Origin of the sequence: Ferrimonas sediminum (genome assembly GCF_900100175.1) — a bacterium.
Classification (GTDB): Bacteria; Pseudomonadota; Gammaproteobacteria; order Enterobacterales; family Shewanellaceae; genus Ferrimonas; species Ferrimonas sediminum.
Map to the genome: position 1 here is coordinate 173,015 of NZ_FNEM01000002.1, position 57,671 is coordinate 230,685.

Below are 57,671 nucleotides of genomic sequence, written 5' to 3' on the forward strand. Positions count from 1 at the left end.
GCTGTCGTCGGAAACGCAGCCGGCAATGGCGATCACCGGAATGTTCTGCGCCTTGGCGGCCCGCGCCACACCGATAGGGGTCTTGCCGTGAATGGTCTGGCTGTCGATACGGCCTTCACCGGTGATCACCAGATCCGCGTCTTTCAGCTGCTCGGGCAGTGCCACCGCCTCCATGACAATGTCAATGCCAGGCCGCAGCGAGGCGTTCAACAGCCCCAGCAAGGCGGCCCCCAATCCCCCGGCCGCCCCGGCACCGGCGGCGTGCTTAATGTCGCAGCCCAGTTGGCTTTTAATCAGATCGGCATAGTGACTGAGGTTGGCATCCAGCTGCAGAATCATATCTTCGCTGGCGCCCTTCTGTGGACCGAATACCCGTGACGCCCCTCGGGGGCCACACAACGGGTTGTTCACATCGCAGGCCACTTCCAGCGAAACCTGTGACAGGCGGGGATCCAGCCCCGATAGATCGATCTCGGTCAGACCAGCCAGGGCTCCGCCACCAAAAGCGGCGTCATTGCCGCGGACATCCAGCATACGGGCTCCCAGAGCCTGGACCATGCCCATGCCGCCGTCGTTAGTGGCACTGCCACCGATGCCCACGATCAGATGACGAACCCCCAGATCCAGCGCCGCCCGAATCAATTCGCCAGTGCCGAAGCTGGTGGTCATGAGTGGGTTTCTCTGCGCCGCCGGCACCAGATGCAGGCCAGAGGCGGCGGCCATCTCGATGACGGCGGTCTGACCGTCTCCCAGCAGGCCAAAGAAAGCGTCAACCGGTTGACCCAGCGGACCGGTCACCTGTTGGTGAATCAGGCGTCCACCGGTGGCATCCACCAGCGATTGCACCGTCCCTTCGCCGCCATCGGCCATAGGTAATTTGTGAATATCGGCGTCGGGCATCGCCTGTCGCAATCCGGTTTCGATGGCAGACGCCACCTCCATGGCATTGAGGCTCTCTTTGTAGGAGTCCGGGGCGATGACAATTTTCATGGAGTGCAGTCCTCACAATCTGTCGACGGCTACCCGGAGAATCCCCGAGGGTAACCACAAGACGGGCCAACGGCCCTTCCACAGCCGCGAAGCTGCGTCAATTACTATGGCACAGGCGGGAGCGTTGTTCTTTGTACGGATGACTGAATATGAGGTGAAAAAAATTCCCTTTCTTTGTGCGAGCGCACAACGGCGGCGGGAGTTTTGGCCAAAAACAGGCCGATTTTGCCCAGGTTAACGGTTCAACATCGCCAGATACAATCGGGTGCGATCACTGAGGTTATGGATATTCAGGCCGGTAATGCGAGAGACCTTATCGAGCCGGTACCTTAGGGTATTGCGGTGAATGTGCAGCGTGTCGCAGGTACGGCTGAGATCACAATCCTGCTCGAAGTAGTGGTGCAGCGTCCGCAGCAGACTGCCGTTGCCATCGGCGGCCTGCAGCAGTTGCAGAGGCTGTTGTAACTGTTGCCGGCGCCAGCTGTCGCCGTTCAGGCCACTGAGCAGAACCGGCAGGATATGATCCTGATAAAACAGTACCTCCTCCTGATCCCCGGCCGCATCCAGGGTGGCCTTGGCGGTCTGGTAGGAGCGGGCCAGCCCCCTCAGGCCGGGAAAAAATTCCCCCAGGGCGATGCGGATTCGAAACTGATCTTCACCACTGATGCGCTTGAGCAGCTTGTCCACCCGCTTGCGTTCACTCTCGACCGACCAGCCCCCATCGGTCAACTCCACCGGTTTGAGCACCACCACCTCGTTGTCGGATACCGACGAAATCGCCACCAGATTGTCCCGCTGCGGGTACTCCAACAGCTGCACCAGCCGCTGCAAATGATGGTGTGACTGACCATCACTGTCATAGGGAAACACCTTGACGATGGCGGCGATGCGAGGCTGGGTCAGATCCAGCTGCAACCGATCGGCCACCGACAGCAACTGCGACTCATTGAGGCTCTGGCCATGGGTCAGGCTGAGAACCAGCTCCTCCCGATGTCGCTTGCTCCACTGAATCTGGTCCATCAGCGCCGCCTGCTCTACCACCAGCTCGGCGGTCATCTTCACCAGCTCACCGTAGTTGCTGACCTGCTCCGGCTTGCCGGAGATCCCCACCACGCCGATGGGCTTACCCTGGAATAAGATTGGCAAGTTAATGCCCGGCAGCACCCCCTTGAGGCTGGCTGCCATGGCATCGTCGATCTCCAGTACCCGGTTGTCCCCCATCGCCAGGATGGCGCCTTCGTGGCGCTGGTTGAGCCGGCGTGGATCACCGGACCCGATGATCCAGCCATTTTCGTCCATCACCACTACCGAAAACTTGATGATTTTCATGGTTCGTTCGACGATCTGGCGGGCAATGGTTTTGGTCAGTTGCATAGGGGCTATGAGTTGTTGGCAGACCCGGCCAGTGTGCCATGGCCGCCCGGCGGCGGCAATCGCTTCATTGCCAAGCGCATTAAGGCGGGATTGTCGTTTGGCCCCCCGGCCGACTTCTGCGACAATAGCACCACCTAAACTCTTTCCATGCCGCCATGTCCGAGACCCTGACCCTGGAGTCCCTCAGCCTGAGACTCCGCCGCTTCCCCGACACCCAGCACAGCGAATTGCTCGCCTGGGATGCCGCCGATGAACTGCTGATGCTCAACGCCCTGCCCGATGTCAGTGGCCAGTTGCTGATCATCAATGACCACTTCGGCGCCCTGGGCTGCGCCACCGCCGGGCTGGACCCACTGTGGGTTAACGATTCGTTCGTTGCCCACCAGGCGCTGAAGCAGAACCTGGATCTCAATGCCCTGCCCCGGCCCAGCCACTGCCTGTCGGATCTGCAGCCCCCCCAGTCCCCCATCGAGCAGGTGTGGCTGAAACTGCCACGTAACCTGCGCTACCTGGAGTACATTCTGGACTGGCTCAACGGCCACCTTCCTGAAGGCACCAAGGTGATCATTGCCGCCCGATTGAAGGAGATGCCCACCAGCCTCAAAGGCCTCACCGAAGCCTATCTGGACGAGATTCAACCCTCCCGAATCCGTAAGAAGGCCCGTCTGCTGATTGGAAAAACCAGCGGCCGCCGCGCCACCAAGCCGCTGCTGCAACGCTGGACTGTCGAGGGCTCTGACTGGCAACTGGATAACTACCCTAATGTGTTTTCCGGCAACCGCCTCGACCTCGCCGCCCACCTGATGCTGCAGCACATTCCCGGCGGCCATCAGCAGATCATCGATCTTGGCTGTGGCAACGGCGTGCTGTCACTGGCGGCAGCCCAGGCCAACCCCGAAGCAGTGATTCACGCGGTAGACGAGTCCTGGCATGCGGTGAAAAGCTGTGGTGACACCCTGGGGCGCTACCTCAAGCCGGAGCAGTTCCAGACTCACTGGGACGACTGTCTGACCCACTTCGACGGCGACAGCGTCGATCTGATTTTGTGCAATCCGCCGTTCCATCAGCAGCAGGCCATCACCGACCACATCGCCTGGCAGATGTTCCGCGACGCCAAACGCGCCCTGGCGCCCGGCGGACGCCTGCGGGTCATCGGCAACCGCCACCTGGGCTACCACATCAAGCTGATGCGGCTGTTTGGCAAGGTAGAAACCGTGGCAGCCAACGCCAAATTTGTTATTCTCGATGCCGTTAAACGCTAACCACCTCACCAGTTAGGGACCCCCATGAACAAAATTCTGCTCATCGCCGCCCTCCTGCTCGGCGGCTGTGCCTCGACCCCCAATACCCTGATCCTGGCTCCGGACGCACCTATGGTGGCCAGCCATAGCCCCCAGGGCCAACTGCGGATGGAAACCGTCGACCATCGCAGCGAACAATACCTGGTAGAGATTCGCAGTGGCGACGGCGCCGCCCAGCTGCTGAGCCCGGCCGAGCCCCCCAGGCAACTGCTGGACAAGGGTGTGCGTAACGCCTTGACCCGAATGGGCTTTGACATCGATCCGGCCGCCAGCACCCAGATGACCCTGTCACTGGACCGGCTGGTGATGGAGGTCAACCAGACCACCTTCAAGCACGACGCCAACAGCCAGCTGGACGCCACCGTGTTTATCGACAACAACGGCCGCCAGTTGACCAAACGCTTTACCGTGCGCAGCAACTTCAACGGCCCGCTGAAACCCGACATGTCCCGCATCGAGCGCGAGATGAACGACCGCCTGACTCAGTTGATGACCGACATCGTCACCGACGCCGAAGTCCAACAGTACCTGCAATAAGGAGATGGCAAGGATGCGAACCCTGATCCCCCTGCTCTTTTCTCTGTTCATCAGCCCGGCGTGGGCCGATGCCATACAGAGTGACAACCTGTTCCCTCGGGTACAGATGAAGACCAGCAAAGGCACCTTGATCGTGGAACTGGACCGTACCCGGGCGCCATTGACGGTGGATAACTTCCTGACCTACGTAGTCAACGGCGACTACGACAACACCGACTTTCATCGGGTTGTCGCCGGGTTTGTGGTTCAGGGCGGCGGTTACCGCGCCGATGGCGAAGCCATCGCCGAACGGGCCACCATCTTCAATGAATCCGGTAACGGCCTGTCCAATGAGTACGGCAGCATCGCCATGGCACGGGAGAATGCGCCCCATACCGCCACCAACCAGTTCTTCTTTAACCTCGACGACAACAGTCGCCTCGATCCGTCGCGTCGTCGCTGGGGATACGCGGTATTTGGCTCGGTCAGTGAAGGGCTGGAGGTGCTGGACGCCATGGGCGAAGTGGCCACCGAGTACGATCCGGACATGGGGGCCGACAGCAAGCCAGTCGAACCCCTGCTGTTGATCAAAGCCACCCTGTTGCCGGAAGAGTAAGCCGATGATCGATCGCCTGCAGCAGCGCTTCGGCGCCTTCTCCGTCTACCTGCACAAGCGGGTATTGGTGCTGCTGGCGCTGGGGTTCTCCTCCGGGCTACCGCTGATGCTGGTGTTTGGTTCCCTGTCCTTCTGGCTCAGGGAAGCGGGCATCGACCGCACCACCATCGGCTTTCTCAGCTGGGTGGCCATGGCTTACACCATCAAGTTTCTGTGGGCACCGGTGGTGGACCGGATGCCGCTGCCGCTGCTGACCCGGCTGTTCGGCCGCCGCCGCAGCTGGATGCTGCTGTCGCAGCTGGGTCTGATTCTCGGCCTGACCGGCATGGCCAGCTCCGATCCGACCCTGAACCTGTCCGCTCTGGTGGGCTTTGCCCTGATGGTGGCGCTGTGCTCGGCCACCCAGGACATCGTCATCGATGCCTTTCGCATCGAAACCGCGCCCGAAGAGATGCAGGGCGCACTGGCCGCCGCCTATCAAACCGGCTATCGCCTCGGCATGATGCTGGCCACCGCCGGCGCCCTGGCCATTGCCGCCTGGGCCGGTGGCGACGACGGCTACAATCCGGTGGGCTGGCAAACCGCCTATCTGGCGATGGCCGCCGCCATGAGCGTCGGTGTCGTCGCCACGCTGCTGGCCAAGGAGCCGCAGATCAACCCGCAGCGGCTGCAACTGGAAACCCTGGAGACGCTGGAGCGACTGCTGCACCTGCCGCCTCGCCTACAACGCCTGTTGATGTGGGGCTACACCGCCATCGTCTGCCCCTTCAAGGACTTCTTCCAACGCTTCGGCCGGCAGGCGCTGCTGATTCTGCTGCTGATCGCCTGCTACCGCATCTCCGACGTTGTCATGGGGGTGATGGCCAATGTGTTTTACGTCGACATGGGCTTCTCCAAGGCCGAAATCGCCACCATCTCCAAGGTGTACGGAGTGATCATGACCATGGTCGGCGCCGCCGTCGGCGGCGTGCTGATTGCCCGGTTCGGTACCCTGAAGATTCTGTTTGCCGGCGCTCTGGCCGTGGCCCTGACCAACCTGTTGTTTTCCCTTCAGGCGATGGTCGGCTATAACACCAGCCTGTTGACCGTGGTGATTGCCGCCGACAGCTTCAGTGCCGGCATCGCCACCGCGGCTTTCATCACCTACCTGTCCAGCCTGACCAATGTGGCATTCTCGGCTACCCAGTATGCCCTGCTGTCCTCGATGATGTTGCTGCTTCCCAAGTTCCTGGCGGGTTTCTCCGGCGCCCTGGTGGACACGGTTGGCTATCCGAGCTTCTTCCTGTTGTGCTGCCTGCTGGGGCTGCCGGTACTGGTGCTGATTGCCCTTACCGCTCGCCATGGCAGCAAAGCGCCGGCGCCGGAGGCAGACGTTCCCCAGCAACAGTGATGCCTTCATAGGCCTTTCCTTTGTCGACCAGATCGGATTAAATTCAAACAATAAATTCATAAGATTAGGTGTCTTAACCCCTAGCCCCACCATCACCCTGGAGTCGTTATGAATCGTAAGTCCCTGGGAGTCGCACTCGTGGCACTGTTATTGAGTGCCTGTTCCCTCGTCGAATACAACACCAATGACAATACCGTCTCCAGCAGTCTGGTCAGTTTCCTCTATCCGGATGAACAGAGCCGGGTCGAACATCAGCCGGATCTGCCCAGGCTGACGCTGCCGGTAAAAGTGGGCGTAAGCTTCGTTCCATCCGGCAGCTGGCAGGATCACGCCATGAGCGACGCCGAGCAGATGGCCTTGCTGGAACAGATAAAGGGCGCGTTTACCCAGTACGATTACATCGATCGCATTGAGGTGATTCCCAGCACCTATCTGAAAACCGGCAAAGGCTTCGACACCCTGGACCAGCTATCACGACTGTACGACATCGATGTGATGGCGCTGGTCTCCTACGACCAAATAACCAAGAGCCAGGAGAACACCGCCTCGCTGCTGTACTGGACCATTGTCGGCCTGTACCTGATTGAAGGAAACGATCACTCCAGCCAGACCTTCGTCGACACCGCCGTGTTTGATATTCGAAGCCGTACCCTGCTGTTCCGGGCGCCTGGCCTGAGCAAACTGGACGCCAGTTCCACCGCCGTACACCGCAAAGGCGAGCTGGACAAGCTGTCCATGGAAGGCTTCACTCTCGCCGTGGAACAGATGACCCTTAATCTGGACAAGGAGCTGCACCGCTTTGAAACCCGGGTGAAGGAGGAGAAGATTGCCAAGGTAGAAACAAGGCCTGGCTACAACGGCAGTAGCCTGGGAGGCGGTACGTTGCTGACCGCAATCGCACTGCTGGGCTGGCGTCGTCGCTACCTGTCGAGGGGACTCCCTAAGGGCGCAAACCGATAAACCACCGACCTTATCCTACAACAACGCCGGCATCGCGCCGGCGTTGTCGTATTGCCTCAGGCAAACAGGAAGGAGTACAGGAACCCGGCACCGATGGCCATGGTCAGGATCACGGTGACAAACGCCGCAATCATCTGGTTCTTGAAGATCGATTTCAGCAGAATCACCTCGGTCAGGCTGGCTCCGGCACTGCCGATGATCAATGCCATCACCGACCCCAGCGCCATCCCTTTGGCCACCAGTGCCGAACTCAGAGGAATCACCGCCTCGGCCCGAATGTACAGCGGAATACCGATAACCGCGGCCACCGGAATGGCATACCAGTTACCGTCACCGGCATACTTGGCAATCAGATCGGTGGGGATAAAGCCGTAGATCAACGCCCCCAGGGAGATGCCCAGCATTAGGTAAGGAAACACCTGCTTAAAGTCTTTCCAGGTCGCGTGCCACAGACGCAGCCAACGATTGTCCTTGGCCTCCTCTACGCTGCCACAGGCAGTGGCAGCGCCACAACCGCCAGCATCCACCGTCACTTGCGGCTCGGCGGACGCGCAGCAACGGCTGACCGCCTGAGGGGCCGGGGCGCTATCACAACACCCACCGCTGGCTTTCTTTGGTACCGGTTCGCCACAGCCCCCGCTGCTGCCGCAACTGCCGCCACTGCCGACGGCTTCATAGGCTTCCGGCTTAACATAGCGCTCAAAGCCCAACTTCTCCAACAGGATGCCGGCAGTGACCGACACCGCCATCGCCACCACAAAGTAGAACGCCGCCACCTTGATACCAAAGGTCACCACAAACAGACCGATGATCACCGGATTCAGCAACGGGCTGGAGAACAGAAACACCATCATCGGTCCAAAGCCCGCTCTGGCCCGAAGCAACCCTTTGAGGAACGGAATGGTAGAGCAGGAGCAGAACGGGGTAATGGATCCCAGTAACGCCGCCACAATGTAGCCCTTGCCCTTACGGGAACTCAGGATCGACTGAATCTTTTCCGGAGTCAGAAACTCCTGCAGCACCCCCACCAGGTAGCTGATCACCAGAAACAGGATGATCAGTTCGGTGGCAAGAAAGGCAAACATGTTGGCCGCCTCTTTGGCCATGGTCATCAATTCGGGACTCATAATAATGCTCTCAATCATTTCGAAGAATGTCGAAATATTAGTGCCCGCTAATATCGCCGTCAAGTGGTTATTTCCATAGTTTTGGAATTAATGAATATCTTATTGAAAATAAATGAATAAGAGTTTTGCGATTACCGCAGAAAAGCGTTCAATATCGAAGGCAATGACAATGAGTTCACCGACAACCTTGGCAAGCAGCGCTTCGGTGATTCCTGTTTAGCGCCGATCTGGCATGCATGTTCTAGCTTGAACCGGCGGCAAATTTGCGGCCGTCAATTCCCGGCCTATGCTAGACTGGCGCCTCGTCATTCAGCAAGGCTGCCATCATGAGCCAAACCCAACCCAATAACCCCCTGCACGGCGTTAAGCTGCAAACCATCGTCGAGGATCTGGCCGAATATTATGGCTGGGCCGAACTGGGTCGTCGCATTCCGGTCAACTGCTTCAACAGCAACCCGTCGGTGAAATCCAGTCTTAAGTTTCTGCGCCGCACTCCCTGGGCCAGAGACAGAGTCGAGCAACTGTATCTGGACTCGCTGCAGGACATCCACGAGTGGCGACAGCACAGCCAGGAGTGAAACAACTGGTAAAACCAGTTGAGTTGCCAGTCATCGACACTTGTTCGCACCGAGCCGACCTGTTATCACTGCTGGCAACCCTTTATCAACTCATAAGAAGTCGCTGTTTATGAAGACACTTACCCTTATTGCCGCCCTTACCGCCAGCCTGTCTTTTTCCGCTCATGCCGCCACCGATATCGCCGGTGTCAGCGTCAACGACCAGATCCAGCTGCAGGGCAAGCCGCTGAACCTCAGCGGTGCAGGCATCCGCTCCAAGTTCTTCATGGATCTGTACGTCGGCTCCCTCTACAGCGCCGCCGACCCGGTGGACGCCGACAGCGTTATCCACGGTGAGCACGCCAGCGCCATCCGTCTCAATATCGTTTCCGGGCTGATCACCTCCGACAAGATGATCGACACCATCGAAGAGGGCTTTGAAAACGCCGCCGGCGACGACTTCGATGCCCTCAGGCCACAAATCGACCGCTTCATCGCCGTTTTCAATGACAAGATCGTCGAAGGGGATCAGTTCACCCTGCTGTCCCTGCCCGGCGCCGGGATCGAGGCGTATAAAAATGGTCAGTTGCTGACCCTGGTGGAGGGGGAGCGCTTCCGCCAGGCGCTGCTGGGGATCTGGCTGGGCAATAAACCCGCCGATAAGGACCTCAAGCAGGAGATGCTGGGCCAGTAAGTCTATATCACCTTCCTCTTTAGAAGCGGACGCCGGCGCGTCCGCTTTTTTCTACCGGCCCGGCGGCCGGTACCCCGTCAGAAACAGTGTCACCGTCTGCTTCAGGTACTCGCAGCGTTGCTGGTCGTCCATCGCTTTCTCCAGTCCCAGTTCACCACGCATCTTATCCATGGTCTGCAGCATCAACAGCAGTTGCTGCGCTGCAAACAGGCTGTTGGGGATCGCCAGGATACCGCGCTGGTTCAACTGAGTCAGGTACCCCAGCATCAGCTCCTGCATGCGGCTGGGGCCGGCGCCGTAGTACAGTTCAGATAACTCCGGATGGGTCTCGGCGCTGCGAACGCAGGAACAATAGATATGACGCGCCTCGGGGCCGAGAACCATGTCGCTGAATCTGTGAGCAAAATCCAACAGCACCTCGGCCGGATCGGCATCGAGATCGAACCCCTCCGGGGTCATCTGATGGCTGCTGCAACGACTCTCGATGCAGTGGACAAACAGGTCATCTTTGTTGCCAAAGTGTGAATACACCGTCTGTTTGGATACGCCGGCTCGTTCGGCCACTTCATCCATCGAGGTAGTTTCCAGCCCGTTCTGCATAAAGAGTTCGGTGGCGGCTTCCAATATCTGACAGCGTTTTTTGCTCTTTCTGTCGCAACCTGCTGATCCCATAAGCCCTCACAAAAGAGTTACAACCAGTTTACAAATCATACTGGACAGTCTAGTTTGATTCTACCAAACTAGACTCACTAGTCTAATTGTAAAGTGGTTGTTATGACAAGATTCCAATGGCTGACGGCCACGCTGCTGGCCCTGCCCCTCAGCGGCTGTCAACAACAGATTCCGCAAACGCCCGAAAAGGCGCCCACCGAGGTGTACGCCCAGTCGATTCAGATGCAAAACAGCTACCCGGTTACGCACCGGTTTGTCGGCAGGGTCTACCACCCGCTCACCAGTGAGATCGGCTTTGAACCGGCGGGCACCGTCGACCAGATTGCCGTCGACCTAGGGCAAAAAGTCACTCAGGGGCAACCCCTGGCCACGCTGGATACTCGGCTGCTGCACAGTGAGGCGGATCAGCTTCGGGCCTCTCTGGCACAGAACCAAGCCGATCTGTCCCTGACTCAGGCCACCCTCAAGCGACAGTTGTCATTGTCCAAACAGGGCTACCAGTCGGAACAGCAGTTGGACGAGCTGCGCAGCCAGAAAGCCCAGTTGCAGGCCCGGCGCCAGCAGCTACAGGCCAACCTGCAATCGGTGGGCATTCGATTGCAGAAAAGCACCCTCACCGCCCCCTACGCCGGCACCATAGTCCAGCGTCATCTGACTCAGGGTCAGGTCACCGGCAATGGCCAGCCCGCCTTTACCCTGGTGCCCGACGGCGCTGCCGAAGCCCGGGTCGGATTACCGGTGCGGCTGCTGTCACGGCTGCCTCTGGACCACCCCTGGCGCGCCAGCATCGACGGCCGGCCCCTGACGCTGGACTACATCGGCCGCAGCGCCGAGGTCGATCCTGCCACCCGAACCGTCACCCTCAGGTTTGCCCTGGGCCCGGAGCAGAGATTGCTCAATGGTCAGCTGATGTACCTGGAGGTCGAGGAGCAGATCACCGCCACTAACGCCCGCGTGCCGTTGACGGCACTGACCGCGGGGCTGCGGGGTCTGTGGAATCTGTATGTACTGGAAGACCTCGGCGACGACAACTATCAGGTCGGCCGCCGCGACATTCGGGTGCTGCACGCCGACCAACACCACGCCTGGGTCGCAGGCGCCATCGACAATGACGATCGCCTGATCAGCACCGGGCTGCAACGGCTGGTCAGCGGTCAACGGGTCACCGTCATCGGCGATCAGTCCCAGATGGTGGTCAGCCAGGCCGCCGCCACGGAGGCCGCGTTGTGATTCGGGCCCTGGTTCAAAATCCCAGGGTCGCCGCCCTGCTGACGGTGCTGCTTCTGGTCAGCGGCCTGAGTGCCCTGTCTAACCTGCCGCGCACCGAAGACCCCAACCTCACCAACCGGGTGGCGGCCGTCATCACCCCCTACCCCGGTGCCACCGCAGAGCGGGTCGAAGCCCTGGTCACCGAGCCACTGGAAGCCTCGCTGCGGCAACTGGACGAGATTAAAACCCTCACCTCCACCTCCCGTCCCGGCATATCAGTGGTCACCATCGAGCTTCAGGACCGGGTCATGGACGCCGATCCGGTCTGGTCCCGGGCCCGCGATCTGATCGCCGATACCGCCCCGACGCTGCCTCAGGGAACCGCCGCCCCGGCGCTGGACGATCAATTGGCCTACGCCTTTACCCGCATCTTTGCCTTTACCTGGCAGGGAGAGGGACAGACTGACGCCACCATTTTGGGTCGGTACGCCGACGAGCTGGCCAGTCGTCTGCGCCTGGTACCGGGCACCGATTTCGTTAAGGTGCTGGGAAAGATGGAGGAGGAGATTCTGGTCAGCATCGATGACGCCGAGTTGTATGCGCTGGGCCTCTCCATCGACGATCTTGCCGCCCAGATTCGGGCCGCCGACAGCAAAACCGCGTCAGGCAACCTCGAGGGCGACCGCATACGGGCGCAGCTGGAGGTCTCCGGCGAACTGGTGTCACTCAACCGCATTCGCCAGGTGCCGCTGCGACCGGGCGACCAGCTGCAGACCCTGAGGGTCATGGACGTGGCCAGTGTCAGCCGCAGCGCAAAATGGCCGCCTCAGGAGCTGGTACTCAGCCAGGGGCAACAGGGGGTGCTGGTCGCGGTACGCATGTTACCGGACACCCGCATCGACCGCTGGAACGCCCAGGTGCAACAGACGCTGGACCAACTGACGCCGCAGCTGTCTGGCAATGTCAACCTCGACACCCGGTTTAATCAGCAGGGTTACACCGAGATTCGTCTCAACGAGCTGATGGGTAATCTGGGGCTGGGTTTTCTGCTGATTCTGGCGGTACTGCTGATCACCCTGGGCTGGCGCAGTGCCCTGCTGGTGGCCTTTGCCCTGCCGGTCACCGTGTTGTTCACCCTGTTCTGCATGCAACTGTATGGCCTGCCGATTCACCAGATGTCGGTTACCGGCCTGGTGGTGGCTCTGGGGATCATGGTGGACAACGCCATTGTGGTGGTAGACGCCATCGGTCAACGCCGCAGCCGCGGCATGAATGCCGTCGAAGCGGTAACGGCCACGGTTCGCCAGTTCTGGCTGCCGCTGCTCAGCTCCACCCTGACCACGGTGCTGGCATTTGCCCCCATCTTCCTGATGCCCGGCCCGGCCGGTGAGTTTGTCGGCGGCATTGCCTTGGCCGTCAGCTTTGCCCTGGTGGGTTCCTATCTGATATCCCTGACCCTGATCGCCGGCCTGGGCGGCCGCTTTATCGGCCCCAGGCAGGGCCACCACTGGTGGCAACAGGGGATTACTCTACCCAGGCTGGGGCAGGCGCTGCGCCGCACCCTGACCATCGCCCTCGCCTGGCCTAAGCTGACACTGCTGGCGATGCTGTTGATGCCAGCCACCGGGTTCTGGGCCGCCGGCCAGATGACAGAACAGTTTTTTCCCGCTGCCGATCGGGACATGTTTCACATTGAGGTGTTCATGCCCCAGCAAGCCAGTCTGCCCAATACCGTCAATGCGGTCAGCGACCTCGATAACTGGCTGCGCCAACAACCGGGCATCGAACAGACCACCTGGACCTTTGGCCGCAACAGCCCGTCGTTCTACTACAACCTGATGCAGCGGCATCGCGGCGTCGCCAACTACGCCCAGGGGATGATCACCGCCACCGACTTCGAGGTGGCCAACCGGCTGATTCCGCAACTGCAGAACCAGCTGGACGCCCGTCACCCGCAGATGCAGATTCTGGTTCGTAAGCTGGAGCAGGGCCCGCCGTTCAACGCCCCCATTGAGCTGCGGGTTTATGGCCCTGAGCTGGATCAGCTGACCCTGTTGGGGGACCGACTGAGGCTGCTGTTGAACCGGCAGCAGGACATCACCCAGACCCGGGCCACGCTCACCAGCGGTGCCGCCCGGGTTAAACTGGCCATCGACGAGGAGGCCAGCCTGGCCAACGGCCTAACCCTGGTCCAGGTGGCCAGACAATTGCGTGCCTCCATGGATGGCGCCGTCGGCGGTACGGTTCTGGAGGGGGTCGAAAACCTGCCGGTACGGGTGCGGCTCAACGCCCAGGATCGCAATCAGGCAGCGGATCTGGGCTCGGTACAGCTGATCAGCGCCTCCCCTAATCCGACCATGTTGCCACTGTCGGCGGTGTCGCAGATGAGCATCGAGTCCGGTCGGGCCGCCATCCCCAGGCGCAATGGCCAGCGCATCAACAGCATCGAAGGCTACCTGGTAGCCGGTGTTCTGCCCTCAAAAGTGCTGAATGAGATTGACGCCGAACTGGCCCAATTTCGCCAATCACTGCCGGCGGGGTACCGGCTGGAGATTGGTGGCGAAAGCGCCAAGCGGGATCAGGCGGTGGCCAAGCTGATGTCCTCGGTCACCATCATCATGGTGCTGCTGATCAGTGTGGTGGTGCTCAGCTTCAACTCCTTCAGACTGACCACGGTGATTCTGGCCAGCGCCGGTCAGTCCGCCGGTCTGGGGTTGCTGTCGGTGTACCTGATGGGCTTCCCCTTTGGTTTTAACGTTATCAACGCCCTGATGGGCCTGGCGGGTCTGGCCATCAACGCGGCCATTGTGATCCTGGCAGAACTGGAGGAGAACCCGAAGGCCAGTGGTGGCGATCCTCAGGCAATCATCGATACCGTGGTCGGCTGCGGTCGCCACATCGGCTCCACCACCATCACCACCTTCGGCGGTTTCCTGCCGCTGATTCTGGCCGGTGGCGGATTTTGGCCCCCCTTTGCGGTGGCCATCGCCGGCGGTACCCTGCTGACCACCTTCCTGTCATTTGTGTTTGTGCCAGCCTGTTATCTGCTGATCCGGGGGCGACGACGCCCCCTAACCCGGCCGGCTCTCGCGGCAACGGCCTGACTCAGCGACCACTGCCATTGATGATGCGATTGTAGAGCTGATCTTTCAGCTCTACCCGCCGACTCTTCATGCGATTGAATTCGGTATCACTGGTGGGGACGTCATTCATCTCCAGGCCGCGAATGCGGTGGTCCAGACTGTGATACTCCCTGGCCATCGACGCAAACTCGTCATCCTGATGCTTAAGGGTGTGGATCCGATCCTTATAATCCGGAAATTCATCCAGCAGGCTGTGGCTTTCTCCAAGCATGGCGGGCTCCTTTGTGTGAGCGTGAACAGTGCTATAAAGTTAGTCAAGGATCGTCATCACTACCAGAGCCCATGACTTCCGGCGCCCCGCCACACCCACACAAAGAAGCTAACTGTCTCTATTTCACCGCCTTCTCATCCAAAGCCTGACGCAGGCGCCGCAGCTCCTCATCGCTGAACTCCTGGTCACGGATCAGCGACTCCACCATGGCGGCCTTGTGCCGGTGCCAGTACTGCAACTGCCGGTGTCCCTGCATCTCCAGCTCCGCCACCAACGCCTGGGCCTGGGCCGCCATCTTCTCCCCCTCCCTGGTCAGGTTTCGCTCCAGCTCCAGCAGTTCCGCCCGGTCGGGCAGATCCGGCAACTGGATAACCCGCACCCGGGTTGACTCGGCATCGTCGCTGAGCTGCAGTGACCACTGACCCGGCCCGGCCGCCATCGCCTGCAGGCGTTGCAACCAGTTGTCCCGGGTTGCCTGGTCCAGCTTCGCCAGCAACACCTCGACCCGGCGCCAGTCTGGTGTCGCCGAGTCCAGGCTGAGACGGCTGTATTCACCGACATCCTCAAAAGCCAGCGACAATTCACCCTCTGCCTGTCGAGCAGTGAGTGACGCGGCTCCGGCCGCGGCCGAGGCCGTCAGCAAGGCCAGGGTGGCAAGGGTTCTCAACTTCATCGTGTGCTCCTTTGTAAGGTAAACCCAGACTCAGCTAAGAAAGAACCGTGCCAAGACCGCCGGGGCGCCATCACCGGGGCTACGACGCCGCCGACAAACGCCCGCTCCCCATATGAGCGCTCCCCCCTCCCCATATGGGCACCGACACTGACCGTTCAGTGGTTCGATACGCCCAGCCGTGCTAACGTCGGCATTGGCACGAGTCTTGATGGGCAATCCTTACGGAGGAGGAACCGATGTCCCTGAAACGTTACCTGATGATCGCCTTTGGCTCGCTCATTCTGCTGTTCACCCTGATGCAGTGGCTGTTGATCCAGCAGCTCGCCGGGGAATTTCGCGCCCAGTTGGCCAACCGCTCCGAAACCGTGGCTCAGCAGGTCGCCGAAGTCACCATCGACACCCTGCTGCCCACCGAAGCGCTGCCAATGACAGCCCCCCCCCCGGTACTGGCTCCCAGGGCGCCGGCCTCACCTCGGCCAGAATCGGCACCGCAAGATCAAGCCCGGATGAACGCTGGCATCGAGGCAGAGCTGGAGCGGGCCAGGGCCCATTTGGCTCAAGAGGAGCAACGGCAGCAACAGCGGTTACAGCAACAACAACGGCAGATTGCCAACATCACTCAGCAGCTCGAGCAGCCCCGCTCCCAACTGGAGCTGGAAGCCCACGAAAGTGAACTGCAGCATCGCTTGCACCGGCTGCAGCAAACCGAGATGAGTATCGACGCCCTCAACGAGGCGGGTGACGTCCTGTCCCAGCAACAGCTGGCGGAGATCCGCGCCGCCGCCGAACGGGCCCGTGATGCCCTGAAGCAGCAGGCCAGACAGATTCAGGTGGTGTTTCCGGATCAACAGAATCAGCTGATCATCAAAGGACTGGGCGCCAACCTGGCCGTGCCTCTGGACTGGCAACCGCAGCAACAGATGCTGAACCACTTCGCTGAGCAGGTGCTGCTGGTGCTGCTCATCGGCGCCCTGTTGAGCCTCGTCGGCGTGGTGCTGCTGTCGCGCAAGCTGGCCCGGCCTCTGGAGCAGTTGGATGAGGGCTGCCAGCGCCTGTCACGGGGCGAACTGGGGTTGCAGTTGTCCGGCAGCGGCACCCAGGAAACCCGCCGGGCCATCGACACCTTCAATCACATGAGCACCGAGCTCAAACGCAATCAGGATCAGCAGCAGCAATTTCAACAGCGCCGGCACCTGGCCGAGCTCGGCGAGATCACCCGTGGCATCGCCCACGCCCTGCGCAACCCCCTGCACACCATCGGTCTGCTGCTCGACGGCCTGCCCCCGGAACAGGAATCGCTGAAGCGTCAGATCGCCGCCAAGCTGGAGCATCTCGATACCAGCCTGTCGGCGCTGTTAACCCTGTCCAGCAGCGGCCTGGATCGCACTCGGAAGGTGAGGCTGTTCCCCCTGGTGGAGGAGATTCGGCTGGAACTGAGCCAGACCCGCCACCCGGTCAGCTTTGACAACCAGCTGCCCGAACACCTTGCGGTAACCGGCGCCGAGATCGAGCTGCGCACCATATTGCACACCCTGATGGCCAATGCCCAGCAGGCATCACAACCCGGCCAGGCGGTGTGCATCCATACCCGACACCGCCAGGGGCGCCGACTCATCTGGGTGGAAGACCAGGGCTGCGGACTCAGTAACGAGATTCGGCCACACCTGTTTGAGCCCCACCAGACCACCAAGCCCGAAGGCGCCGGCATGGGGCTGTACATCGCCCGCCGCATCGCCAGGCTGTGGTATCAGGGCGACATTGTTATCGAAGAGCAACCCCGGGGGTTGCGGGTCGGATTGGCCCTACCAGAACAGAAGGACACCCCATGAGTACCAGTAACGGACACCGCATTCTGCTGTTGGAAGACGATGACACCCAGAGGGAATTGCTGCAACAGATGCTGCAACAGGCCGGACATCAGGTAGCGGCGGTGGCCGACGCCGATGGCGCCTGGCAGCAATTGATCCAGGGACAGTGGCAGATCCTGTTCAGCGACTGGAAGCTGGCCCGCGGCGATGCCAGTGCCGTCATCGCCCGGGCCCGAAGCCGGTTTCCCACCCTGGGGATCATTGTCGCCACCGCCTACGGCTCCATCGACCATGCGGTGGAAGCGATCAAGATCGGCGCCGACGACTACTTGCCCAAACCGTTTCAAAAACCCGCCATGCTGCTGGCCATCGACAAAGTCGCCCGCCAGCACCGGTTGAAAGAGGACAACCAACGCCTCAGCAGCCAGTTGCAGCGGCACAATCAGCTGCTGGAGATGGTGGGCGGCAGTGCGGTTATGACCCGGCTGTATCAGCGCATCGAGCGCATCAGCGCCATCAATACGACGGTGCTGATTCAGGGGGAGAGTGGCACCGGCAAGGAGCTGGTGGCCCAGGCGATTCACCGCTTGTCCCAACGCCACGGCGCCTTCATCGCCCTGAACTGTGGTGCCATTCCCGAGAGCCTGGCGGAATCGGAGCTGTTCGGCCATGAAAAGGGGGCCTTTACCGGGGCCGCTGGCGCCAAAGCCGGCAAGCTGGAAGCGGCTCAGGGGGGGACCCTGTTTCTGGATGAGATCGGCGAGCTGCCGTTAACCCTCCAGACCCGGCTGCTGCGGGTGCTGCAGGAGGGGCGGGTCACCCGCATCGGCAGCCACAAGGAGATTGAACTGGACATTCGGGTGGTGGCGGCCACCAATCGTGATCTGCTGGAGGAGGTGCAGGCCCAGCGGTTTCGCCAGGATCTGTACTACCGCCTCAACGTCATTCCGGTCAGCCTGCCCCCCCTGCAGCAGCGCCGAGAAGACATTCCGTCACTGGCGGAACACTTCCTGTGTCATTTCAGCGAAAAATACCAGCAACCCAAACCCCGTCTGTCCGCCGCCGAACTAACGGCACTGGAGGGCCACGACTGGCCCGGCAATGTGCGCGAACTGAGCAACTGCATGGAGCGGTTTGTGTTGCTGCAGGAGTTGGATCTGCAACCGATTCGCTGCCAGGGCAGCATCGAATTGCCGGAGGCCGGCCTCAACTGGGAGAGCATCGAAAAGGGCTACCTGCAGGCGGCTCTGGACCGGGCGGGGGGCAATAGAAGCGAAGCAGCCCGGCTACTGGGGCTGGGCTACAAAGCCTTTTTATACCGGGCTGAGAAGTACGGCTTAGGCCAGTAACCCGGCGGTGTTTACAGGCCTTTATGGGTAAACAGCATGGCTCTGTCGGCAGCAAACCCGACCTTGATCTGCCGCTGATCGGTACCCCAGACACAGGTTTCGGTCCCCATGGAGCCGGAGCAATCGTCGGCCCGGCCAATCACCGCCTCCACATCGGCCTTGGACATGCCCAGTTCCAGCTTATCGTAATTGTCTTGCGTAATGCGGCTGCAGCCACTGAGCAGCAACAGGGCGGCGACGGTAATTCCCATCCAGCGCATGATCGGTTTCCAAAATGAGTCTTTGCCCATCAATGTAACTTTTACTATTTGAAAAACCAACCAAAGAGTATTGAACCATTTTGCCGGTTGAATCCCATTACCCCATTAGGGGCATGTGACCCGGATCAACTCTTTCACAGACTAATTAATTTACTCTGTGCTGCACCAATACCCGCGCCTGAACGACGCTTAAAAATAAAAACGAACAGGGGACAACATGGATTTCCGCTTCTGGAACATCGGCCGACAAATCGGCGTCTCTGCTTTGCTGCTGAGTATCCTTACCTTTTCCATGACCGGCTTTTTCGGCTACCGGGTCGCCGCCGACAGCCTCATCGAAACCCTTCAGGAGTCCGAGGCGGAGATGGCCCGCACTCTGTCCGACACCCTGGATTTGCAATACAAACTGTTGATCAAACAGGTCCGCACCAATGCCGACCTGTTTGACAAGATGTTCTCCAACACCTTCACCCTGATGGATCGTCGCATCAACATCGCCGGTGCCAACGCTCCGGGGCTGCGCCATGGCCGCAGCCTGGTGAACAGTGCCATCGCCCACGTGGATCGCTTCGCCAACATGACCGGCGGCAACGCCACCGTGTTCGTAAAAGACGGCGATGACTTTACCCGCATCTCGTCGTCGTTGCGCAAGCAGAACGGCAAACGGGCCACCGGCACCCAGCTGGGCAAAGCCCATCCGGCTTACTCGCTGATCATGGCCGGCCAATCCTACGAAGGCTACGCCACCCTGTTTGGCAAACGCTACGCCACCAGCTACCGGCCCATCCGTGACGAAGCCGGCCAGGTGATCGGCATCCTCTACATCGGCCAGGACGTTACCGAGATGATGCAGTCCATGGGCGACGCCCTGGCGGCCATCACCATCGGTCAGACCGGCTACGTATCGCTGCTGCGCTACGAGGACGGTGGCTTCATGTACCATCCGGAGTTGACCGGCCAGAACCAGAGCCAGTTTACCGATGATCAGGGCCAGTCCATCTACGGCGCCGCCCTGGCCCAGAAACAGCGCACTGCCTCCAACTTCACCCGCAATGGCGACAGCTGGTACATGCTGTCGATGCCGGTTCCCGATGCCGACTGGATGGTGACCCTGCAGGTACCAGAAAAAGAGCTCAAGCACGCGCTGCTGCCGCTGGCCAAAACCAACATCGGCCTGTCGCTGTTTGGCTGTGTACTGATCACCGTGATGCTGTGGATCATGCTGGCCCGCAACCTCAAGCCGCTGACGGTGCTGTGCAAGCAGGTGGAAGCCATCGGCCAGGGTGAGCTGAACATCGCCCTCAACAGCGCCAGCGATCAGAGCAACAATGAGGTACATCGCATCACCAACAGTGTCGCTTTCATGACCGCCAACCTGAGGGAGCTCATCGGCACCCTGCAGCAATCCACCTCCAAGCTGGAACAGTCCGCCGCCGACATGCAGAACGTCGCCGAGGTCAACGGCAGTGGCGCCCAGCAGATGATGCAGCAGACCGACCAGATCGCCGCTGCCGTCGAAGAGCTGACCACCTCGGTGCAGGAGGTGGCCCGCCACGCCACCGGCTCCGCCGAACAGACCGTGGCCGTCGATCAGGCGGCCAAAGAGGGCGATCAGCAGGTGGATAAGGTGATTGAACAGATGCAAGCCCTGGGCAATGCCCTGGAGGGTGGCAACCAGGCCATCGGCCGGGTCGAAGAGGGCAGCCACGCCATCACCAAGGTGATTCAGGTGATCAATGAGATCGCCGAACAGACCAATCTGCTGGCACTGAACGCCGCCATCGAAGCCGCACGGGCCGGAGAACAGGGCCGTGGCTTCGCGGTGGTCGCCGATGAGGTGCGCACCCTGGCCCAACGGACCCAGAACTCCATCAGCGAGATCACCACCACCATCGAGCAGCTGCAACAACGCACCAAGGACGCGGTCGGCCAGATGCACGAAAGCCGCAAGCTGGGCGAGACCTCTTCGCAATTGAGCGTCCAGGCGGGCGACTCGCTGACCGAGATCTCCCACAGCGTCACCGATCTGTCCCAGAACGCCACCTCCATCGCCACCGCCACCGAACAGCAGGGATCGGTCGCCGAGGAGATTGCCCGCAACATCAACGGCATCACCGAGCTGGCTCGGGAGTCGGAGCAAACCGCCGGCCAGACGGTGGACGCCTCCGAACAGCTGACCTCCCTGGCCGCCGAACTGAGAAATCAACTGTCTCACTTCAAGGCCTGATCGCCCTTTGTACAAAAAATCCCGCCCTGTGGCGGGATTTTTTTTGCCTGGCCATCAGTGCCTCCGGGTATAGGCGGCGATGTAGGCCGGCTCACGGACGTCGTACAGGCAGGAGCAGCTCTCCGGCTCCCGAAGCAGCGCCACCTCCCAGCCAGCAGGTTCAGCGCGCCGGGGCTGTTCGAACCATCACCGCCGTCCCCCCTTCAATATCGATGCGCTTAATTCGCGACCCAGTGATGTCGTTACACACCACGCCCGCCTGATTGGCGGTGGTTTCACCGGGCACCGAGCCCACCGGGGGCGCCAGCTGAAACGTCCTGATGATGTGGTTCCTTCCTGGTATGTTGTCGGCTTCCCATCCCTGTAACAACGGATGCTACGGCCAAACGGTGTTGTTTTTGTTCCTGGCGTGAATGCCATTGGTAGACGACATTCAAGCCCTATGTTGCGTATAACAGTCGACCCGCTCCACCTGTCACTCGGTTGTGCGGATACAAAAAAGCCGCCCGAAGGGGCGGCTTAGTCGGAATCAATATTGTTTAATCTTGATTCTTCTCGGCTTTTTTAGCCATCTCGTCTGAGTGCTCGTACCATAAGGCATTGATGATGCCGAATGCACAGGCCAACAGCACGCCGAGAATCCAGGTGAAATACCACATAGTGTCGGCTCCTTAGTACAGAGAGTGCTTGTTGGATTCAATAAAGTCGTTGTTCAGTCGGCCGTACATCTTGATGTAACACCAGGTGGTGTAACACAGGATGAGGGGCACGAAGATGCACGCCACCACAAACATGATGGTCAGAGTCATCTCAGAACTGGTGGCATCCCACATGGTGAGGGAGTGGCTCGGGTTCAGAGATGAGGGCATCACAAACGGGAACAACGAGATAGCGGCAGTCACAATCACCGCCACCAGATTCAGTGAGCTGGTCACAAAGGCCAGACCGTTGCGGTTGGCGGACGCCAGCAGCGCCGTCAGCAGCGGCATCACCACCGCCAGCAATGGCAGGGCATACAGCACCGGCATGGCGTCATAGTTGTTAAACCAGGCGCCTGCGGCCGCTTCCGCGGTCTTCAGGGTCGGGTTAGAGGGGCCATTGTGGTCCAGAGCAGAGGTGATGACGTAGCCATCAATGCCGCTGTACAGCCACAGGCCCGCCAGCACAAACAGGACGGCGCCGGTCAAGCCGATCACCTGAGTGGCCTTACGTACCCGTTGGTACAAGGCTCCGTCGGTCTTCATTCCCAGCCAGGTGCAGCCCTGCAGCAGGAACATCGACACACACAACAGACCCACCAGCAGTGCAAAGCCGTTGAGCAGGCCGAAGAAGCTGCCACGGTAGAACACCCGCAGATACTCGTCGTACTCGAACGGTACGCCCTGCAACAGGTTGCCGAAGGCAACACCGATGATCAGCGGCGGAACCAGGCCACCGATGAACAGCCCCCAGTCCCAGGCATCACGCCAGCGCTTGTCTTCGATCTTTGACCGGTAGTCAAAACCGATAGGACGGAAGAACAGGGCAAACAACACCAGCACCATGGCAATGTAGAAGCCGGAGAACGCGGCGGCGTATACCAGTGGCCAGGCGGCGAAGATGGCACCGGCTGCGGTCAGCAGCCACACCTGGTTGCCGTCCCAGTGTGGGGCGATGGAGTTGATCATCACCCGACGCTCGTTGTCGTTCTTACCCAGGAAGGGTAGCAGGGCGCCCACGCCCATATCGAAGCCATCGGTGACGGAGAAACCGATCATCAGAACGATAACCAGCAGCCACCAGATAGCGCGTAGAGTTTCATAATCAAGCATGGCTAGTGGCCTCCTTGGCGTCTTCACGAGACTGTCGAGCTTTAGTCAGTTTTGCCAGCAAACGGGCGTCTTCGGCGGCGTTATCCGCAGATTCAAAGTGGTAACGACCGGTCTTGAGGCTGCTTGGACCCAGGCGGGCAAAGCGGAACATCAGGAACATCTCGACCACCAGCGCCACGGTGTAGAAGCCGCAGATCAGCACAATACTGAAGATAAGCTCACTGGCACTGAGGCTGGAGGTGGACATGGCCGTTGGCAGAATCTCGGCAATGGTCCAGGGCTGACGGCCATACTCGGCCACAAACCAACCACACTGAATCGCCAGCCAAGGCGCAGGCAGAATCACAATCGCCAGCTTCAGCAACCAGGGCTTATCCAGTACCCGCTGCTTGGCGCTCTGCAGGAAGGCCAGGCCGATGACAATCAGCATCACCATACCCAGACCCACCATCACCCGGAACGACCAGAACATCGGGCCCACATTGGGAATGGAATCGTCCACCGCGGCCTGAATCTGCGCTTCGCTGGCCTGGTCAATCTCCTCCAGGTAACGCTTCAGCAGGAAGCCGTACCCCAGATCCACCTTACGCTCCTGGAACTGGGCAACCTCGTCGTCAGTCGCAGAGCCGTCACGTACTTTCTGCAGCAGGGTGTAGGCCACCATGCCGCTGCGGATGCGGGCTTCGTGCTCTACCTTGATGTCTTTGATGCCCATCACCTGCTCATCCAGAGAGCGGGTGGCGATGATGCCCATCAGGTAAGGGATCTTAACCGCGTAGTTGGTTTCCATGTTCTCGCTGTCGGGGATGCCGATGGCGGTAAAGGACGCCGGCGCCGGGTGGGTATCCCACTCCGCCTCCACCGCAGCCAACTTCACTTTCTGCACGTCGCCCATCTCATAACCGGACTCGTCACCCAGGACGATGACCGACAGGATGGACGCCAGACCAAAGGCCGAGGCGATGTAGAAGGAGCGCTTGGCAAAGGCGATGTCACGCCCTTTCAGCAGATAGTAGGAGCTGATGGCCAGAACGAATACCGAGCCGGTAACGTAGCCGGATGCCACGGTGTGGACAAACTTCACCTGGGCCACCGGGTTGAAGATCAACTCGGCAAAGCTGGCCATCTCCATGCGCATGGTGACGTAGTTGAACTCGGCACCGATGGGGTTCTGCATCCAGCCATTGGCGATCAGAATCCACAGCGCCGACATGTTGGAGCCCAGGGCTACCAACCAGGTCACCGCCAGGTGCTGACGCTTGGAGAGGCGATCCCAGCCGAAGAAGAACAGGCCGATGAGTGTCGATTCCAGGAAGAAGGCCATCAGTGCTTCGATGGCCAGCGGGGCCCCGAAGATGTCGCCGACGTAGTGGGAGTAGTAAGCCCAGTTGGTACCGAACTGGAACTCCATGGTAATGCCTGTGGTCACCCCCAGGGCGAAGTTAATGGCAAATAGCTTGCCCCAGAACTTGGTCATGTCCTTGTACACTTGCTTATCAGTCATCACATACAGTGATTCCATGATGGCAAGCAGGAACGCCATACCCAGGGTGAGTGGAACAAACAGGAAGTGATACATCGCCGTCAGTGCAAATTGCAACCGCGATAGATCGACTACTTCATCGACAATCATTGGAGTCTCCTTACGCCTGCCGCGCCGCCGAAGAGGCACCGGAAATTCAGGAATAGGTTATGGGGTACAGAAAAAAATAAAGACAAAAAGCCTGAACAAATTGAGGCATTACAACCACACCGGGTTGCTGGAGTTTGGCGCGGGCTCAGTCTCGGGCCTGCGACAGAGAGGGAAGCAAAGACGCAGTGATTCATCGCTACATCCATGACAGGCCTCCAAGCACTTACTGCAACCATCCGTTAACACTCCTTGCCTCTCTACGACTCTACTCGCCCCCCGGCACCGGAGGGTAAAGAGAGAATCAGCTAGCAATTCAGCCAATTTTATATCATTCCCCCTGCCCAACCCTCAATCCCTGCCAGAATACTCTGATCACTTTTGGGAGCTGACTCACAATTATTGAGGGATAACAAAAAAGGGTTAGATATCAATCAAATGTTAATAAATTCGAGGTGAGTTTTATTCACCCTCGCAGTACTTAGTTTCATGCCACCAATAACCTCACATTTGGCCAAATATAAGTACGGCTATAAAACAAACAAAATACAAATACTGCCGCATAAGCCATTAAAAAACATGGAAATTAAATAAATGTTAAAAAACAACAATCACATCACAATGAATATTTAATTAGAAAAACTAATCCGAAATTGGAGTTTTTCTAGTTTGCCAACCCCTGCAGTCAAATCTACTATAGCCCCATCGAAACGAGGCGGTGAATTAACCCGCAGATCGCTTCGATTGCGAACACCGTCAGTAAATTCATGTTATGGGGAGGCTCTTATGACTCAACTACTGCATCGCTTGGTTAAGCTGTACCAACGTAGCTTTTCCGAACTGTACCGCCAACAGGTTCAGTGATCGCCTGGCCTGTTGAGTGTCGACAGGCAAGTATCACCTTCTTTGCGAAATGCTAGCGCATTCTTTGGCCGCTCCCTCCCCGGGATGCGGCCTTTTTTTTATCGCGGCCGCTGTCCCAGAATACGCCTGGAAACGCCCCGAATATTGCGCCAAAACAACATCCGCGGGTAAGGTCATTCAGCCCCTCCCCGCCTCTCTCTGATCTGAAACTCCGGCCTGCTGGCAGACGGACACAAAAAAGCCCGGCAATGCCGGGCTGTAAAGTACCGCTATCAGGGCTAGCCCAGGGCCACCCGGGCATTGCGGAACATCCGCATCCACGGGCTGTCTTCCCCCCACTCATCCGGGTGCCAGGAGTTAGCCACGGTGCGGAATACGCGCTCCGGGTGAGGCATCATGATGGTCACCTTGCCGTCGGTGGTGGTCAGGCCGGTAATCCCGGCCGGAGAGCCGTTGGGGTTAGCCGGATAAGCACTGGCAATCAACCCTTGGTGGTTCAGGTAGCGCAGGGCCACCGTTCCAGACGCATCCGCCGCCTTAAACGCCTGCTGGCTGGCGAACTCGGCCCGACCCTCACCGTGAGAAACGGCAATGGGCATCCTGGAGCCGGCCATGCCGTCGAAGAACAGGCTCGGGCTTTGCTGCACCTCCACCAGTGAGAAGCGGGCCTCAAAGCGCTCTGAGCGGTTGCGGACGAAGTGCGGCCAGTGCTCGGAACCGGGAATGATCCCCTTCAGGTTAGACAGCATCTGGCAGCCGTTGCAGACCCCGAGAGCCAGAGAGTCACTGCGCTCAAAGAAGCCCTGGAACTGCTCACGGGCCCGATCATTGAACAGGATCGATTTTGCCCAGCCCTCACCGGCGCCCAGTACGTCGCCGTAGGAGAAGCCGCCACAGGCCACCAGCCCCTGGAACTGCTCCAGCGTCAGGCGTCCCTCGAGGATGTCGCTCATGTGCACATCCACTGCATCGAAGCCGGCCCGATCGAACGCCGCCGCCATCTCCACATGGGAGTTGACCCCCTGCTCGCGCAGAATGGCCATTTTCGGCGCACTGCCCTTGAGGATGTATGGCGCCGCCACGTCCTCGGCAGGATCGAAGCCGAGGCTCACCGACAGGCCCGGATCGCCGGCATCGAGTTTGCCCTGATGCTCCTCTTCGGCACACTGCGGATTATCCCGCAGCGACTGCATCGCCAGGGTGGTTTCCGCCCAGATGCCTCTGAGCTCAGTGCGATTTTCATCCAGTACGGTGTCACCGCCATCGGTGATCACCAACCGCTCGCCGTCATTAACGCTGCCGATGACATGGCTGCACTGGGCCAGGCCGTGCTCTGCCAGCGTCTGCCGCACCATTGACAGCTGCTCGGTAGCCACCTGCAGCACCACGCCCAACTCTTCGTTAAACAGCTTGGCCAGCACCTCTCCGGACAAGGCGGTCAGATCGGCCTCGAGGCCGGCTTTGCCGGCAAAGGCCATCTCCGCCAGAGTCACCAGGATCCCGCCGTCACCCTTATCGTGGTAGGCCAGCAGCCGCTCTTCGGCAATCAATGCCTGCAGGGCGTTAAAGAAGCCCTTGAGCAGTTCGGGTTGGTCCACATCCGGAGCCTGGTTACCCAGCTGGTTATACACCTGAGCCAGCGCCGAGCCACCAAGCCGGCTTTGGCCATCGCCCAGATCGATGTACAGCAACCGGGTGTCGCCCTTATCCAGCCGCAGCTGAGGCGTCAGGGTATGGCGAACGTCGTTAACCCGGCCAAAGGCAGTGATCACCAGCGACAGCGGTGAGGTCACGCTTTTATCCTGGCCCTCTTCGGTCCAGGCGGTTTTCATGGACATGGAATCCTTGCCCACCGGAATCGTCAAACCCAGGGCCGGGCACAACTCCTCACCTACGGCCTTCACCGCCTCATACAGGCCGGCATCTTCACCGGGGTGCCCGGCGGCGGCCATCCAGTTGGCGGACAGCTTGATGTGTTGCAGCGAGCCGATATCGGCACAGGCGATGTTGGTCAGCGCTTCGCCGACGGCCATCCGTGCGGACGCGCCGTAGTTGATCAGCGCCAGCGGCGTGCGCTCGCCCATGGACATCGCTTCGCCATGATAGCTGTCCAGAGATGCCGCGGTAACCGCACAGTTGGCCACCGGCACCTGCCAGGGGCCTACCATCTGATCCCGGGCCACCAGGCCGGTGACCGAACGATCGCCGATGGTGATCAGGAAGGTCTTCTCCGCCACGGCGGGAAGACGCAGTACCCGGCGTACCGCGTCGGCGACCTCAATGCCAGACAGGTTCAGCGCCGGCGCCTGGCAGCGCTCGGAGGTCACATCCCGGTGCATCTTCGGCGCCTTACCCAGCAACACCTCCATCGGCATGTCGATGGGGGTGTTCTCAAAGTGGCTGTCTTCCAGGCTCAGGTGACGGGCTTCGGTGGCCTCACCAATCACTGCGTACGGAGCACGCTCACGGCGACAGATGGCGTCGAAGCGGGGCAGGTCCTCGGCCGCCACCGCCATCACATACCGCTCCTGAGACTCGTTGCACCAGATCTCCAGCGGAGACATACCGGGTTCATCGTTGGGCACATCCCGCAGTTGGAAACGACCGCCGCGGCCGCCATCATCCACCAACTCGGGCATGGCGTTGGACAAGCCGCCGGCACCGACGTCATGAATGAAGGCGATGGGGTTCTCTTTCCCAAGTTGCCAGCAGCGATCGATCACCTCCTGGCAGCGTCGCTCAATCTCCGGGTTCTCCCGCTGTACCGAGGCAAAATCCAGATCCTCGGACGACTGGCCGGATGCCATGGAGGAGGCCGCGCCGCCACCAAGGCCGATGTTCATTGCCGGACCGCCCAGCACAATCAGCTTGGCACCGACCGGAATCTCGCCTTTCTGGACGTGCTCTTCACGGATGTTGCCCAAACCGCCCGCCAGCATGATCGGCTTATGGTAACCGCGCACTTCGGTGCCATTGAAACTGGCGACCTCCTGCTCGTAGGTACGGAAATACCCCAGCAGCGCCGGGCGGCCGAACTCGTTGTTAAAGGCGGCGCCGCCTAGGGGCCCTTCGGTCATGATCTCCAGCGGAGTCACGATGCGATCCGGCTTGCCGTAAGCCTGCTCCCATGGCTGCTCAAAGCCGGGAATATTCAGGTTGGATACCGTGAATCCGGTCAGACCCGCCTTAGGCTTGGAGCCCCGTCCGGTGGCGCCTTCATCACGAATCTCACCACCGGAGCCGGTGGCCGCGCCGGGATAGGGGCTGATGGCGGTCGGGTGGTTGTGGGTTTCCACCTTCATCAGGATATGAACCGGCTCCTGATGGTACTGATAGCTACCCGCCTCGTTGGGGAAGAAGCGACCGGCTTCGGAGCCGGTCATCACCGCAGCGTTATCTTTGTAGGCTGACAACACGAATTCTGGCGTCTGTTCAAAGGTGTTCTTGATCATCTTGAACAGCGATTTGGGCTGCAGCTCTCCGTCGATGGTCCAATCCGCATTGAAGATCTTATGCCGGCAATGCTCGGAGTTGGCCTGGGCAAACATGCACAACTCGATGTCATTGGGATTGCGCTCCAGGCGGGAAAAGTTCTCCACCAGGTAGTCAATCTCATCCTCGGCCAGCGCCAGTCCCATGTTGGTATTGGCCGCCACCAGCGCCTGACGGCCACCGCCCAGAATGTCCACTGACTTGAGTTCGCCGGGCTCGGCGGTCACGAACAGCGACTCAGCCTGATCGAAATCGGTCAGCACTGCCTCAACCATGCGGTCATGGAGCAGATTCAACAATTGGCGCTGCTGGCCATCGCTCAACTCCCCGTCGAGCTTGACGTACCAGGCAACACCACGCTCCAATCGCTGCACCGAGGTCAGGCCGCAGTTGTGAGCGATGTCGGTGGCTTTGGATGACCAGGGGGAGATGGTGCCGGGACGTGGTACAACCAGAAGCAGTTTTCCTTGAGGGTCATGCTGTTCCAGTCGGGGGCCGTAGGTTAATATCTGTTCAAGGTGAGTCGTTTGCTCGGAGTCGAGCGGCGCGGAGAGATGGGCAAAATGGCAGTATTCAGCGTAAAGATCAGAGACCGGGAGAGTCGCGTTTTGGCAAGCCGTAAGCAGCTTGTGGACCCGAAACGCGGACAGCGCCGGCGCGCCGCGGAGGATCTTAATCACGGTATTTTTACCTTATATAGTTATGTGTAGGGCTCAATTCCGTTAACCGTGCTCCGACCTGGATCACAGTTTCCGGAAACCAAGGTGGCGCCATTATAGTGGAAAGGTCGGTCGCAAAACAGTCTACAATGAACGGAAGATGAGGCTGATTTTAAATAAGTTAATAACATCAAGAAGCTTGCTTATCTGCCTGTGCCTGACACTGGGCGGCTGCTTGCGGCTGGAGATCGAGACCCCGACGGCCCCGAAGACTGAACCTGATAAGCCGCTGCGGGTGGGCACCCTGTATGGCCCCACTACCTATGTGGTGGGGGCCGCCGGTCCCCAAGGGCTGGATTACGAGCTGGCCGAAGGCTTTGCCAACCACCTGCAGCGCGAGCTCACCATCATCCCCTACGCCTCACTGCCCGAGCTGTACAATGACATGAGCAACGGCAAGCTGGACCTGATCGCCTCCAGCCTCAGCGATACCCACCTGAACCGCAGTTTCTGGCGCTTCGGCCCGCCGCTCTACCAGACCCGCTTGCAGGTGGTCTACAACCGCAGGCAGGCCCGGCCCACCTCCATCGACGCCCTGCCCCGGCCATTGGTGGTGATGGCCGGCTCCAACCACGCCGAATTACTGGCCAACCTGTCGCTGGCGGGCACCGTGGTGGAATGGCAGGAAACCGACTCTCACGCCGCCCATGAGTTACTGGCCCAGGTAGCCAGTGGCGAACTGGCATTTACCCTGGCGGACGACAAAACCCTGGCGGCCAGCCGCCGCATCCACCCGGAGCTGGCCGCCGCCTTTGACATCGGCCCGGAGTTTGACGTCGGCTGGGCCCTGCACGCCAGTGGCAGCGACGCCCTGTTCAGCGACCTGCTGGATTACTGGCACCTGCTCAAACAGGCCGGTCGCATCGCCCAGCTGGAGGAGAAATACTTCGGCCATGTGGAACGATTCGATTACGTCGACACTCGAGCCTTTATCAAGGCGGTGGAGCGAAAACTGGCCCGCTACGAACCCTGGTTCAAAGCCTATGCCGGCGAACTGGACTGGCGCCAACTGGCTGCCATCAGCTATCAGGAATCTCACTGGAACCCCGAGGCCCGCTCCCCCACCGGCGTTCGAGGCATGATGATGCTGACCCGTTCCACCGCCCGCCGGGTCGGCGTGGACGACCGTCTGGATCCGCAGCAGAGCATTCGCGGAGGCAGTGACTACCTGCACGACCTGATTCGGCGCCTGCCTGCCTCCATTCCCGAACCCGAGCGGTTCTGGTTTGCCCTGGCGGCGTACAACATCGGCCTGGGGCACGTCGAAGATGCCCGGGTTTTGGCCCAGCGCCAGGGGCTGAACCCCAGTAGCTGGCGAGACGTGAAAACCGTGCTGCCAAAGCTGACCCAGAAGCGCTACTACCAACGCACCCGTTACGGCTTTGCCCAAGGCGGCGTCGCGGCCCATTACGTCGACAACATTAAACGCTACTACGACACCCTGGTATTGCTGGAGACCCGGCTGCCGCCGACGCTGGCGCCGATGAAGGTCGCGATAAACGAAGAGTGATCAAGACGGAACTTCCTGCCGAAATAACCAATAAAATGCCGGATTTGATAGCGATAACGCATTCTGGGGGTTGAAAAAAGCCCCCATCGTCGCTATCTCTAGTTTCAAGATAAAAATAGGCGCCGGCTCCCGAAGTGGAGTGCGCCGCGGCGGCATCCGCCGCACTCCCGGCCAAAACTGTGAACTGGGCCCCACGGCCTCTTTCACCGTGTTTAGGCCATCCTATCCAATGTCATCGAACTGCAAAGAGACGGGGATACCATAAATAAAAAGAGTACCAGTAAGGAGATTCTATGAAGAGTCCAGCACGTCGCCGCAAGGCACTTAGCAGCTTATCAGAGCGCCGCCGGGCCCTGCGAAAACGCGGCCATATGAAAGTCCTGCAACGCAGCAAGTCGTTCGTTCAAGACGCGTCTTTGGATGACGCCTTCTGAGCTTGCTTTAAGGCTTTCTTTTCAGCCCTGCGTCGTTTAAAAAAATTACTCAATTGAGTCGCGCAGGGCTCAGCCAACACCCCTCCCACCACTTCGGCCTGATGATTCATTGCAGGGTGTTGCAGCAGGTCCATGACACTGCCTGCCGCCCCGGTTTTGGGATCGCTGGCGCCAAACACCACCCGCCCGACCCGGGCATGCACCAGGGCACCGGCACACATGGGACAGGGCTCCAGCGTCACGTACAGGGTGGTATCCAGTTGACGGTAGTTCTGCAGCGCCACACCGGCCTGCCTCAGGCACTGCATCTCGGCATGGGCACTGGGATCATGGTCGGTAATGCTGCGATTGTAACCTTCCGCTATCTTGACGCCGGCCTTCACCAGCACCGCACCGACGGGCACCTCGCCCAGCGCCTCGGCCTTGGCCGCCAGTTCCATCGCCTGCTGCATCCAGTATTGATCCTGCTCCACCTATGCCCCTTACTCATGTTCCTACCGGTTTCAACGGCGCACATTGTAATCGCCCGGCCCAGTAGGCGCCAGTTCAACCGCGACTCGACACCACGGCACTATCACGTTATTCAGGATAACAATTTTCATCACCCTCGCGGTAAACGATTAGCCAAATCACATTTCAGGAGGGCAACACCCAGTCAACATCAACAACACAAATATTCACTTGAAATTAACGCGGCAAGGGTCATATTATTACCGCTTACATTAGAGTGTTATAAATTATCAAAGGATTGATAAGGCATGTCAGGAGCCGAGCAGGAGAGCACGCGGCCTTCCCAGAGCCAGTACAGTGACCGCATCTCGCCTTTTTCCCACAACTGGAAAAAAGCGAAATCGGGCTTTCTTTACTTCATTGCACTAATGATTGGCTTCGGCAACTGGAATGACACCAAAGAACTGTCCACCAGTATCTATTCTGGCATTCAGGCAAACTTCACCCACCAAGTTGAGGAGAATTCACTACAAAATATTGATGTAGGTAATTATCTAACCTATGTGGAGCAGGACCTCGGCTTCCCTCAGGTCGTAAAGCGCTCACGGCAGAACACAAACATCCAGTTTCGCTACTACAAAAAGAATAAATATCTAATTACTCTCCTGGTCGAGAAGAGTCGAATCAATGGCTACTTGGTGCAAACACTGGACTTCCAGGGTATATACAGTCAGCTCAGCGCTTTTTCTCCCCGCATTCCTTTTAGTGAAAAAGTCCTTAATCGGGATACCTACTCGCAGTTCAGCGATGAAACCAAAACCTTCTATCTAGACAATTTCAACCTCGTATATTACCTGGAGCCCCATGAACTGGGCGCCGAGGGCATGTACCTAAACCTGTTTATTGGCACAACTGAATACGGGGTAATGCCGGGCCAATTAGCCCCACTCATTCGAGCAGTGACCGATAGGCAAACCCTTGGGGAGTCTCCGATAAAAGAGCTACAGCGATTGCGGAGCCAGTTAAAGCCAAATCTCTATGGCATCAGTGGAGAGCCGGACGCATTAATGGCAGAAGCATTACTCACTCGCTATGAATTCAATACTTACTTCTAACCTTGAGTCAATCCCATGTTACTACGCCCCCTGGCATTAGTGCTTTTTCTACTTCATACCACTGCCTGTGTTGCAACGGTACCCTCCTGGTACCTCGCACCACCGGCTGATACGGCCAGTCACCTCTATGGTGTCGGCGCAGGCTTATCCCCGCTGAACGCACGACAGCAGGCCCTCATAGACATCACCAGCCGTCTTCAGGTGCGTGTTCAAGGCCGCCTAAAAGCCCACACCCAAACCCTTAATGGCCAGGTAGACCAGCGAGTTGAACAGCAGGTAGAAAGTGAAAATGCGGCCTTCACCTTAAGTAACTATGAGCTGTATGAATCGGCCCATGACAAAAATACCTTTTACCAGCTTATTCGAGTCGATCGTCCAGCCCTGATGGCTGGTTTGGAGCAACAGCTAAATCAGCACCTCGAGCAACTGAGTCAGCTTCGGCAGCAGCCAATGTCCAGCCTGAGGCAATTTCGAAAACTAAATCAAAACCTGACGACCGCCGATACGGCAAGGGCACTGGCAGGAGTTCTGGAGCAGCAGCAGCACCCGGTACCAGACCTGGCTCCACTGAGCTGGTTTGAGCGGCGTTTAGCGGAGCATAAAGCCAACAGCTCCATCCTGCTGGAGTTCACCGATACCAGTCCACAAACCGAGGCCTTTGTCAGCCAATGGCTCGACGACTCAGGGTTTCAGGTATCAGGCCCCAACCCCATCGCCATATTGAAATTCAATATTGATGCACAGCCAGCCCGGGAGCTGTTCGGTCAATACCATGTTCGGCTGGACGGCAAACTCACGGTTGTCGATCAAGGACAAATCGTCCACACAAAACGATTAACCAGCACCGGCGTGTCTTCACTGAGCGAAGCACAAGCCAAGGCTGTTGCCGAGCAACAACTATTAAAACAGATAGCCGGAGAAAACATCTGGCAGCTATTACTACCTATGTGAACGATGATGAAACAAGGAGAGTTATCTTGAAAAAAATGAAGCCAGAGTTGGTCATTGCCATTATTGGTACACTGTTTATTACCGGTTGTGTATCAACAGGCCCCAGGCGGGATGTAATTACTTCATTACCCAATATTCCTCTTGAAGATACTCAGTACATGCCAGAGAGGTTACTTGACTCAACTCAAAAAACTGTTTTCGTAATGCCAACAAAAATCACTGCAGGAGGAATCAATAAAGAATTTCTCAAAGGTGAGATGCAAGGGCAAATCGAAAACGCTTTAGCATCAGCAGGCATAAACACTATTGACCGCTCTCTTGCCAGTCAACTTCACGATGAACTTCTACTGGCTGAGTCCACTGGGCGACTAAATTACGACGGCCCTAAAGTTGCTGACTTTGCGATATTCAGCACGATCAGCTCAGTATCCGCTCACGCAGAGTATCATGAAGGCGGAACCAGTCTCATAACCGGAAAGGATTATGGCCCCTCCTGCGAAGCAGAAGCCGGTGTCAAAGGGCAGATTCGCATTTTAACTATTCCTGAGATGAGGCAGGTGATTTCGGCAGAGATGAATGGCACGGACTCTTCCGACCTCTCCCTATTCACAGGATGCCAAGTGACAAAAAGCCTTAAGATGGGCCTAATAACAAATGCCGCCACCCGAGCGTTAAAGAGCGCTCAAAACGAAATAAAAAACAGCCTGGCCCCTGCTGGGTATGTTGTTGAACGAAGGGGTAATGAGAAGGACAATGTATTCCGTGTCTCATTGGGGGCAGCCAGAGGAGCAAAAGGTGGCTCACTGGTAGAAATAAAAAGAAAAAAGATTACAGACCTTGGAAATGGCGAAACCATCTCGGAATTCGAAGTGATTGCCGAAGGAAGATTCACGGAGTCCATCGAGCCTATGTATTCTTGGATAATTTTATCGGACGAGCAGAAGTTAAAGATTATTCAAAGAGGGGATTTGGTTACTCTCAAACATGAGGATGGACTGTTGATGCAAGCCGCTAAATCACTAAAAAGCTTGAATTTATAAGGACTCAAACAATATGAAACGTATTCTTCCGATAATGGCCCTTAGCCTGATGGCCGGTTGTACTTCTACGCCAGAGCCCATGACACTGGCCTGTACTTTCCCGGACTCGCCACAAGTCGAGGCGCCCAGCTGGATCTGTGACGAAGGCGTCGACAACTATGCATTGACGGCGGTCGGATACGCCAAAAAGTCGGCGGCCGGAATTGGCTTTATGAAAGATGTTGCCGCTTCAGAGGCCCGGGTTCAGTTATCAAAAACCTTCCAGAGTCGCGTATCCGCCAAACTTAACGATGCGGCAGTTGCCAGCAATGTGGATGCCAGCGGTGAAGTAAAGCAGCTCATTGAGCGGGTATCCTCCAGCATTACGGAACAAACACTGTCCGGTGCCCGCATTATCAAATCCCGAACCAGCAGCACCGGCGCCCTCTATGTTCTGGTCGGCATGAGTGGTGCCGATTACGAACGCACCATGCGTTCAGCCCTCGCAGCCAGCAAAGACCGCGACGCAGAACTGTGGCAAAGGTTTAAGGAGGAAAAAGCCGACCAGGTTCTGAACGCGTTGCTCACCTCCACCAACAAGCTGTAACTCCAACGAGGAGAATACGATGTTCAAGTGCAACATTGCCGCCCAGATCATCTCTGTCGCGGCCGTGTTGCTTGTTGGCCAAGTGCCGGCCTCTCAGGAGTTGTCGGAGTTCGAGGCCTACAAGCAACAAACCATGACAGAATTTGAGACTTACCGTACCGCTTATCTCGACGAGTTTGATCATCAACGTCAAGCACTGATGGCGGTTTGGGATCAGCCGGATCAAAGCAACGCGAATACCTACATCAGTTACAGTCAAGCCAAAACCGAACGGGCTAAAGTCGATTTTTCAACCGACACCATAGAGGTCAGTATCATTCATGACTCAGACAGCGCCCCCCAGATACAGCGGGTACTGGAGCAGTTACAACAGCTGGCCGACACCAAACTGGACACAGATACCATCGGCGCAGAGAACGGCAACACGCCACGCCTGCTCACCACCCTCCCCTCCTCACCGGACGCCCTGAAGCAGATCGTCGAAGAGGCAGCCATCACCCAGCGACCGCTGGAATACGGGGCGGAACAGCAACAAACCGAACAAGAGGTCATTAAAACTCAACACCAGCAGGCGCTGAACGCCATCGATAAACAAGCCGATTTTGCACTATCGAATGGTGCAGAAGAGATCGCTGTCGAGGCATCACTTAAACGGGAAAAAGAGAAAATTAACGCCCACGAACAGCGTCGATTGCAGCAATTGAAAGAGCAGTATCAACAACAGCGCCGACACGATCCCAGCGCCAAAACCATGACCACCTACAAAATCCCGCTGCCTTCGCAAAGCTTGGATAAAAAGGCGGCCAGGTACCTCCCCTTCGTCACCAAACAATCGGCACAATGGTCCATTCCAGCCGAGCTGGTTTTCTCGATAATGCAGGCGGAGAGCAGCTTTAATCCCAAAGCAAAATCTCACATCCCCGCCTTTGGACTGATGCAGATTGTCCCGGCCAGTGCCGGCTTAGACGTTAATGACAAGCTGTTGAACAAAAAAGGGAAACCGAGTGAACGCGCCCTGTTTGAACCCGATGAGAATATTCGTTACGGCACGGGTTACCTGCACTTGCTTGATACACGCTACCTTGTAGGCATTACCAACGACGAAGCCAGGCTGTACTGCACCATCGCCGCCTATAACACCGGTGCCGGTAATGTCGCCAAAGCCTTCAATACCGATAACAGCCGCAATATCCGCAAGGCTTCAAAGATCATCAACAGCATGACGCCGGACCAAGTCTATCAAAGGCTCCAGCATCACCTTCCCTACGAGGAAACCCAGACCTACCTCAAGCGGGTACGTCGCTACCATCAACAATACAGCCAGCTGAAGTCAAACTGGTTATAGTGAAGTGGAGCGGCAGAGCCGCTCCCTGTTCTTTTGGCTGCCACGACTCCACTTTGTTGCCTTAAGGTTCCAGAAACCAACCGAAATGGCCGTAGCTTTCTTTAACGATGTCGCCCACCGGCTGACCACCATTAGGGTGAACCTGCCCCCTCATCTGACGGGCTGAAATACTGGGTATCCTCGACAAAGGGACACCACACCATCACCCCCTACCCCGGCATGGCAGTCGGTGCCGTACTCGCCGACGGCCATCTCCAGATGATCCCGGTATCATGACTCCAGCGCCGTGGGGTTGCCCTTGATGGAAAACACTCCGCCTACCCTCAAGACCTTGCCATCCACACCCGTTAGTTCCAGCGGAATCCCTTGGCACCGATGGCGATCGCCACCACCGAGATCGCCGCCAGCGCCAGCCAATGCGGCCACAGGGTGGCCACTCCGGCTCCGTCGATAATAATGGCCCGGGATGCGGCATTGAGATGGGAAAGGGGCAGCAGCCTCGCCAGCGACTGAATCCACTCGGCAGTGCCCTCCAGCGAAAACCACACGCCCGACAGAAACATCATCGGCCAGGCGATCAGGTTCAGCACGCCGTTGCCAAACTCCTCGGAACGGGTGCGACAGGCCACCAGTAAGCCAACGCTCACTAACGCCAACGCTCCCAGCAAAGCGGTTATCAGCAGCAGCAACAGGCTACCGACAATGGCAATGGAAAACATCCACGAACAGGCCACAAACACCAGGGTGGCGGTCGCCATCATCATCAGCATGCGACTGCAGATCTGCGACAAGATGAAGATCCAGGGCTTCATCGGCGTGGCCTGATACCGTTTCAGCACCCCGTTTTTCCGATAGCGGATAATCACATAACCCACGCCATAGAGGCCGGAAAACATCATGTTCATGCCGATGATGCCCGGCATCAGCCAGTCGATGTAGCGTACCGCCTGCCCCTGCTCCTGGGTCGACGCCAACGGCCCCACCACCCCCAGAACAATCCGTTCCGCCAGGTAGCCCTTGACCGAGTCCGGGTTGACCACATAACCGCCCTCGGTCAACAGAAGATCCAACTGGTGCCGCCCCACCTTGCTGCGGGCCAGCGCCTCATCCTCATAGGGGATCAGCTGCAGATAACGGGTCTGCTGCAGGGGCGCCAGATAGGCGGGAGCCCCCAGCACCCCGAGTTTGTACTCAGGCCGATCCGTATCGCTGAAGGCCACCCCGAAGCCGATGATCAGCATCAGTGGAAACATCAGGCTCCAGCCCAGAGCCGACCGATCCCGGACAAACTCCAGATTGCGGGCATGGATCAGTGCCAACAGACTTTTCATCTCAGCTCCTCAGTTGGTGGCCGGTAAGGGTCAAAAACAGATCTTCCAGATTGGGACGGCGGATATTGAGGCTGGTGACATCGACCCGATGCTGCTGCAGCAGCGCCAGCACCTGATTGACGTCATCGGTCTGGAACTCCAGCAAGCCATTGCGCTGCTGAACCGGCAGCGGCCAGCCGGGCCCGAGCTCGACGCTGGCGGGCAGGCTGACAATGTGGGACAGGAACGCCTCGGCAATCAGCGCCGCCGGCGTATCCTGTCTCAATACCCGGCCGTGATCCATGATGGCGATGCGATCGCACAACTGTTCCGCCTCATCCATGTAGTGGGTGGTCAGCAAGATGGTGGTGCCACCGGCGCGCACATCCCGAATCAACTGCCAGAAGTTATGTCTGGCCTGAGGATCCAGGCCGGTAGTCGGTTCATCAAGAAACAGCAGTTGAGGGCGGTTGATCAGTGCCAGCGCCAGCAGCAAGCGTTGTCTCTGGCCCCCGGACAGGGTCTGGTGCTGCTGATCCATTAAGCTCTCAAGACGGCACAGCTGTGCCAGTTCGGTCAGAGGCACCGTAGTGCGATAGAGGCTGGCGAACAGGGTCAGGCAATCGCTCACCGACAGGTGCTCCGGCAAGGCGGTCGCCTGAAACTGAATGCCGATATGGTGGCGATAATCGTCGAAAAGAGGCCGTTCTTTAAATAAAATCTTACCGGAAGTTGGCTCAAGAATGCCTTCGAGCATCTCCAGAGTAGTGGATTTCCCGGCCCCGTTGGGGCCCAGCAAACCAAAGCATTCCCCCGGTGCCAACGACAGGTTCAGACGATCTACTGCGACCAGATCACCAAAGCGTTTGCTCAGTTCCTGCGCGCGCAACAGAGTCCGGGCATTGTGTGCGCTGCTCCGCTCTCCCACCTCTCGCTCCTTGAAAAACAGATTCCCTAAAGCATTAAATGCCAAAAACCGGTCGGGTTGCAATCACCCATTAGGCGTGTTCGCGTCTCTGATTCTCCCCATTGAACCGGCAAAGCAGTCTTGGCCGTGAGCAAGGCGTGGGTGCTGACGTCGCCTGTCGGGAGCCTCTTTGTCCCGTCGGCGAAGCAAAAAAAGGCCCACATAAAGTGGGCCAAGCGTGTGTGCTAACTACACGTAAAATCGTTGATATAACAAACAGGCCCTGCTTTTGAGCAGGGCCTGTTTGTTTCTGTCGGTCGATTAGCCGATCATGTAAACGGTCATGGAGCAGGCGCCGTGGGCACCAATCACCAGGGCCTGTTCGATGTCGGCTGTCTTGGACGGACCGGCAATGAACGCACCGTGCTGACCGGACTCCAACTTAACCACTTTGATTGCTTCATGCATGTTAGCAACGGTGGTATCACGCTTCACCACTACCGCCAGGTTCTCGGTAATGTATGGCAGTACCCGGTGGCCACTGGCGGTTTCCCGAACAAACACCGCACCGTTTTCCGCCACTGCCAGTTCGGCATCGACGATAGCCAGGTCGACATTGTGCAAATCGTGTGGCTTGGCGTCCAGTTCACGGTTGCCGGTCAACCCCTCTACACGACTGATAACTTGTTGGTTATCGGCCATGGCAGCGTTCAATTGCGCCTGAACCTCTTCCAGAGAGCTGACCTGAACCAGAGTACCGCCGACCTTGGCCAGGTTGGCTTCGTACTGACCGATCAGATCGGTGTTGTTTGGCTCAACGGTGATGGTTGGCATCGGCGCATCTGGCAGGCTGCAGGTGTCCAATGCGGCAAAAATTGCGTCACGGCTAGACATTATTTGTTCTCCCGGTTTTTGTTGAACCACGCTTCGAAAGAGCCGGTCTTTGGTGCTTTAGGCAGTTCGCGGTACTTGGTCCAGTCCATGCCAAATGGCTTCATCAGGGCATCCGGCAGGATGCGCAGGGCAGTACGGGCACCGGCCATGGAGGTGTTCAGCATGGTTTCGCTGGCCATGAAACGACCCACCCACGGCATGTAGCTACCCTTACCGTATGGCAGCTCACCCTTCTCGGCGGTAATGCGACGCCACTTAAAGATGATCTTGTCCAGCGGTACCTTGGTCGGACACACCTGGGTACAGGAGCCACACAGGGAGCAAGCCCAGGCCAGAGAATGGGTTTCGTCGTCACCGGCGGCAACGGCGATGCCGATAGGACCAGGAATCAGCGAGTTGTAGCTGAAGCCACTGGAACGACGGTACACAGGACAGGTGTTCAGACAGCCACCACAACGAATACACTTGTAGGCTTCCGCCAGCAACTCGTCCTGGAACAGCTTGGTTCGACCGTTATCCACCAACACCACGTGCATCTCACCGCCCTGCTTAGGGCCTTTGTAGAAGGTGGTGTAGGAGGTGATTGGCTGACCAGTCGCGTTACGAGCCAGTGTACGGGACAGCACGCTGGCCGCTTCCATGTTAGGCACAATCTTATCGATGCCCATACAGTGAATCTGCACGTTTGGCAGGTTCACACCCATGTCGGCGTTACCTTCGTTGGTGGCAACCGCAACCGCGCCTTCGCTGGCAATCGCCATGTTGACACCGGTCAGGGCCGCGTCTGCTTGCAGGAACTTCTCACGCAGGTGAGCACGCGCCTGTTTGGTCAGATAGGTCGGGCAGGAGGCGCCTTTCTCGGAACCGATCTTGCGGTGGAACAGCTCGCCCACCTCCTCTTTCTTGAGGTGGATGGCCGGCACTACGATGTGGCTCGGCGGCTGTTCATTCAGCTGAATGATGCGCTCACCCAAGTCGGTATCGATCACGTCGATGCCGCGCTCAATCAGGTACGGGTTGAGGTGACACTCTTCGGTCAGCATCGACTTGGATTTCACCAGGTTCTTAACGTTATGCTTGCTCAGAATGCCGTGCACAATCTCGTTGTGCTCTTTGCCATCTTTGGCCCAGTGAACCTGAATGCCGTTTTTCTTACAGTTGGCTTCAAACTCGGTCAGGTAATGCTTGAGGTTCGACAGAGTGTGCAGTTTGTAATCGGAGCCCAGCTGTTTCAGCTCTTCCCACTCCGGCAGAGATTCTGCCGCCAGATCACGCTTGTGACGCAGGGTCCACAGCGCTTTGTCGTGCCAGTCTACCCGAGCTTCGTCTTTGTTGAACTTCGCTGCCGCACTGGCATGAGATTCAATTTCACCAATTAGTGCCATGAGAGTATCTCCTTACAGTGCCTGATTAAGCAGTTCAGCGATGTGCAGGGTTTCAATGCTGTGACCTTCACGACGAATCACGCCGTCCAGGTGCAGCAAACAGGAAGGATCGAAGCCCACGGCGTACTTGGCGCCGGTGTCGGCGTGTGCCTTGGCCTTGTCTTTGCCCATCTTGCCGGATACAGAACCTTCATCCAGAGCAAAGGTACCGCCGAAGCCACAACATTCGTCTTTGCGTTCCGGGTAGACGATGTCGATGCCTTCGATGCGGGACAGCAGGGCTTCCACTTTGTTGTAACCCTGGCCCTTGATCTCTGACGGAGTCGCCAGATCCAGCATACGGATGCCGTGACAGGACATCTGCAGGCTGATCTTGTGGTTGAACGGCTTGTTGAAACGCTCCAAGCCATGGATGTCGTGCAGGAACTCGGTCAGCTCTTTCAGCTTGCCGATCACAGCGGTGGCTTCCGGGCTGCAGTCGAACTCATGGAAGTTCTCTTTGGCCGCAATCATGCAGGAAGCCGCAGGGCAAACGATGTAGTCGCAGTCAATGCCCTTAAAGGCATTCAGCAACTTCAGCGTGGTCTTCTTAGCATCATCGAAACAACCCGAGTTGGTCATGGGCTGACCGCAGCAGGTCTGCCCTTTAGGCAGAATGACCTGATGCCCCAGCTTCTCGAGAAGCTCTACCGTGGCGATACCCACATTTGGTGTCATGTGGTTCACCAGGCAAGGGATGAACAAGGCGATTTTCATTATATTCTCCGCTGTGTTTGTGTCGGCAGTTTCGGCGGAGTCTATAGAGGCCACTCACCCCAGACTGTGATTCAGGTATCACTTATCGGTGGGCTGAATTTGGTTACCAGCTTGTAAAATGCAGTTACCAGAAAGCAAACAATGCATGAATGGCAACATTTAAAGATCGTCAAAACCCAATGCATTTAACAAGGGCGTTACCTGCTGGGAATTGGTATGACCAAGATCCAGCCCAAATCAACCTAAAGACAACCACCCATTTACAATTAAGCAACAGCAAATCGAGCATTTTTCGGTCAAGCGTGCGATCTGGATCACACAATAATAGCAGATTGATGAGTGCTTTTATCGAACCCGATTCTCACCCTTCGCCGTAAAGGGACATTTTGACTCACTCGTGACCGTGATCACGCCCCCCCCCTGGCGAGATTGGCGGAAAGCAGTAGGACAAAATGCACAAAAAAAGCCTCCCGAAGGAGGCCTTTCATCGCCGGGATGGCAAGGGTCAGGGCAGTGTCACCGCCATGTCGCCGGTGGCCTTTGAGGCACAGGCGAGGAAGAAGCCCTGTTCCAGTTCCTCCGCCGTCAGGGTACTTACCGAACTGCGGTCCAGCTTATCTCCTTCACCTTTGCATTTGCAGCTGCCACAAACACCGGAACGGCAGGCAGCAAAGATCGGCAGCCCCTCCTTCTCCAGTGCCTCAAGAATGCTCTGATCGGCCTCAATGGCTACCTGCTTGTCTCCGACAGTCAGAGTGTGGCCTTCTCCGGTGACCGGCTCAGAATCGCCCTGTGGCGCCGCAAAAGCCTCCTGGAACACCTGCTCCGGATCGACGCCCAGACTGTCAAACCAGCCGTGGGCGGCCTCCATATAGCCCTGGGGGCCACACATCAACACTCGACGCTCACGAATGTCGGTTGCCAGAGACAGCAGCATACGTGCATCCAGCAGCCCCTGAGACTGTCCCTCTGTAGCGCCTTGTGACACGACCCAACGCAGTTTCAGATTGGGGTAGTCATCCGCCAGATGCTCCAGCTCTTTGACAAAGATACGATCCTGAGGCGTACGAGCACTGTGAATGAACACGATGTCAGCCCGCGGATCCGCCAGCAAACGGGCACGCAACATGGAGTACACCGGGGTAATGCCACAACCGGCACTGAGCATCAGCAACTTGCCGGACTGGGCATGCTGGTAATGAAACTCCCCTGACGCGGGCATCACCGAAAACTGATCGCCCACCTTGGCGTTGTCGGCCAGGAAATTCGACACCAGACCGTTGTCGACCCGCTTAATGGTCAGGGCGTAGTGTGCATCCCCTGGAATCGACGCCAGACTGTAACAGCGGCTGTGAGAGGCACCGTCCACCTCCACCAGCAGCGGCAGAAACTGGCCGGGAATATACTCGATGGGTTGGCTGGCGGTAAACAGATAGGTGTTAACGTCACGGGTTTCCGCCCGAATTTCGGTGCAGGTCAGCTGCATCAGTGATACTCCTTAAAATTCCTACCCCGCCCAACGCAAAAAACGGCCCAGACCCTCGGTTGTACCCACACAATCCCGATGGCAGAGCCGCTGGTACGCATTGGACTTCGAGGGGGCTAACGCCCCCTGAATGGTTGCGTTTGCTTAGCCCAGAATGTCGGCCATATCCTGCTCAACCGTGGTGGTCAGACGCAGGCCAGTGGCTTCATGCAGGTGGTTGATCAGGTTCTCGGTCAGGAAGGCCGGCACCGTCGGGCCAACGCGGATATCCTTAATGCCCAGCGCCAGCAGGGTCAGCAGGATGGCGATCGCCTTCTGTTCGAACCAGGACAGAATCAGCGACAGAGGCAGTTCGTTGACACCACACTCGAAGGTTTCCGCCAGGGCCAGGGCCAGTTGAATGGCGGAGTAAGCATCGTTACATTGACCCACATCCAGCAGACGCGGGATGCCGTTGATGTCGCCAAATTCGAGATCGTTGAACTTGAACTTGCCACAGGCCAGGGTCAACAGCAGGGTGTCGTCCGGCGCCGACTTGGCAAACTCGGTGAAGTAGTTGCGCTCCTGCTTGTCACCGTCGCAGCCACCAACCAGGAAGAAGTGGCGAATGTTGCCGGCTTTCACCTGCTCAATCACTGCCGGAGCGGCTGCCATCAGGGCATTGCGGGCAAAACCGGTCATGGTGTAGTGAGGGATTTCGTCGTACTTGAAGCCTTCACACGCCAGCGCCTTCTCGATCACGGCGCTGTAGTCGTCACCGGTGTGATGAACCACGCCCGGCCAACCAACGATGTTACGGGTAAACAGGCGATCGGCGTAGGAGCCCGGGTTCGGATCGATCAGACAGTTGGAGGTCATCACGATGGCGCCAGGGAAGTTGGCAAACTCTTTCTGCTGGTTCTGCCAGGCGCTACCGTAGTTACCCACCAGGTGCGGGTACTTGCCGCCCAGCTCAGGGTAAGCCATGGCCGGCAGCATCTCACCATGGGTGTAGACGTTGATGCCTTTGTCCTTGGTCTGCTCCAGGATGTGTTTCAGATCGATGAGATCGTGACCGGAAACCAGAATCGCCTTGCCGGCCACCGGCTTCATGTTCACCTTGGTCGGAACCGGATGGCCAAAGGCCTCGGTTTCGCCGGCATCCAGCATCTCCATCACTTTGTAGTTCAGGTGACCACAAGCCATGGCCAGCTCCAGCAGCTCGTTCAGATCGCTTGGATCTTCACCCAGTCGAGCCATGATGCGGTGGAACTCACCGTACACTTCGTCATCCTGCTTGCTGAGGATACGGGCGTGTTCCATATAGGCTGCCACCCCTTTCAGGCCGTACAGCACCAGCAGGCGCAGACCAACGATGTCTTCACCGACATCATTGAGGCCACGGTTCACCGCGGTGGCAGGTGCCTGGCTGATCATCGCCGCTTTCTCGGCAGTGATCTCGAATTGCGCCGCACCGGCCAGCTGTTTTGGTTCTACACCCTGAACGGTGCAGGCCGCCAGGTAGGCGTCCTTGAGTCGGGTCTTGGTGGCGACCGCTTCGGCGGTGTAAGCCACCAGACGTTCGGCGTCGAAGTTGACGTTGGTCAGGGTAGAGAAGAACGCCTGCGGCAGGTAAGCGTCAGCAGCGGCATCGATCACCCCCAGCTCACGACCGGCATGGGCGTAGGCACTGACGCCCTGCAGCATGTACACCAGTACATCCTGAAGGTCTGAAATTTCTGACGTTTTACCACACATGCCCATGGCATACTGACAACCATTACCAACTGGGGTTTGCATGGTCTGCTCACACTGAATACAAAACACGGCGCGCTCCTTTAAAAGGTGTATATATTATGTATGTTTTAGTGAGCACAGCTTAAAATAACCCCGCAGCCCAATAAAGGCATTTTGAATGCAAGTTTACAAAGCCTTGATTAGGATCAAGTTTTCACCGCCAAAGAGTTATTCGAACTAAGCTAATGTTAAAGCCTGCCTAACTTTACCCCCGCTTTTTTTACCTTCCGCACAACCCTTTCCCGCCCCGGCGCATCCCCACTGTGGATCGCGGAGCACCGGCCACCAAATCAGCGATGCTCAGTCAGGCTCCCCGCGAACAATGGCATCTGGTTCACAGTCCGGCTCTGGCACCCAGCAGCATCCGGCTGGACACCCTGATGGCCCACTCCGATCCAGAGCTTAAAATCTGCCCTCGGGGACGATCTCTTTAGATGGTTGTCGTCCGAGGCTAAGGCGCCTGTACGTCCCGGCAACGGCCTGCCGGTGCTGGCCGGTATCCACGCCGATGAAACCGCTGACAAAGGCGCTGGCATGAAGTTGCTGCTCGATCCGGGCAGGGTGGGATGACGCCCTGACAGCGCCTCCTATATATAGTTGTGCATGTGACCGACGGCATTGGCTCCCTGTGCGGCCCCGGCCAAGGCCCTGCCCCCCGGCCTCGGGGCGGGCATTGTAATGAAGTGGGTTTGGTGCGATCCCCGGTGATGAGGTGGTTTGCAGAATGCCTGCCGAAGCCGTGCCAATCTCTGCCGGCCATAAGCAATACCAAACTGGCCATTGAGATTAACCGGAGTCTGACAGCCGAACTCCTGCGCTATGGCAGTGAGTCATCAATATCTTTAGGCTCCGCGCTAGTCAGATGAGTCAATCAACCGATGACAACATCGAAGAGAGGGATTCCTGTCGATTGCCGCTGCCGCACCTGAGTAACCTGGACGACCAAAGGCGCCAGCGGGGCTGTTCGACCCTGTCTTTACCCAAACCAGATACCACGAGAATTGGGCCGGAACGCCTGTAGCTCAAAAAATGGCGGGAATTGAGGCCGGGTTAAAAACCCAATTCGAACAAAAGTTGATCCAGATTCCCGAATCCAGGCAAAACCAACAGCCCTATTTTATCGCGTCATCGAGAATGGTTCTTATTCAGTGATGCAATTGAGACATCGTGCAGTATTACGAATTAATAAAAATTAAGAACTCGGTAATAATATTTTCACGAGCCAATTAATTATTTTAATTGGCTCTTTTCTCCTTTTTTTGAATAAGCTGAAAAACGGGATCGAAAAAGATTGAGAAATATCAAAAATGGACAAATATCCCCTAAAAGGAGCAAAAGTGACAGCAGTCACAGACAAAATGTCGCACATATTGATCCATGAAAGGACTGATTTCGAAAGCGGAAATACACACTGAACGCAATTCTCACTAACAAAATAATTTCACTCTTCCCCCCAAAAATTAGACAAAAAAACCATTTCACAGCAAGAAATAGAAAAAACCATGAGCCAAATCACGACAAAGCCAGTCGCTACAACGGATAAATGAAGTTCTTGGCGCAACATTGATCTCGGTCATTATGTCCTATACCGAATCCCATACACTTTGCTTGCAATCTCGTTGTACCCAATGCAAGGATTAAAAAATATGGGACAGTACGATGCTTTATTTTCGCGGGGAAAAAAGCGACTAACCGAGTTAAAGAATATTGACGCGGTCAAGTCCACTCCGCTGATGAAACGCCTAGAAAACCAGGGTATCTCCCGTCGGGAGTTCATGACCTGGTCCGCTCAGGTTACCGCCATGCTATCACTGCCACTCTCCTTTAGCCCTCTGGTGGCTGAAGCGGCAGAGATCGCAGACCGTGTGCCTCTCATCTGGCTGCACCTGGCCGAATGTACCGGTTGCTCCGAATCCCTGATTCGCGCCGATACCCCCACCATTGACAGTGTCATCTTCGACCACATCTCAGTTGAGTATCACGAAACTCTGATGGCGGCTGCCGGCTGGCAGGCGGAAGAGAACCTGGAGCACGCACTGGAAGCCTATAAAGGCGGCTACGTGCTGGCAGTCGAAGGTGCGGTACCGACCGCTAACGACGGCCACTACCTGACCGTCGGCTGTAAAGGTCACACCGGCATGGAGATCGTTCACCATGCAGCAGAAGGTGCGGCGGCCATCGTCTCCGTTGGTACCTGTGCCGCCTTCGGTGGCGTTCAGGCGGCAGCGCCGAACCCAACCGAAGCCAAGGGTGTTGATCAGGTTGTACACAAGCCTGTCGTCAACCTGGGTGGCTGTCCTCCAAGCGAAAAGAACATTGTCGGTACCCTGATGTACTTCGTCATGTTCGGTAAGCTGCCACCGCTGGACATGTACGGCCGTCCTAAGTGGGCCTACGGTGCCCGCGTACACGACAACTGTGAACGTCGCGGTCGTTTCGATGCCGGCGAGTTCGTAGAAACCTTCGGTGACGAAGGCGCCAAGCAGGGTTACTGCCTGTACAAGGTGGGTTGTAAAGGTCCTTACACCTACAACAACTGCCCCACCGAGCGCTTTAACCACCACACCAGCTGGCCGGTTCTTGCTGGTCACGGCTGCATCGGCTGTTCCGAGCCTAACTTCTGGGACGCCATGGCCGATTTCGAAAAACCCCTTGGTCGTCGCGACATCCATAGCCTGGATATGACCGCCGACTACATCGGTACCGCCATTCTGGGTGTTGCCGCTGTCGGTGTCGGTGCCCACGCCGTTGCTGGCGTGTTCGCTAAAGACGTGGAGGAGAAGTGATGAGCAAACGTGTTGTAGTCGATCCAATCACCCGTATTGAAGGTCACCTTCGTGTCGAGGTTGAGGTCGATGAGAATAATGTCATCACCAACGCCTGGTCTGGCTCCACCCTGTGGCGCGGCATTGAAACCATCCTTAAGGGCCGCAGCCCGATGGATGCCGGTCTGCTGGTTCAGCGTATCTGTGGTGTGTGTACCTACTCCCACTACCGCTGCTCCATCGAAGCAGTAGAAGACGCACTGGATCTGAAGATTCCGGAAAACGCCAAACTGCTGCGCAGCCTGATGCAGTCTTCCCTGTACATGCATGACCACGTGGTGCACTTCTACCACCTGCATGCCCTGGACTGGGTAGACATTGTCTCCGCGCTGAGCGCCGATCCTGCCAAGGCTGCCAAAGTGGCCATGCAGTACAGCGACAAGCCAATCAACGCCGGTGAAGGTGACCTGCGCGCTGTTCAAGAGCGGGTTCAGGGACTGGTTAATACCGGTAAGCTGGGTCCATTCGCCAACGCCTACTGGGGCAACGGCACCTACAAGTTCACCCCTGAGCAGAACCTGATTGCGGTTTCTCACTACTTGAAGGCACTGGAAGTTCAGCGTGTTGCCGCTGAAATGCTGGCCATCTTCGGTGGTAAGCAGCCTCACCCTCAGTCTCTGGTTGTGGGCGGCGTGACCTCCGTACGCGACATGCTGAGCCCAGCACGTCTGCAGGAGTGGAAAGACAAGCACGCCATGGTGACCGACTTCATCAACCGCGCGTACCTGCCTGACGTGGTCATGGCGGCCGAAGCCTATAAGGGCGAAGCGTCCGTACTGGGTGGCGTAGGTGTGAAGAACTTCATGGCATCCAAGGACTTCTATCTGGGCAACGGCGAATTCCTGTTCGACGAAGGCGTGATCATGAACGGTGATCTGGCCAACGTACAGCCGGTTGACCTGACCCTGATCGAAGAAGACGTGACCCACGCCTGGTACCAGGACGGTGCGGCCCGTCATCCTTACGACGGTGTTACCGAGCCAAACTACACCGGCTTGATTGACCGTGAAACTGTGTACGGCACCCTGCCGACCTTCGACAACGACGGCAAGTACTCCTGGGTGAAATCCCCACGTTACGCCGGCGAGCCGATCGAAGTGGGCCCACTCTCCTGCCTGTTGGTGAGCTACGCCAAAGGCAACGAGCAGGTGGTCAACGCCGTCAATGGCCTGCTGAAGGCCACCGGCCTGCCAATCGAAGCACTGTTTACCACCCTGGGCCGTACCGCTGCCCGTCTGGTACAGACCATGCTCGTGGCTGAAAATAGCCTCAAGACCTTCGATGCCCTGGTCAGCAACATCGTAGTAGACCAGTCTACCTACGTTGAGCCCAACATCGATCCAGACAAAGAGTACAAGGGTGTGGGCGTCATCGAAGCACCTCGCGGCCTGCTCAGCCACTGGATTCGCATCAAGGGTGGCAAGATCGAGAACTACCAGGCAGTGGTCCCCACCACCTGGAACTCCGGTCCTGTTGACGCCAACGGCAAAGTCGGTCCATTTGAGCAGTCATTGGTTGGCATGAAGCTGGAAGATCCTACCAAGCCATTGGAGATCATCCGCGTCATCCACTCCTTCGACCCCTGTATGGCCTGTGCCGTACACGTGATGGATTACAAAGGCCAGGATTTGGGGCAGTTCCAAGTAGCACCAAACGCCGGCTAAAGGAGGAGCTATGTCTAACAAGGTTCCACACTCAAGGGATTACATCTTCAGTCCGGTGATTCGTATCTGTCACTGGCTGAGGGCGCTGTCCATCGTGTTGCTGGTGATTTCCGGATTCTACATCTCCTGGCCCTTTTTGGTTCAGTACGGTGGCCCGGACAATCTGATGCAGGGCTGGGTGCGCTTCGGCCACCTGATCGCCGGCTTCCTGCTGGTGGCCATCACCCTGGGCCGCGCCTACCTGTATTTCTTCAGTCGAAGTAATATTGAGCGGCGCTCCTTCCGTGATGTGATCAGTCCCAAAGCCTGGATTGAGAACCTGAAAGCCTATGGTTACATGGGCAACATGCACAAATCCGGCGTGTACGGACCGTTGCAATACATGACCTACCTGGCGTTAACCCTGGTGATTGTGGTGATGTGTGTAACAGGCCTGATTCTGCACGCCCATGTGTATCACGAAGGACTCGGCGGTGCCTTTATGCCCGTGGCCGAAGCCCTGATACCGATGTTCGGTACTCTGGCCTTTGTCCGTGAGCTGCACCACTTCCTGACCTGGGTGTTCGTTATATTCATGCTGGTGCATGTCTATATGGCCGTATTCAGCGGTATCCGCTTCAAGCACAACTCTGTGGATTCCATTGTCTCCGGTTACGATTACCACCCCATGAAGGACAAGTAATTCATGCCACAAAAGATCCTCTTACTGGGGATTGGCAATGTACTGTACGCCGATGAAGGCATCGGCGTACATTTTGCCAACTACATCCAGCACTGCTACACCTTTGAGGGGCAAGCCCAGCTCGAATTTATGGACGGCGGCACCCTGGCCAACGCCCTGATTCCTCTGATTGCTCCTTATGACCATCTGATTGTGGTCGATACCATCAACGCCGCCAGGGCCAACTACGGCGACGTGTTTTTCTTTGATTTTGACCAGGCCCCCGCCGAGGTGGACTGGCAAGGCAGCGCCCACGAAGTGGAGATGCTGCAAACCCTGAATATGATGGACATGGTCGGCGATCGCCCCAAGACCCATGTCCTGGGCGTGGTTCCCACGGTTCTGGAGTCCATGAGCTTCGAGCTCACTCCCCAGGTCCAGGGTGCCGTTGCCACCATGGAAAAAGCGTTACTCGCCCACCTGCAACAGCTGGGCATTACCGCCACCAAAGTCCGCGACGCGGACATTCAGGAGCTGGCCTACCAGTCCTGTGAAACCCAAGGGGAACCGCAGCCATGAAGCTGAAATTTAACTTCCATTGTGATCGACCCGTCCCCTACTACGCCCATCGCTGTAACCAACTGCTCTCCCACCCCCAGGTCATCGCCACCGGCCTAGAAGACAATGTCTACTTCTTCGAAGCCGAAGGAGATCAGGCCCAACTGTCCGCCCTGGCGGAACAGGTTGGCCAGGAGTGGGCCATGTCCTGCTGGCTGACCCACAGCGATCTGCACGCCGTCGAGACCCTCTCCGGCCACCAGCATGCCCTGGCCCATGGCCCGGTCAGCAACCCCTATTGCAGCCATTGCCGCGACCATCAGGACGCTTGCTCCCAGTGTGGCAGCGCCGCCGTCCCGGCCATGGACGATGCCACCCTGAGCCTGGCCATCGACGCCCTGCTGCAGGACGGACAGTGCACCCTGGAGACGGGTAACGGCCTGCGTCGCTTCTCTCTGCCGAGCCAGGCACCGGAGACGGTCAATCAACTGCTGTTCTGTCAGCCCCAGGCCCTCAACGAGGCGTTGCACATCTCCAACCAGGGAGTGAAACTGCTCAGCAGCCTGGAAAAGCCGATGCTGCAGTTGCTGCCTAAACCCGCCTTTGCCGAGGCCAACCGATTGGCCTCCAAGCTGCACCTTTGCCACCTGGCCGACGACCGCGTGACCCTGAAACTGGGCCAGCGACTGGCACAGCAAGGCATCGAGGTGGTCGCGGTAGAGCCCCTGGATCATCAGCCTCGCTTGGTGCTGACCTTCATCGAAGACAAGCCCGTGGCACTGAGCCACCGCCAGCTGCCCAGCCTGCTCCTGGACGGCAGCGAGCCGCTATGGGACGACGCCGCCATTGCCGGTTTCACCAGTCAGGTGAACGAGCAGCGCCTGTCGGTCAGCACCGGTGCCAATGTCCAGAGCATCAACGATCGCTGGGCCGCCGCCTGTGCCCTGCACAGCGCCCAGTTGCAGGCCCCCAAGGAACACACCATCGCGGTGCTGTACCTGAGCCGCAACCGCCCCTCCGGTCTGCTGTATCAGGACGACAACGGCGACTATCAGTGGCTGGTAAAACTGGCCGAGCAGAGCATTGCCCCGGTCCAGATTCTTGACACCATCGCCCAGTGCCCAGACTCCGGTGACAAGTTGGTGGCCCGCTTCAAGGAGCGCTACCCTGAGCACGCCCAGGCCCTGGCCAGCCTGTCGCCGCAGCCGGCTTCCGGCAATCTGTCGCAGCTGTACGCCCAGGCGGCGTGGCTGCTGAATCTGGCCGACGCCAGCGACAGTGCCGAAGTGGCCGCACAGAAGTTTACCGCCCTGGCCCTGGGCCACGACGGCAAGAACAGCCCGCGCATCGACTTTAAGCTGCAACGTCAGGACGAGGTGCTGACCCTGCAGAGTCAGAAAGCGCTGCAGGCCTGCCTCAGCTACCGCATGGCCGACGAAAACAGCGCCCAGGGTGTCTGCTACGGCCTGATCGACTCCTTCGCCGATTTCGTGGCCAACTGGGTCGAGCAGCTGGACGCCGACATCGGCATCGATCAGTTGGCGTTGGCGGGCGATGAGTTCGAGTCACCGGTATTGCTGGATCGCGTCTACCGTCGTCTTGGCAACAACTTCAACCTGTTGTTACCGCAACAGGCGGACTTCGATGGCTCTAATCTGGCATTGGGCGGGGTGTTCCTCAAACGCAGGAATCGTGCATGAGTCTGATCCGTCGCCATTATCAGATCCTGGGGACGGTACAGGGGGTCGGTTTCCGGCCCTTTGTCTACCGCCACGCCACCGACAACGATCTGACCGGCAGCGTGCTCAACGACGCCAATGGCGTCAGCATCGAGGTGCAGGGCACAGAGGCCCAACTGGCGCCGTTTGACCATGCCATGCACCATCAACTTCCACCACTGGCCCGGGTCGATCACCTGCAGGTGACGACCCAGCCGGCGGTTGACGGTGAATCGGCGTTCATCATTCTGGAGAGCAGCGGCAAGGCCGACGCCCAGGTGGCCCTGGCCACCGACAAGGCCAGCTGCCCGGACTGTCTGGCCGACATCGCCGACCCCGACAGCCGCTACTACCGCTACCCGTTTACCAACTGCACCAACTGCGGTCCCCGCTACACCATCATTCGCGATCTGCCCTACGATCGCCCCAACACCGCCATGGCCGGCTTCAAGATGTGCCCGGCCTGCGCCAAAGAGTACCAAGACCCCCTTAACCGTCGCTATCACGCCCAGCCGGTCAGCTGCCCCCACTGCGGGCCGCAACTGAGCTGGCGCCGGCCATCGGGACAGGGGCAAGCGGTGGAGTCACCGCTGCAACATACCGCCCGCCAGCTGCTGAAGGGCCAAATCATCGCCATCAAAGGCCTGGGGGGCTATCACCTGATGTGTGACGCCACCAACGCCGATGCCGTCGACACCCTCAGACGACGCAAACAGCGACCGGCAAAGCCGCTGGCGGTGATGGTCAGGGATCGCGCCAGTGCCGAACGCCTGGTGCAGGGTGACGCCGCCGAGTGGGACGCCCTGTGCTCCCTCGAACGCCCCATCACCCTGATGCGCACCACAGGTGCCACCGAACTGGCCGACGGCGTGGCCCCGGGCATCGACCGGTTAGGGCTGTTTCTGCCCTATACACCGATTCATCAACTGCTGCTGGAGCAACTGGATCGGCCGCTGGTGGCCACCAGTGCCAACCTGTCCGGCGAGCCGGTAATCACCGAACTCAGCCAACTGGTGGACAAGCTTGGCCATGTGGTCGACGGCATCCTCGATCATGACCGTCCCATCCTCAACCCCTGCGACGACTCGGTGGTCCAGGTGGTCCGGGGCCGGCGCCAATGGTGGCGGCTGGCACGGGGCATCGCCCCGCAGACCGAACGCTTGCCCGAGGCCTGTGACCGCACCATTCTTGCGGTGGGCGCCCAACAGAAGAACCGGCTGGCGCTGGCCTTTGGCCAGCGCAGCATCGTCAGCCCCCACATCGGCGATCTGGACAACCTGGCCACCGAAGGTTACTTCGAACATACCCTGGCACAACTGCAACGCATCTACGGTCTCAGCGTCGACCAGTTGGTGAGCGACCTGCACCAAGGCTACGGCAGCAGCCAGTGGGCCAGCAATTATGCCGAGCAGCAGCAGCTGCCACTGTTGCAGGTTCAGCATCATTACGCCCACGTGCTGGCGGTAATGGCGGAGCATCAGCACCGCGGTCCGGTACTGGGGTTTGCCTTTGACGGCACCGGCCTGGGCGACGACGGCCAGCTGTGGGGCGGCGAAGTACTGCTGGCAGACACTCAAGGCTATCAGCGCCTGCACCACGTCAAACCGTTTCGCCTCATTGGCGGCGAACAGGCGATCAAACACCCTGCCCGAGTGGCGTTGTCACTGCTGTTCCAGCATGCGGACCTGGAATGCATCCAGGCCAGCGGCTGGCCACAGCGCCTGGGCATCGACGCCACCACCCTGAGCAACCTGCATCTGATGTGGTCCAAGGGGATCAACTCCCCCTACAGCAGCTCCATGGGACGCCTGTTCGATGCCATGGCCAGCTTCCTGCAGCTGTGTCAGCACACCGACTTCGACGGCCAGGCGGGCATGTTGCTCGAAGCCAGCGCCGATCCCCTGAAGCAGGCCAACCTGAGCCTGCCGTTGTCACTCAATGACCAGGGCCAGATCGACACCGCCGGTCTTATCCACTACCTGTTGCCCCGGGGCGATCAGCCCCTGGATACCGCCCACTGTGCCCGCGCCTTCATCGACGGCATCGCCGAGATGATGATCGCACTGATGGACCGTTACCCGCAGCACCCCATCGTGCTGTGCGGCGGCGTCATGCAGAACCGCTGCCTGCTGGAGCGGCTGCTGCAGCGCATGGGCCCGCACCAGGAGCGGTTGATGTGGCCCGAACGCACCCCGGTCAACGACAGTGGCATCGCCCAGGGGCAGTTGTGGTACGCCCTCAACCACCCAGGTTCCGGGGAGTAACTACCGATGGAAACCGGGTTGTTGATCCTGTTTTTCTACGGTGTACTGCACAGCTTTGGGCCGGATCACCTGGTGGTGATCGCCAACTTCTCCATCGGCAAGCAGAGCCGCCAGGCGTTCCTCAATGTGCTGATGTTCGCCTGTGGCCATGGCCTGATGCTGTTTGTGTTTGCCCAATTGCTGGCGCTGTATCATCTGCCGCTGTGGCTCACCAACAGCGGCGAACTCATCGCCGCCAGCGCCATCTGCCTGATGGGCATCTACCTGTTGTACATGTCGGTAACCGGCCAGATCCAGTTCCGCCGGCATGAACATCACGGCGAGCCCCATGTGCACATCTGGTTCGGCAAGGCCCACCAGCACAAGCGGACCGACGGCGCCTCGGCACTGGCACTGGGCGCCCTGATGGGCATAGGCGGTGTCCGCGGCATGCTGGTGACCCTGGGTATGGTCAATGGCGTTGCCATCGACCTGACCATGGTGGCGGCCTTCGTCGCCGGAGTGTTACTGTGTTTCAGCCTGTTCGGAGCCCTGGTGCTGCTGTTCAACCGGCGGGTGCTAACCCGCCATAAAAACGTCAATCGGGTGTTCTTTTGCACCGGCAGCCTGTCACTGGCCACCGGACTGTTGTTGATCGGCACCTGATTCATACCAAATGTTGGCAGAAAAAAACCGGCGAACATGACGTACATCATGAAAGTCGCCAGCCTGTTGACGAATAATGTTCGAAATGTAAAAAAGGGACGTACTCAGACCATGTGTTTATCCATTCCCTCTCAGATTGTGCAATTGCACCCTGAAGACACCACCGCGACCGTCGATACCATGGGCGTAACCCGCCGGGTCAGCACCCACCTGATCAGCGAAGAGCTGGCCGTGGGCGACTATGTGCTCATCCACGTTGGCTTTGCCATGAATAAAATTGACGCCGCTGCCGCTCAGGAAAGCCTGGAACTGTACAAGGAGATCGTCGAGAAGATGGAGGCCGAGCATGTCTGAGCTGGTCCTGTCCGATCTGTATCAGGGCTTTCGGGATCCGGAGACCATTAAGGCGCTGCTGAAACGCATCGCCGAACTGGCGCCGCAACTGGACGAGCCGCTGCGCATCATGGAAGTTTGTGGCGGCCATACCCACAGCATCATGAAGTACGGCATTCACCAGTCCCTGCCCGACAACATCGAGTTTATTCACGGCCCCGGCTGCCCGGTGTGTGTGATGCCCAAAGAGCGCATCGACCAGGCCATCACCCTGGCCAACCAGCCCAACGTGATTCTGACCACCCTGGGAGACATGATTCGGGTTCCGGGTTCCAACTCCAGCCTGGCCCAGGCCCGGGCCCAGGGCTGCGACGTACGCGCCCTGTACGACCCCATGGACGCGGTGCGACTGGCTCAGGAAAACCCCGACAAGATCGTGGTGTTCTTTGCCATCGGCTTTGAAACCACCTCTCCAATGACCGCGGTGCTGGTGCAGCAGATTGAACAGCACAACCTCCACAACCTGCTGCTGCACGTCAACCACGTACTGGTACCGCCGGCAGTGCACGCCGTCATGGCCGATGGCCAGGCGAAAGTGAACGCCTTTATCGGCCCCTCCCACGTCAGCGTCATTACCGGTGCCAAGGTGTACCAACCCATCGTCGACGCCTACCAGACACCGGTGGTGGTCTCCGGCTTCGAACCGGTGGACGTGCTCCAGAGTGTGTTGATGCTGCTGGAGCAGATGCTGGCCGGTGAAGCGCTGCTGGAGATTCAGTACGATCGCGCCGTAACCCTGGAAGGCAACCACCATGCCCAGGCATTGATTGAACAGTACCTGACCCTGAGGCAGGAGTTCCGCTGGCGCGGGCTGGGCAACATCCCCTACTCCGCCCTGGAGCTGGCGCCGGCCTACCAGCACCTCAATGCCGAAAGTCATTTCGCCGACGTGCTGCCCACCGAGGAGATCAACGACCATAAAGCCTGCCAGTGTGGTGACATTCTCAAGGGCCTGGCCAAGCCCAGTGACTGCAAGGTGTTCGGCCGCGGCTGTACCCCGGAAACCCCGATGGGCAGCTGCATGGTCAGCTCAGAGGGCGCCTGTCACGCCCATTACAAGTACGCCGGAGTGATTCTATGACCCGCGACACCAAAAGACGCATTCAGCTCAGCCACGGTGGTGGTGGCGTCGAAATGAACCAGTTGATTCGCAAACTGTTCTTTAAATACTTCAGCAATGAAATCCTGATTCGGGACGAAGACGCGGCCCGGCTGGAGATCAGCGGTCCGCTGGCCTTTACCACCGACAGCTTCACCGTGTCACCGCGCACCTTCAAAGGCGGGGACCTGGGTAAGATCGCCGTGGCCGGCACCGTCAACGATCTGGCCATGGCTGGCGCCATTCCCCAGTACCTCAGCTGCGGCTTCATCATCGAAGAGGGACTGGCCTTCAGCGAGCTCGAGC

Annotated in this window: 49 protein-coding genes (2 of these 49 running past the window's edge); 29 read left to right on the plus strand and 20 right to left on the minus strand. The window is 58.3% G+C overall.

Annotation, left to right across the window (positions count from 1 at the left end; all coding sequences use genetic code 11):
* Both BLT77_RS03070 and BLT77_RS03075 read right to left on the minus strand, forming a co-directional pair.
* Positions 1–990, minus strand: partial view of a glycerate kinase gene (locus BLT77_RS03070; protein WP_090361836.1) — the 5' portion only. Its footprint begins 183 nt before the window's first position; 990 of the gene's 1,173 nt are visible here — the first part of the coding sequence; it begins with the start codon at positions 988–990; the stop codon falls past the left edge of the window.
* A 234-nt stretch (positions 991–1,224) separates the two neighbouring features.
* Entirely contained in the window at positions 1,225–2,364 is a 1,140-nt protein-coding gene (locus BLT77_RS03075) for a sugar diacid recognition domain-containing protein (RefSeq protein ID WP_090361839.1), read from the minus strand.
* Between the two features lie 155 nt (positions 2,365–2,519).
* Here BLT77_RS03075 and BLT77_RS03080 point away from each other — a divergent pair, with 155 nt between their 5' ends.
* The 5 genes from BLT77_RS03080 to rhlP all read left to right on the plus strand — a co-directional run bounded on the left by BLT77_RS03080 (position 2,520) and on the right by rhlP (position 7,147).
* Positions 2,520–3,626: a methyltransferase gene (locus BLT77_RS03080; RefSeq protein WP_090361841.1), complete on the plus strand. Its 1,107-nt coding sequence runs from the start codon at positions 2,520–2,522 to the stop codon at positions 3,624–3,626.
* 24 nt (positions 3,627–3,650) lie between these two features.
* Positions 3,651–4,202, plus strand: a complete 552-nt coding sequence (locus BLT77_RS03085; protein WP_090361844.1) for a YajG family lipoprotein — start codon at positions 3,651–3,653, stop codon at positions 4,200–4,202.
* Positions 4,203–4,215: 13 nt separating this feature from the next.
* The gene (locus tag BLT77_RS03090; RefSeq protein ID WP_245709850.1) at positions 4,216–4,797 is read left to right on the plus strand and encodes a peptidylprolyl isomerase; all 582 of its coding nucleotides are present in this window, start codon (positions 4,216–4,218) and stop codon (positions 4,795–4,797) included.
* Between the two features lie 4 nt (positions 4,798–4,801).
* Positions 4,802–6,187 (plus strand): AmpG family muropeptide MFS transporter, encoded by a 1,386-nt coding sequence (locus BLT77_RS03095; RefSeq protein WP_090361851.1) that lies wholly within the window; start codon positions 4,802–4,804, stop codon positions 6,185–6,187.
* A gap of 108 nt (positions 6,188–6,295) precedes the next feature.
* Positions 6,296–7,147: a rhombotarget lipoprotein gene (rhlP, locus tag BLT77_RS03100; RefSeq protein WP_090361853.1), complete on the plus strand. Its 852-nt coding sequence runs from the start codon at positions 6,296–6,298 to the stop codon at positions 7,145–7,147.
* Between the two features lie 56 nt (positions 7,148–7,203).
* Here the strand turns inward: rhlP and BLT77_RS03105 are convergent, their stop codons facing one another.
* Positions 7,204–8,274: a permease gene (locus tag BLT77_RS03105; RefSeq protein WP_090361856.1), complete on the minus strand. Its 1,071-nt coding sequence runs from the start codon at positions 8,272–8,274 to the stop codon at positions 7,204–7,206.
* Positions 8,275–8,600: 326 nt separating this feature from the next.
* Here BLT77_RS03105 and BLT77_RS03110 point away from each other — a divergent pair, with 326 nt between their 5' ends.
* Positions 8,601–8,852, plus strand: a complete 252-nt coding sequence (locus BLT77_RS03110; RefSeq protein WP_090361860.1) for a VF530 family protein — start codon at positions 8,601–8,603, stop codon at positions 8,850–8,852.
* A gap of 109 nt (positions 8,853–8,961) precedes the next feature.
* The gene (locus BLT77_RS03115; protein WP_090361863.1) at positions 8,962–9,525 is read left to right on the plus strand and encodes a chalcone isomerase family protein; all 564 of its coding nucleotides are present in this window, start codon (positions 8,962–8,964) and stop codon (positions 9,523–9,525) included.
* A 51-nt stretch (positions 9,526–9,576) separates the two neighbouring features.
* Here BLT77_RS03115 and BLT77_RS03120 read toward each other — a convergent pair whose 3' ends face one another.
* Positions 9,577–10,197, minus strand: coding sequence for a TetR/AcrR family transcriptional regulator (locus BLT77_RS03120; protein ID WP_090361866.1), 621 nt, complete (start codon positions 10,195–10,197; stop codon positions 9,577–9,579).
* Positions 10,198–10,299: 102 nt separating this feature from the next.
* On the opposite strand from BLT77_RS03120, the gene BLT77_RS03125 reads away from it, so the two are divergent.
* Positions 10,300–11,427 carry an efflux RND transporter periplasmic adaptor subunit gene (locus BLT77_RS03125; protein ID WP_090361868.1) on the plus strand — a complete coding sequence of 376 codons (1,128 nt, stop codon included), beginning with the start codon at positions 10,300–10,302 and terminating at the stop codon, positions 11,425–11,427.
* Positions 11,424–14,510 carry an efflux RND transporter permease subunit gene (locus BLT77_RS03130; protein WP_090361871.1) on the plus strand — a complete coding sequence of 1,029 codons (3,087 nt, stop codon included), beginning with the start codon at positions 11,424–11,426 and terminating at the stop codon, positions 14,508–14,510. Before BLT77_RS03125 ends, BLT77_RS03130 begins: the two co-directional genes overlap by 4 nt.
* 1 nt (position 14,511) lies before the next feature.
* On the opposite strand, the gene BLT77_RS03135 is transcribed toward BLT77_RS03130, so the two are convergent.
* Together BLT77_RS03135 and BLT77_RS03140 are read right to left on the minus strand one after the other, a co-directional pair.
* Positions 14,512–14,760: an HP1242/YdcH family protein gene (locus BLT77_RS03135; RefSeq protein WP_028112153.1), complete on the minus strand. Its 249-nt coding sequence runs from the start codon at positions 14,758–14,760 to the stop codon at positions 14,512–14,514.
* 118 nt (positions 14,761–14,878) lie between these two features.
* The gene (locus BLT77_RS03140; RefSeq protein WP_090361874.1) at positions 14,879–15,433 is read right to left on the minus strand and encodes a hypothetical protein; all 555 of its coding nucleotides are present in this window, start codon (positions 15,431–15,433) and stop codon (positions 14,879–14,881) included.
* A 236-nt stretch (positions 15,434–15,669) separates the two neighbouring features.
* Here BLT77_RS03140 and BLT77_RS03145 point away from each other — a divergent pair, with 236 nt between their 5' ends.
* Together BLT77_RS03145 and BLT77_RS03150 are read left to right on the plus strand one after the other, a co-directional pair.
* Positions 15,670–17,262, plus strand: coding sequence for a sensor histidine kinase (locus BLT77_RS03145; protein ID WP_090361876.1), 1,593 nt, complete (start codon positions 15,670–15,672; stop codon positions 17,260–17,262).
* Entirely contained in the window at positions 17,259–18,590 is a 1,332-nt protein-coding gene (locus BLT77_RS03150; protein ID WP_090361881.1) for a sigma-54-dependent transcriptional regulator, read from the plus strand. The genes BLT77_RS03145 and BLT77_RS03150 overlap by 4 nt, the downstream gene beginning before the upstream one ends.
* A gap of 11 nt (positions 18,591–18,601) precedes the next feature.
* On the opposite strand, the gene BLT77_RS03155 is transcribed toward BLT77_RS03150, so the two are convergent.
* A complete protein-coding gene (locus BLT77_RS03155) occupies positions 18,602–18,850 on the minus strand; it encodes a DUF3862 domain-containing protein (RefSeq protein ID WP_090361884.1) in 249 nt (82 codons plus the stop codon).
* Between the two features lie 217 nt (positions 18,851–19,067).
* Here BLT77_RS03155 and BLT77_RS03160 point away from each other — a divergent pair, with 217 nt between their 5' ends.
* A complete protein-coding gene (locus BLT77_RS03160) occupies positions 19,068–21,077 on the plus strand; it encodes a methyl-accepting chemotaxis protein (protein ID WP_090361887.1) in 2,010 nt (669 codons plus the stop codon).
* Positions 21,078–21,237: 160 nt separating this feature from the next.
* On the opposite strand, the gene BLT77_RS03165 is transcribed toward BLT77_RS03160, so the two are convergent.
* The 5 genes from BLT77_RS03165 to purL all read right to left on the minus strand — a co-directional run bounded on the left by BLT77_RS03165 (position 21,238) and on the right by purL (position 29,551).
* A complete protein-coding gene (locus tag BLT77_RS03165) occupies positions 21,238–21,447 on the minus strand; it encodes a hypothetical protein (protein WP_090361889.1) in 210 nt (69 codons plus the stop codon).
* Between the two features lie 169 nt (positions 21,448–21,616).
* Entirely contained in the window at positions 21,617–21,736 is a 120-nt protein-coding gene (gene cydX, locus BLT77_RS03170) for a cytochrome bd-I oxidase subunit CydX (RefSeq protein ID WP_028112158.1), read from the minus strand.
* Between the two features lie 12 nt (positions 21,737–21,748).
* Complete coding sequence (gene cydB / locus BLT77_RS03175) at positions 21,749–22,888, minus strand: cytochrome d ubiquinol oxidase subunit II (RefSeq protein ID WP_090361894.1); 1,140 nt, start codon at positions 22,886–22,888, stop codon at positions 21,749–21,751.
* Positions 22,881–24,521, minus strand: coding sequence for a cytochrome ubiquinol oxidase subunit I (locus BLT77_RS03180; protein ID WP_090361897.1), 1,641 nt, complete (start codon positions 24,519–24,521; stop codon positions 22,881–22,883). The genes cydB and BLT77_RS03180 overlap by 8 nt, the downstream gene beginning before the upstream one ends.
* A 1,139-nt stretch (positions 24,522–25,660) precedes the next feature.
* On the minus strand, positions 25,661–29,551 hold the full coding sequence (gene purL / locus BLT77_RS03185) for a phosphoribosylformylglycinamidine synthase (RefSeq protein WP_090362640.1): 3,891 nt from the start codon (positions 29,549–29,551) through the stop codon (positions 25,661–25,663).
* A gap of 142 nt (positions 29,552–29,693) precedes the next feature.
* Between purL and mltF the strand changes: the two genes are divergently transcribed.
* A complete protein-coding gene (mltF, locus tag BLT77_RS03190; RefSeq protein ID WP_090361901.1) occupies positions 29,694–31,103 on the plus strand; it encodes a membrane-bound lytic murein transglycosylase MltF in 1,410 nt (469 codons plus the stop codon).
* Between the two features lie 403 nt (positions 31,104–31,506).
* Here mltF and tadA read toward each other — a convergent pair whose 3' ends face one another.
* Entirely contained in the window at positions 31,507–32,010 is a 504-nt protein-coding gene (tadA, locus tag BLT77_RS03195; protein ID WP_281241952.1) for a tRNA adenosine(34) deaminase TadA, read from the minus strand.
* Between the two features lie 285 nt (positions 32,011–32,295).
* Between tadA and BLT77_RS03200 the strand changes: the two genes are divergently transcribed.
* Genes BLT77_RS03200 through BLT77_RS03220 form a run of 5 tightly spaced genes read left to right on the plus strand, consistent with a single transcriptional unit; the run spans position 32,296 to position 37,024 of the window.
* Positions 32,296–33,102 (plus strand): ETEC_3214 domain-containing protein, encoded by an 807-nt coding sequence (locus BLT77_RS03200; protein ID WP_090361905.1) that lies wholly within the window; start codon positions 32,296–32,298, stop codon positions 33,100–33,102.
* A gap of 15 nt (positions 33,103–33,117) precedes the next feature.
* Positions 33,118–34,053, plus strand: coding sequence for an LPP20 family lipoprotein (locus tag BLT77_RS03205; RefSeq protein WP_090361909.1), 936 nt, complete (start codon positions 33,118–33,120; stop codon positions 34,051–34,053).
* Positions 34,054–34,079: 26 nt separating this feature from the next.
* On the plus strand, positions 34,080–35,093 hold the full coding sequence (locus BLT77_RS03210; RefSeq protein ID WP_143026544.1) for a hypothetical protein: 1,014 nt from the start codon (positions 34,080–34,082) through the stop codon (positions 35,091–35,093).
* A 13-nt stretch (positions 35,094–35,106) separates the two neighbouring features.
* Positions 35,107–35,679, plus strand: coding sequence for an LPP20 family lipoprotein (locus tag BLT77_RS03215; protein ID WP_090361919.1), 573 nt, complete (start codon positions 35,107–35,109; stop codon positions 35,677–35,679).
* 19 nt (positions 35,680–35,698) lie between these two features.
* Positions 35,699–37,024 (plus strand): transglycosylase SLT domain-containing protein, encoded by a 1,326-nt coding sequence (locus BLT77_RS03220; RefSeq protein WP_090361923.1) that lies wholly within the window; start codon positions 35,699–35,701, stop codon positions 37,022–37,024.
* A 347-nt stretch (positions 37,025–37,371) separates the two neighbouring features.
* Here BLT77_RS03220 and BLT77_RS03225 read toward each other — a convergent pair whose 3' ends face one another.
* From BLT77_RS03225 to hcp, 7 genes are all read right to left on the minus strand, one after another.
* Positions 37,372–38,355, minus strand: a complete 984-nt coding sequence (locus BLT77_RS03225) for an ABC transporter permease (RefSeq protein WP_090361927.1) — start codon at positions 38,353–38,355, stop codon at positions 37,372–37,374.
* 1 nt (position 38,356) lies between these two features.
* Positions 38,357–39,262 carry an ABC transporter ATP-binding protein gene (locus BLT77_RS03230; protein ID WP_245709851.1) on the minus strand — a complete coding sequence of 302 codons (906 nt, stop codon included), beginning with the start codon at positions 39,260–39,262 and terminating at the stop codon, positions 38,357–38,359.
* Between the two features lie 300 nt (positions 39,263–39,562).
* Positions 39,563–40,135: a LutC/YkgG family protein gene (locus BLT77_RS03235; protein ID WP_090361932.1), complete on the minus strand. Its 573-nt coding sequence runs from the start codon at positions 40,133–40,135 to the stop codon at positions 39,563–39,565.
* Positions 40,135–41,520, minus strand: a complete 1,386-nt coding sequence (locus tag BLT77_RS03240) for a lactate utilization protein B (protein ID WP_090361936.1) — start codon at positions 41,518–41,520, stop codon at positions 40,135–40,137. Before BLT77_RS03240 ends, BLT77_RS03235 begins: the two co-directional genes overlap by 1 nt.
* Positions 41,521–41,532: 12 nt before the next feature.
* The gene (locus tag BLT77_RS03245; RefSeq protein ID WP_090361939.1) at positions 41,533–42,276 is read right to left on the minus strand and encodes a (Fe-S)-binding protein; all 744 of its coding nucleotides are present in this window, start codon (positions 42,274–42,276) and stop codon (positions 41,533–41,535) included.
* A gap of 505 nt (positions 42,277–42,781) precedes the next feature.
* The gene (locus BLT77_RS03250; protein ID WP_090361943.1) at positions 42,782–43,762 is read right to left on the minus strand and encodes an FAD-binding oxidoreductase; all 981 of its coding nucleotides are present in this window, start codon (positions 43,760–43,762) and stop codon (positions 42,782–42,784) included.
* Between the two features lie 144 nt (positions 43,763–43,906).
* Positions 43,907–45,568, minus strand: a complete 1,662-nt coding sequence (gene hcp / locus BLT77_RS03255) for a hydroxylamine reductase (protein ID WP_090361948.1) — start codon at positions 45,566–45,568, stop codon at positions 43,907–43,909.
* 408 nt (positions 45,569–45,976) lie between these two features.
* Here hcp and BLT77_RS20575 point away from each other — a divergent pair, with 408 nt between their 5' ends.
* From BLT77_RS20575 to hypE, 11 genes are all read left to right on the plus strand, one after another.
* Positions 45,977–46,108 carry a hypothetical protein gene (locus BLT77_RS20575; RefSeq protein WP_281241953.1) on the plus strand — a complete coding sequence of 44 codons (132 nt, stop codon included), beginning with the start codon at positions 45,977–45,979 and terminating at the stop codon, positions 46,106–46,108.
* Between the two features lie 1,076 nt (positions 46,109–47,184).
* Positions 47,185–48,324 (plus strand): hydrogenase small subunit, encoded by a 1,140-nt coding sequence (locus tag BLT77_RS03260; protein ID WP_090361952.1) that lies wholly within the window; start codon positions 47,185–47,187, stop codon positions 48,322–48,324.
* Positions 48,324–50,027: a nickel-dependent hydrogenase large subunit gene (locus tag BLT77_RS03265; protein ID WP_090361955.1), complete on the plus strand. Its 1,704-nt coding sequence runs from the start codon at positions 48,324–48,326 to the stop codon at positions 50,025–50,027. Before BLT77_RS03260 ends, BLT77_RS03265 begins: the two co-directional genes overlap by 1 nt.
* 10 nt (positions 50,028–50,037) lie before the next feature.
* Positions 50,038–50,709, plus strand: a complete 672-nt coding sequence (cybH, locus tag BLT77_RS03270) for a Ni/Fe-hydrogenase, b-type cytochrome subunit (protein ID WP_090361958.1) — start codon at positions 50,038–50,040, stop codon at positions 50,707–50,709.
* Positions 50,710–50,712: 3 nt separating this feature from the next.
* On the plus strand, positions 50,713–51,267 hold the full coding sequence (locus BLT77_RS03275; RefSeq protein WP_090361961.1) for a HyaD/HybD family hydrogenase maturation endopeptidase: 555 nt from the start codon (positions 50,713–50,715) through the stop codon (positions 51,265–51,267).
* Positions 51,264–52,946 carry a Kae1-like domain-containing protein gene (locus tag BLT77_RS03280; RefSeq protein WP_090361964.1) on the plus strand — a complete coding sequence of 561 codons (1,683 nt, stop codon included), beginning with the start codon at positions 51,264–51,266 and terminating at the stop codon, positions 52,944–52,946. Before BLT77_RS03275 ends, BLT77_RS03280 begins: the two co-directional genes overlap by 4 nt.
* A complete protein-coding gene (gene hypF, locus BLT77_RS03285; RefSeq protein ID WP_090361971.1) occupies positions 52,943–55,228 on the plus strand; it encodes a carbamoyltransferase HypF in 2,286 nt (761 codons plus the stop codon). The genes BLT77_RS03280 and hypF overlap by 4 nt, the downstream gene beginning before the upstream one ends.
* Before the next feature lie 6 nt (positions 55,229–55,234).
* Positions 55,235–55,873 carry a hypothetical protein gene (locus BLT77_RS03290; RefSeq protein WP_090361974.1) on the plus strand — a complete coding sequence of 213 codons (639 nt, stop codon included), beginning with the start codon at positions 55,235–55,237 and terminating at the stop codon, positions 55,871–55,873.
* Positions 55,874–55,984: 111 nt separating this feature from the next.
* Positions 55,985–56,227, plus strand: a complete 243-nt coding sequence (locus BLT77_RS03295) for a HypC/HybG/HupF family hydrogenase formation chaperone (protein ID WP_090362648.1) — start codon at positions 55,985–55,987, stop codon at positions 56,225–56,227.
* Positions 56,220–57,347 (plus strand): hydrogenase formation protein HypD, encoded by a 1,128-nt coding sequence (hypD, locus tag BLT77_RS03300; RefSeq protein WP_090361979.1) that lies wholly within the window; start codon positions 56,220–56,222, stop codon positions 57,345–57,347. Before BLT77_RS03295 ends, hypD begins: the two co-directional genes overlap by 8 nt.
* Positions 57,344–57,671 carry the start of a hydrogenase expression/formation protein HypE gene (hypE, locus tag BLT77_RS03305; protein WP_090361983.1) on the plus strand. The gene runs 677 nt beyond the window's last position, so 328 of the gene's 1,005 nt are visible here — the first part of the coding sequence; its start codon is at positions 57,344–57,346; its stop codon lies beyond the right edge, outside the window. The genes hypD and hypE overlap by 4 nt, the downstream gene beginning before the upstream one ends.

Excerpts from the sequence above, each read along its gene's own strand:
- BLT77_RS03075 (WP_090361839.1), bottom strand. The coding sequence starts at position 2,364 with ATGCAACTGACCAAAACCATTGCCCGCCAGATCGTCGAACGAACCATG.
- BLT77_RS03080 (WP_090361841.1), top strand. The coding sequence starts at position 2,520 with ATGTCCGAGACCCTGACCCTGGAGTCCCTCAGCCTGAGACTCCGCCGC.
- BLT77_RS03085 (WP_090361844.1), top strand. The coding sequence starts at position 3,651 with ATGAACAAAATTCTGCTCATCGCCGCCCTCCTGCTCGGCGGCTGTGCC.
- BLT77_RS03090 (WP_245709850.1), top strand. The coding sequence starts at position 4,216 with ATGCGAACCCTGATCCCCCTGCTCTTTTCTCTGTTCATCAGCCCGGCG.
- BLT77_RS03095 (WP_090361851.1), top strand. The coding sequence starts at position 4,802 with ATGATCGATCGCCTGCAGCAGCGCTTCGGCGCCTTCTCCGTCTACCTG.
- rhlP (WP_090361853.1), top strand. The coding sequence starts at position 6,296 with ATGAATCGTAAGTCCCTGGGAGTCGCACTCGTGGCACTGTTATTGAGT.
- BLT77_RS03105 (WP_090361856.1), bottom strand. The coding sequence starts at position 8,274 with ATGAGTCCCGAATTGATGACCATGGCCAAAGAGGCGGCCAACATGTTT.
- BLT77_RS03110 (WP_090361860.1), top strand. The coding sequence starts at position 8,601 with ATGAGCCAAACCCAACCCAATAACCCCCTGCACGGCGTTAAGCTGCAA.
- BLT77_RS03115 (WP_090361863.1), top strand. The coding sequence starts at position 8,962 with ATGAAGACACTTACCCTTATTGCCGCCCTTACCGCCAGCCTGTCTTTT.
- BLT77_RS03120 (WP_090361866.1), bottom strand. The coding sequence starts at position 10,197 with ATGGGATCAGCAGGTTGCGACAGAAAGAGCAAAAAACGCTGTCAGATA.
- BLT77_RS03125 (WP_090361868.1), top strand. The coding sequence starts at position 10,300 with ATGACAAGATTCCAATGGCTGACGGCCACGCTGCTGGCCCTGCCCCTC.
- BLT77_RS03135 (WP_028112153.1), bottom strand. The coding sequence starts at position 14,760 with ATGCTTGGAGAAAGCCACAGCCTGCTGGATGAATTTCCGGATTATAAG.
- BLT77_RS03140 (WP_090361874.1), bottom strand. The coding sequence starts at position 15,433 with ATGAAGTTGAGAACCCTTGCCACCCTGGCCTTGCTGACGGCCTCGGCC.
- BLT77_RS03145 (WP_090361876.1), top strand. The coding sequence starts at position 15,670 with ATGTCCCTGAAACGTTACCTGATGATCGCCTTTGGCTCGCTCATTCTG.
- BLT77_RS03150 (WP_090361881.1), top strand. The coding sequence starts at position 17,259 with ATGAGTACCAGTAACGGACACCGCATTCTGCTGTTGGAAGACGATGAC.
- BLT77_RS03155 (WP_090361884.1), bottom strand. The coding sequence starts at position 18,850 with ATGCGCTGGATGGGAATTACCGTCGCCGCCCTGTTGCTGCTCAGTGGC.
- BLT77_RS03160 (WP_090361887.1), top strand. The coding sequence starts at position 19,068 with ATGGATTTCCGCTTCTGGAACATCGGCCGACAAATCGGCGTCTCTGCT.
- cydX (WP_028112158.1), bottom strand. The coding sequence starts at position 21,736 with ATGTGGTATTTCACCTGGATTCTCGGCGTGCTGTTGGCCTGTGCATTC.
- cydB (WP_090361894.1), bottom strand. The coding sequence starts at position 22,888 with ATGCTTGATTATGAAACTCTACGCGCTATCTGGTGGCTGCTGGTTATC.
- BLT77_RS03180 (WP_090361897.1), bottom strand. The coding sequence starts at position 24,521 with ATGATTGTCGATGAAGTAGTCGATCTATCGCGGTTGCAATTTGCACTG.
- mltF (WP_090361901.1), top strand. The coding sequence starts at position 29,694 with ATGAGGCTGATTTTAAATAAGTTAATAACATCAAGAAGCTTGCTTATC.
- BLT77_RS03200 (WP_090361905.1), top strand. The coding sequence starts at position 32,296 with ATGTCAGGAGCCGAGCAGGAGAGCACGCGGCCTTCCCAGAGCCAGTAC.
- BLT77_RS03205 (WP_090361909.1), top strand. The coding sequence starts at position 33,118 with ATGTTACTACGCCCCCTGGCATTAGTGCTTTTTCTACTTCATACCACT.
- BLT77_RS03215 (WP_090361919.1), top strand. The coding sequence starts at position 35,107 with ATGAAACGTATTCTTCCGATAATGGCCCTTAGCCTGATGGCCGGTTGT.
- BLT77_RS03220 (WP_090361923.1), top strand. The coding sequence starts at position 35,699 with ATGTTCAAGTGCAACATTGCCGCCCAGATCATCTCTGTCGCGGCCGTG.
- BLT77_RS03225 (WP_090361927.1), bottom strand. The coding sequence starts at position 38,355 with ATGAAAAGTCTGTTGGCACTGATCCATGCCCGCAATCTGGAGTTTGTC.
- BLT77_RS03235 (WP_090361932.1), bottom strand. The coding sequence starts at position 40,135 with ATGTCTAGCCGTGACGCAATTTTTGCCGCATTGGACACCTGCAGCCTG.
- BLT77_RS03240 (WP_090361936.1), bottom strand. The coding sequence starts at position 41,520 with ATGGCACTAATTGGTGAAATTGAATCTCATGCCAGTGCGGCAGCGAAG.
- BLT77_RS03245 (WP_090361939.1), bottom strand. The coding sequence starts at position 42,276 with ATGAAAATCGCCTTGTTCATCCCTTGCCTGGTGAACCACATGACACCA.
- BLT77_RS03250 (WP_090361943.1), bottom strand. The coding sequence starts at position 43,762 with ATGCAGCTGACCTGCACCGAAATTCGGGCGGAAACCCGTGACGTTAAC.
- BLT77_RS03260 (WP_090361952.1), top strand. The coding sequence starts at position 47,185 with ATGGGACAGTACGATGCTTTATTTTCGCGGGGAAAAAAGCGACTAACC.
- BLT77_RS03265 (WP_090361955.1), top strand. The coding sequence starts at position 48,324 with ATGAGCAAACGTGTTGTAGTCGATCCAATCACCCGTATTGAAGGTCAC.
- cybH (WP_090361958.1), top strand. The coding sequence starts at position 50,038 with ATGTCTAACAAGGTTCCACACTCAAGGGATTACATCTTCAGTCCGGTG.
- BLT77_RS03275 (WP_090361961.1), top strand. The coding sequence starts at position 50,713 with ATGCCACAAAAGATCCTCTTACTGGGGATTGGCAATGTACTGTACGCC.
- BLT77_RS03280 (WP_090361964.1), top strand. The coding sequence starts at position 51,264 with ATGAAGCTGAAATTTAACTTCCATTGTGATCGACCCGTCCCCTACTAC.
- hypF (WP_090361971.1), top strand. The coding sequence starts at position 52,943 with ATGAGTCTGATCCGTCGCCATTATCAGATCCTGGGGACGGTACAGGGG.
- BLT77_RS03290 (WP_090361974.1), top strand. The coding sequence starts at position 55,235 with ATGGAAACCGGGTTGTTGATCCTGTTTTTCTACGGTGTACTGCACAGC.
- BLT77_RS03295 (WP_090362648.1), top strand. The coding sequence starts at position 55,985 with ATGTGTTTATCCATTCCCTCTCAGATTGTGCAATTGCACCCTGAAGAC.
- hypD (WP_090361979.1), top strand. The coding sequence starts at position 56,220 with ATGTCTGAGCTGGTCCTGTCCGATCTGTATCAGGGCTTTCGGGATCCG.